Here is a 54,479-nt window from a genome sequence, read left to right on the forward strand (position 1 = left end):
TGTCCTTTGCTGTGTGGGCACCCCGGCCGACGGCCGACGTATGCTCCTGTGCGTACGCTGAACAACGGCCATGTCTGACCGGAGAGCGCCCTGGGCTTTTGCCCTGTGCAACTCATTCGGTGCACCCCCGCGATCGGTTTGGAACGGGTTTCCTGAGGTTCACGGGACCGGCATTTCGTAGCGTGGGGGCATGGCTCCTGCACAGCTCTCCACCACCGACCGACTCCGGGCGGTCGACGCCTGGTGGCGTGCCGCCAACTACCTGACGGTCGGGCAGATCTACCTGCTGGACAACCCGCTGTCGGGGCGGCCGATCGAGCCCGACGACATCAAGCCCCGGCTGCTCGGACACTGGGGCACCTCGCCCGCCCTCAACCTCGTGTACGCGCACTGCAACGCGCTGATCGCCGAGACCGGACGGGAGTTCCTCTACGTCTGCGGCCCGGGCCACGGCGGCCCGGCGATGAACGCGAACGCCTGGCTCGACGGCACGTGGGGCGAGCTGTACGCGGACGACGACCTGCAGCGCTTCTTCCGGCAGTTCTCGTTCCCCGGCGGGATCCCGTCGCACGCGGCACCCGAGACGCCCGGATCGATCAACGAGGGCGGCGAGCTCGGCTACTCCCTCGCCCACGCGTACGGAGCGGCCCTGGACAACCCCGACCTGGTGGTCGCATGCGTCGTCGGTGACGGTGAGGCGGAGACCGGCCCGCTCGCGGGGTCGTGGCAGGCGCACACCTTCCTCGACCCGGTGTCGGACGGTGCCGTGCTCCCGATCCTCAACCTCAACGGATGGAAGATCGCGAACCCCACCGTCCTCGCCCGCATCCCCGGTGCGGACCTGACCGCCTACTTCCGTGGCCTCGGCTACGAGCCGATCGTGGTGGACTCGAAGCGGGTCGACGACGACCCGTACGCCGTGCACGCCCTGTTCGACGGCGCTCTGCGTCGAGCGCTCGCATCGATCGACGACATCCAGGCCGCGGCCCGGGCCCAGGCCGAACGTGCGGCTGCCGGGCAACCCGCCGGCGCCGCCGACCTGCGCCCCCGCTGGCCGATGATCATCCTCCGCAGCCCGAAGGGGTGGACCGGGCCGAAGGAGGTCGACGGCCAGCAGGTCGAGGGGACGTTCCGCGCCCACCAGGTGCCGCTGTCCGAGGTCCGCGAGAACTCCGCACACCGCGCCCAGCTCGAGGAGTGGATGCGGTCCTACCGACCCGAGGAGCTCTTCGACGCGGACGGGAACCCCGTCGGGATCATGACGACGATCCGTCCCACCGGCGACGACCGGATGAGCGCCACTCCCCACGCCAACGGCGGGCGCATCCGGACGGCCCTCGACCGGCCCGCGCTCGACGCGTACGGGGTCCCCGCCGGCTCGACGGCCTCGGCCACCGGCACGCTCGGCCCGTGGCTGGCAGCGCTGATCACGAAGAACCCGTCGTCGTTCCGGCTCTTCGGCCCGGACGAGACGATCTCGAACAAGCTCGACGCCGTCTTCGACGTCACCTCGCGCGTGTGGCGGGCACAACGCGCGGTCGGCGACGAGCACCTCGCTGCCCGTGGACGCGTGACCGAGGTGCTGTCCGAGCACCTGCTGGAGGGCATGCTCGAGGGTTACGTCCTCTCCGGCCGGCACGGGCTCCTGAACACCTACGAGGCGTTCGCCCACATCATCGACTCGATGGTCGGGCAGTACGCCAAGTGGCTCGAGTCCTCGACCGACATCGAATGGCGTGCGCCCGTGTCGAACCTGTCGATCCTGCTGTCGTCGCACGTCTGGCGGCAGGACCACAACGGGTTCTCCCACCAGGACCCCGGGTTCCTCGACGTCGTCGCGTCCAAGCAGCAGGACCTGGTCCGGATCAAGCTGCCCGCCGACGCCAACACGCTGCTCGCCGTCGCGGCACACGCCTTCGAGACCACCGACCGCATCGAGGTGATCGTCGCCGGGAAGCACCCCGAGCCCGTCTTCCTGTCCCTCGAGGACGCCGTCGCCCACGCGGACGCAGGTCTCGGGGTCTGGGACTGGGCCGGTACCGAGCAGTCCGTCGGTCGCGTCGACGTCGTCCTCGCCTGCGCCGGGGACGTCCCCACGGTCGAGGCGGTCGCCGCCGCGGACATCATCCGGCAGCACGCTCCCGGGGTCGGCGTCCGGGTCGTCAACGTCGTCGACCTGCTCGCCCTCGGCGATCCCCGGAAGCACGAGCACCCGATCCCCGACGAGCGGTACGACGAGCTCTTCCTGCCCGGGACCCCGACGGTGTTCGCGTTCCACGGGTACCCGTCGCTCGTGCACCAGCTGACCTACCGCCGCAACGGCCACGACGACCTGCACGTGCACGGGTTCCTGGAGCAGGGCACGACGACGTCGCCGTTCGACATGCTCATGCGGAACGAGATGGACCGCTTCGCGCTGGCGCACGACGCCCTGACGCGGGTCGACGCGGGTGCACACGCCGAGTTGCTCGACCGGCTGTCCGTCGCACGGGACGCGGCCCGCGAGTACGCCTACTCACGGGGCGAGGACCACCCGTCCGTCGACGGGTGGGAGTTCTCGGGGTGGCCGCAGGACCCGTCTGCCTGATCCCTCCTGCACAGGCCGGGAGGCCCGGATCACCGTCCACAGGACCGGTCACGCCCGCCGCGTGGCCGGTCCTGTGGCGTCAGGGTGGTCCACATGGATGTCGCGTTGACGAGTGCGGTCGTGTCGGTGGTCGGGGCTCTCGTGGCCGTCGGCGCGTTGGTCGTGTCGGTCGTCGACGGGCGGGCCGGGCGGCGAAATACCGAGTTCTTGGGGCACCGGGATCTCTGGTGGCAGCGTTGGTCGTGGGTCGCCGACCGCGCGACCTCGGACGACGTGCGGCAGCGAGAGGCCGCTGCTGTCATGTCGGTCGCCCTGACGACCCGCGACTGGACGACCGCTGACGACCGCTGGGTCCGCCAGGCACTCGATGACCTGAAGACAGCGACGAACGAAGGGACGAACGATGATCTCGAAGCTCAGTGACCGGGACTTCAAGTACTGGCTGGACGGACGTGAGCTCACCACGCCAGCGCTGCTCGCCGATCCGCACTACGGCCCCATGATGCGGGCGAAGGGCGCCGAGGAGGAGCTCCGCCAGGCACGGATCGAGTGGCGCGAACGGCAGGAGCGCGCCCGCGCGCGGAAGCTCAAGTACGAGGCGTCCTTCGGTGAGAGCTGAACCGACGCCCTGCGAGCCTGCCACGCTGAGACCGTGACCGACCTCGTCATCCCGGCCCCGAGCCTCCCGACCGTCCCCACGACCACGGGCGCACGCTTCCCCGTCCGACGCGTCTTCTGCGTCGGTCGGAACTACGCGGCGCACGCACGCGAGATGGGTCACGACCCGGACCGCGAGCCGCCGTTCTTCTTCACCAAGCCGGCAGACGCCGTCGTCGTCGACGACGCGGACACCCCGTACCCGCCGCAGACGGCGCAGCTCGAGCACGAGGTCGAACTGGTCGTTGCGATCGGCACCGGCGGCGCGGACATCGGCGTCGACGACGCGCTCAGCCACGTCTGGGGCTACGCGGTGGGCATCGACCTCACCCGACGCGATCTCCAGGCCGAGGCCAAGCGTCTCGGTCGGCCCTGGGACACGGCGAAGGGGTTCGACGCCTCGGCACCGATCGGCGCGATCGTCCCGGCGCAGGGCATCGACCCGACGGCTGGTGTGATCGAGCTCGTCGTCGACGGCGAACGACGCCAGGTCGGTGACCTGGCCGAGCAGATCTGGTCGGTGGCAGAGACGATCGCGGCGCTGTCGCGATCGGTGACGCTCGCCCCAGGGGACCTGCTCATGACGGGGACGCCCGAGGGGGTCGGGGCCCTGCAACGCGGACAACTCGTCGTCGGCACGATCGCCGGCATCGGCACGGTCCGCACCCGCATCGTCTGACCGGCGTTTCCGCAGTGTGACGCGCCGCTGGGAGGGCTCGCAGACACGCCGGGTATCCCTGGTTCGACGCCAGGTGGGGATCGCGGCGTCACACACACGGGGCAGGACCATCGCGACGGGCGTCTGCAGCTGCTCCGGGATGACGGAGGTACGGCCGTGATGGAACACGATCTGCTGGCGACGTCGTGGACGTGGGCGGGCGACGAGCCCATCAGCGAACGGGTCCACGCGGTCGGTGCCGCTGGGTTCGCCGGGCTCTCGTTGTCGCTCGACGACCTGCACGAGGTGCGTGCGACGACGGGCTTCGCCGAACTCCGCCGCATGCTCGACGGTGCGGGGATCGTCTGGGTCCAGTTGGGGCCGCTCGACCGCTGGTGGACCTGCACGAGCCGGGCCGACGACGACGCCGCCGACCGCGGGGTGGTCCTCGAGGCCGCCGCGGCGCTCCGTGCCTGGCAGGTGATCGCTCGTGCTGACACGACGTTGCCCGGCGCTTCACCGATCACTATGGCCGACGACTGGACCGTGCTGGCCGACCAGGCCGCGGCCGTCGGCGCGCAGCTCGTCCTCGAACCCGAGCCGTGGTCGAACCTGCCGACGATCGAACGGGCCTCGCGGTTCGTCGTGGCGGCGGGTCACCCGAACGGCGGGCTGCTGCTCGACGCGATGCACACCCTGCGGGGCGGGTCCACGTTGGCGTCGATCCGCCAGGCGGTCGCGCCCGCGACGCTCGCGGCGGTCGAACTGAGCGACGGGCTCCTGCACACCCCGGCCGGCATGACCCTGTCCGAAGAAGCCCGCGAGGCACGGTACCTGCCCGGCGCGGGCGCGTGGGACCTGCCGGGGCTCGTGCGCACCGTCCGGGAGCTCGGCTTCGACGAGCCGTGGGGCGTCGAGGTCCGGACCCCCGGCCACCGGGCGATGCCGATCGGCGACGCCCTGCGCACGGCCGCTGCGGCGACGCGCGCCGTGCTCGATGCGGCGGACGCGTACGGCGCACCGGCCGCGCCGGCGATGCCCTCGTCACCGGCTCCGACCTCGGCGGTCGACTTCGAGCCGCCCCACCCGAGGACCGATCCGCGGGGCAGGACACACTGGGGGTCGCACCGCCCGGCCGGACGCCGGGACGCCGACACAGGCACGCCCGCGTAGCCTCCTGGAGCATGAGCGACCAGACTGCACACGACGACGACCTCCTCCGCCGCTCGCAGGAGTCCATCGACGAGGCCAAGGCCGCTGCGGCCGAGGTGTCCGAGCCCGGCGAGGACGAGCTCGTCGACGAGGACCTCCCCGTCGCGGACGACGCCGAGCCGTCGGACGGACCGGCACCGGCCGCCTGACGCTCAGTCGATCTCGACGACGCGGACGGTGACGTCGGAGGGCGATGCTCCGAGGGAGTGGCGCGCTGCGGTCACGACGGCGTCACGCACGGCCCGGATGACCGTGATCGTCGGCACGGCCCGGTTGGTCGTGACGACCACGCGGATCCGCGCCCCGTCCGGGCGGTCCTGCACGAGCACGGCCCCACCGTCCCGCGGGATTTCGAGCACGGAGCGGACGTCGCGGACGAGCGTGGCGAGCCCGGGTCCGGGCGGCAGGACCGACCGGACGCCCGGCACCGCGAGGACGACGGAGGTGAGTTCGCGGGAGAGCACCCGGACGTCCGCGGTCACGGTGTGCCCCCGACCACGACGTCGGCGACGCGGACGACGACACTGCGGATCCGGAACGGTGCGTGCGCGCCGAGCACCGACGTGATGTGTGCCCGGAGCGCCTCGGCACGGTCCGACACCGATGCCTCGAGCGTGGCCACGATGGTGACGTCGACGTCCACGGCGCCGCCGGGCACCCCGACGTCCCCGCTGAACCGGGTCCGCCGGACGACGACACCGGGCACGTCGTCACCGAGGGTACGGACGAGTCCGCGCAGAGCCCCCTCGGTCACGACCAGGTGCGCGGCCGGATCGTCGTCGGGGACCGGGATGTCGCGTCCGGCGTGGGCGGTCGTCCGGATGGACGCGAGCACCGAGCTGATCCAGCGTTCGTCGCCGTCCGCCGATGCCTCGGTGTCGAGCAGGTCCCGTGATGCCACCCGCAGGGCCTGCAGCCGCTCCAGTGCGGCGACGGCTTCGGGATCACCCTCGATGTCCGCCCGGACAGGAGTCCGGTCGGCGTCGAGGTAGTCGGAGAGTTCGTCCAGCGTGAAGGCACCGTGACGGTCGTCGACGTCGTCGGTCATCGCCACCCCTCCATCTGTTCGAGCACGTGTCGCCGCGCACGTGCGAGCAGCCCGCGGACGGTCGGCGCGGGCAACCCGGTCGCCTCGGCGATCTCGGCGTAGGGCGCCCCACCCACCTCGCGCATCACCCAGACGGCGCGCTGTGCATCCGGGAGTGCCTGCACGATACGCGCGAGTTCCCGCACCTGCATCCGGGTGGCGACCACCTCGTCGACGGGTCGTTCGTCCGGGGCGTCGACCATCGCTTCGAGGTCGGCGTGCGGGTGCCGCCCGCGGAGCCGGTCGAGGGCCTTGTTGGCCGCGATCCGGAAGAGCCAGTTGCGCACCCGATCCGGGTCCTCGACCCGGTCGATGCGCTGCCAGGCCTGCAGTGCGGCTTCCTGGACGGCGTCGTCGGCCTCGCCGTCGCCGTACCCGAGGATCCGAGCCGCGTAGGCCCGCATGTGCGGTCCGTACCGACGGATCAGCACCCCGAACGCGGCCGTGTCGCCGTCGGCGCTGCGCTCGACGAGCGAGGCGTCGGACAACGCCGCGAGGGCTTCGTCGCTGGACAGGAGCAGCTCCTCTTCGCGGATCTCGGATTCTCGTGTGACGAATCGGGTGTTCGTCACGTCCTTAGTACGTGCCTACCAGGTACGCCTCCGCGCGCCTGGTGCGAGCGCGCCGTGGCCGGCCATCCCTGAAGGGTCGGTCACGGTGCTTCGACGGCGGCCCGTGCGCTCCCTGATCCGGTGCACGGGCCGTCTTCTCCCCCGCCCCGGCGGCTACTCGTCGGTCTCGTCGGCGAGGAAGTCCGCGTAGGTCGCTTCGGTGTCGGTCACCACGGCCCCCGGATCGACCGGGATCCGTGCGGCACGATCCCCGTTGATCGCGACGCGTTCTTCGGCCGTGTACGGCGGCAGGTACTTGCTCGAGCTCATCCCCAGGCCCTTTCGTCCCGGCGAACGTAACAGTCGGCGGCGGACCGGCGGCCGGACGGGTGGAAACGTCCCCCGCCCGAGCGCCGGACGGGGGACGGAATTTCGCCACGGGCGGACCCCATGCGCACGCATCAGCGCGTTCGCGAGCCGGCACATGGCGGCCGGTCCGGCGAGCAGGTCAGTGTTCGCGCACCACGTCCTCGGGGTCCTTGTCCGGACGCCAGCCCCGCCAGGACGGCTGCCGCAGGCGTCCGTCACCGGTCCACTCGGCGAACTCGACCTCGCCCACCCGCTTCGGCGTCACCCAGTGCGCGTCCCGTGCGTCGATCCGGGCCACGTCGACGAACGGCGAGGTCTTCCGGTCGAGCGGTCGCAGCGCTGCGGCGATCTCGTCGAGGTCGCGGTCACGGAACCCGGTGCCGACCTTGCCGACGTACTCGAGACCGTCCGGACCGGGCACGCCGAGCAACAACGAGCCGATCCCGCCCGCTCGACGACCACTGCCAGGCTTCCACCCACCGACCACGACTTCCTGCGTGGCGTGGTGCTTCAGCTTCAGCCAGGCCTCGGACCGCCTGCCCTCGGCGTACTTCGAGCTGCGCTTCTTCGCGACGACCCCTTCGAGGCCCTGCTCCTGCGACGACGCCATCACGCCGTCGAGGTCACCCTGCGAGGCTGGCGGCACGTCGATCGCCCCGCCGGGCTCGACGACCGTCTCGAGCGCTTGCCGCCGGGCGTCGTACGCGAGGCGGGTGAGTTCGTGCCCGTCGGCCTCGAGCACGTCGAAGACCAGGAACCGCACGGGGGTCGTCTGCTGCGCCGCCCGCACCTCGCGCGCCTTCGTCAGGCCCATCCGGTTCTGCAGGAGCTGGAAGCTCGGGCGCCCCCGGTCGTCGAACGCGACGATCTCGCCGTCGAAGACGCCGTCGACCCCGGCACGGTCGCCGAGTTCCTGCAGTTCCGGGTACTGCTCCGTCAGGTCGTTGTCGTTCCGGCTCCGCAGCGTGACCGAGCCGTCCCGGACGGTGGCGAGCGCACGGACGCCGTCCCACTTCATCTCGAACGCCCAGTCGGCCGGGTCCAGCCGGGGTGCGTCCTTCGCCAGGGTGGCCTGCATGGTCCGTCGGTCCCCCGGAGGGGTGTCCGCAGGGCTGGCTCCGCTGATGCGCCGCTGTCCGTCTCGGTGCGCGGCAGAGGGACGGGAGGCCCGCCCCGCGTCCGTCGCGCCGCCGGCGTCCGCCAGCTTGTCGGGTTGCTCCTTCGTGCGGTGGATGAGCCAGTTCTTCTCGTCGCCCGCTCCGCCCCGACCGCGGGTGTGCAGGAGCGCCAGTCGGCGAGCGCCGCCGGTCCGACCGTGCAGGGTGACGATGACCTCTTCGCCCTCGCGCCACTTCTCGAGCTCGTAGGTGCCGTCGTCCCAGAGCGTGACCGTGCCGCCGCCGTACTCGTCCTTCGGGATCGTGCCCTCGAACGCGCCGTACTCGAGCGGGTGGTCCTCGGTCTGCACGGCCAGGTGGTTCTTGCCCGGGTCGGTCGGTTCGCCCTTGGGCAATGCCCAGCTCACCAGCACACCGTCGTGCTCCAGCCGGAAGTCGTAGTGGTCGCGGGTGGCGTGGTGCTCCTGGATCACGAACGTCGGGGTGCCGTCCTTCCGGACCGTGGGGGCTCCTTCGGGCACCGGTTCCGGCGTCTTCGATGCGTCGCGCTTCGCGCGGTAGGCAGTGAGCCGGTCGCGAGCCGGCTGCTCGGCCTCGTTCGCACGCTCGGTCCGGTCGCTGTCCCAGTGACCGTGGTCGTCGCGCCCGACGGCCAGCGAGGCGGAGGCGACCGGGTGCAGGTGGTCCCCGTGCGCCTGCAGGCGTTCGAGGACCTCGTCCAACGTGAGCTGCGCGAGCCCGCGTTCCTCGAGTTCCTTCCAGGTGCGGGGTGCTGCGACCGTCGGCCGCTCGCGGCCGCGCAGCGAGTACGGCGCGATCGTCGTCTTGTTGCCGTTGTTCTGCGACCAGTCGACGAACACCTTGCCCGTCCGCTCGGCCCGGCTCATCGACGACAGCACCAGGTCGGGCAGGTCGTGCTCGAGCGCCTTCGCGAGTTCGTGCGCGACGTCGGAGACGTTCGCCGTGGTCGACCGGCCGTCGAGCGCGGCGTAGAGGTGGATCCCCTTCGAACCGGAGGTCACCGGGTACGGGTCGAGCCCCATGCCGTGCAGGATCTCGCGTGCCGCGACCGCCACCTCGACGCACTCGGGCAGGCCGACGCCCTCGCCGGGGTCCAGGTCGAGCACGAGCCGGTCCGGGTTCTGCTGCCCACCGCGCGGGCCGAACCGCCACTGCGGCACGTGCAGTTCCAGCGCGGCCTGCTGCGCCATCCACACGAGGGTCGGCAGGTCGTCGACGATCGGGTACTCGTTGTCGTGCTCGGAGTGGTGGATGGTGTGGTGGCGGACCCAGTCCGGGGCGGAGTCCGGCAGGTTCTTCTCGAAGAAGACCTTGCCGTCGACGCCGTTCGCCCACCGCTTCCGGGTCACTGGACGGTCCTTGACGTGCGGGATCATCCACGGCGCCACACGCTCGTAGTACTCGATCACCCGCCCCTTGGTCGTGCCGGTCTCGGGGTAGAGCACCTTGTCCGTGTTCGTCAGCGCCAGTCGCCGTTCGCCGACCAGGACGACGGTCTTGCGGGCCGCCGGACTCACAGCGCCACCCCGGTCGCTCCCGCCACCGTCAGGGTCGTGCCCGAGGTGTACGACGACTCCGGCCCCGCCAGGTACACGTAGGCGCTGCCGAGCTCGACGGGCTGCGCCGGCCGGCCGAAGGGGGTGTCCTGGCCGTACCGTGCGATCTCGTCGCCCGGGTAGCTGATCGGCTGCAGTGGCGTCCACACGGGCCCGGGCACCACGGTGTTCGCTCTGATGCCCTTCGCCGCGAGCTGCCGCGCGAGGCCGTTGGTGTAGGTGGTGATCGCGGCCTTCGTCGCCGCGTAGTCGATCATGCGGTCCTGCGGTTGGTACGCGGACACCGAACTCGTCGTCACGATCGCGCTGCCCGGCGCCATGTGCGGCACGGCTGCCCGGACCAGCCAGAACAGCGAGTACAGGTTGACCTTCATCGTGCGGTCGAAGTCCTCGGTCGACTGCTCGGTGACGTCCTCGTGCACCAGCTGGTGTCCGGCGACCAGGACGAGGGCGTCCAGCCCGCCGAGGTCGCGCACCGCCGTCCGGACGAGTTCGTCGCAGAAGCCCTCGTCCGTCAGGTCACCGGGCAGCATCACGGCGTTGCGACCGAGGTCGGCGATGACGTCACGGACCTCGGTCAGGTCGTCGATCTCCTCGGGCAGGGAGTTCAGTGCGACGTCGGCCCCTTCCTTCGCCATCGCGATCGCCGCGGCTCGGCCGATGCCGGAGTCGGCACCCGTGACGAGCACGCGGTACCCCCGCATGCGCCCCGTGCCGAGGTAGGAGACCTCACCGTGGTCGGGCGGCGGGTCCATCGCACTGGCCAGCCCGGACCCCTGCTGCGTCTGCGCGGGGAACGGCGGCCTGGCGAACTGCGAGCGCGGGTCCTGCTTGTCGAGCTGGCTCATGCGCCCATCGTGCTCGCGTCGACCGGTCGACGGTCCAGCGAACCCGGATCTGTGGACGACTCACTCGACGCGGCTGCACTCTCGCCTCCGCCGGCGACGGTGCGGCCGGGCGCGCCAGCGAGTCGCCACGCTTCGTCCGCCCGCCGGATGCGGCGATCGGCAAGCCAGAGGCACACAGCGGCCCACACGGACAGCGGCCCCAGCGCGAGTCCCGCGGCCACCCCGACGAGCTGCGCGACCACCGAGGTGGTCGTCGTGCCGACCACGCTCGTCAGGATCCAGGCCGCCGTGAACGCAATCACGACCGACGCGGTCGCGTACGGCCAGCTGCCGCGACGGACCGGACGGCCGGCCGCCGCGAGCCCAGTCGCCAGGCGGTGGTCATCGGTGATCCGCACGACACCGGCCGCCACGGTGACGCCGACGAGCGTGGTGATCCATGCGATCGTCGCGACGCTGAGGAACGGAGCCGCGACCGGTACGAGAGCGACGACACCGACGACGGCAGCGCCGCCGAGGAGGACGACCGCACCGATGGTCATCAACCGGTCGTGCAGCGGGACGCCACGCGTGAGTGCGGACCGTACCCCACCGATGACCACCGCCAGGAGCATCAGCCCGGACACCGCTCCGCCGAGCAGCACGGACCAGGAGGTCGGGAGGTCGTCGGCGAGCTGCGCCGTCCAGGCCCACAGGGCACGGATGGTGCCGGTCTGCCAGAGGGCCACGAGCGCGAGGACCACCAAGGTTCCGAGCGTCATCACGACGCGGAAGCGCGGTGGGAGGGCTCGGAGGTCCGCCGCGGCGGCGCACAACCGATGCCGCGCGGGGCCGACCAGCGCGGCGAGGAGTGCGAGGACTGCCGCGGAGGTACTGATCTCGCCGGCGGCGTCCGCCACACCCCGCGACGTGCCGCCGGCGACCACGACCGCACTCAGCAACGCACCGCCGCCACCGACCCAGGCGGCGAGATGCCCGGACAGACGGAGACGTCGTCGGTCGGTGGCGGCGCGGACGAGCCACACAGCGGCGTCGACGAGCGATCGGAGCTCGTCCGTGCACCCGGCCAGCCGTGTCCTCCAGAGCGCCGCGCGCAAGGTCGGCGCCCCCTTCAGGGCACGGTCGTGAGCGTCGAGCCGCCGGACGGCGTGCGCCCTGGACCGCACGACGAGTTCCGCACGCGTCCGACCGGGGTCCCGGAGCCATGGCTCGAGCGCGACGAGCGCCTCCGTCCCGGGTGGTGTCGGGTCGTCGCGAGCCGGCAGCAGCGCGGCGATCTGCTGTCGTTGCGCCTGCGACACCGCACCGCCCGAGCGCAGGAAGGGCATCAGCCACCGTGCTGTCCGGTCGTCGATCCGCTGCTGCAGGTCGGCCGGTCGCAGCGCTCCGCGCACGAACACGAGCAGCGTCCCGACCGCCACCACGACCCCGGCTCCGGTCAGCGACTGCACCGTCCGCATGATCCCCTCGAACATGTGTCATGGGTACCAGCGACCGCGGACATCCCGTCGCATCCAGCGACACTGCGGGCGCTCCCGTGCGGACACGGGCATCATGTGCGCATGAGGTCGATCTGGAAGGGCTCCATCGCGTTCGGGCTCGTCAACGTGCCCATCAAGGTCTACGCGGCCACTGAGACGCACGACGTGTCCCTGCACCAGGTCCACGACGAGGACAAGGGCCGCATCCGCTACAAGCGCGTCTGCGAGTTCGGGCACGAGGTCGAGTACGCCGACATTCAGCGCGCCTACGACGACGGCGACAAGACCGTGGTGCTCACTGCGGACGACTTCAAGCAGCTCCCCGAGGAGCAGTCGCACGAGGTCGAGGTGCTCGAGTTCGTGCCCGTCGACCAGGTCGACCCGATGATGTTCGAGAAGACGTACTACCTGGAGCCCGACTCGCGCTCGCCGAAGGCCTACGTGCTGCTGCGCGAGACCCTGGCGAAGACCGACCGGCTCGCGATCGTGCAGTTCACGCTGCGCCAGAAGACCCGGCTCGGCGTGCTGCGTGTTCACGACGACGTGATCCTGCTGCAGGGGCTGCTGTGGGGCGACGAGGTCCGAGCCGCCGACTTCACGGCGCTGGACTCGTCGGTGAAGGTCAGCGCGAACGAACTGAAGATGTCCTCGTCGCTCGTCGAGAGCATGTCGACGGACTTCGATCCCGACCGCTACACCGACTCCTACCAAGAGGAACTGCAGCAGCTCATCGACGCCAAGCTCGACGCCGGTGACGACATCGACACCGAGAAGACGTTCGGCGCGAAGGAGGACGAGGACGACGAGGGCGAGGGCGGTGACGTCCTCGACCTGATGGCCGCCCTGCGTGCGTCCGTGGACAAGAAGCGGACAGGAGGCTCGGGGTCGCGTTCGGCGTCGAGCTCACGTTCGTCGTCGGGTTCCGACTCGAGCGCGTCCGGCTCGACGAAGAAGGCACCGGCCGCGAAGGCGCCGGCTGCGAAGGCCGCGGCGAAGAAGTCAACGGCGGAGAAGGCCCCTGCGAAGAAGAAGGCGCCCGCCAAGAAGCCCCCGGCGAAGAAGGCACCCGCCGAGAAGAAGCAGGCGAGCTAGCCCGAGCCGCCCGATGCGGACGGCCTCGCAGCCCAGTATGCTGAGATTTCAGGGCGAGAGGGGTGGCGAATGCCGGAACGGATGCAGGTGCTGGTCACGGTCAAGGCGGCACCCGAGCCCTCGAACACCTACATCGACACGGTCTGCGTTGCCGGCGTGCGCGTCGATGGCGACCGGCGCGACTGGGTCCGCCTGTACCCGGTGCCCTTCCGGCATCTCTCGACAGATCAGCAGTTCAAGAAGTACGACGTGATCGAGGTCGACACGATCCCCGCGAAGTCAGACAGTCGCCACGAGAGTCGTCGACCGATCTGGGACTCACTTCGCGTCACGACCAACCTCAAACAGAAAGCCGCACGCGAACGCGTCCTCTCGACCTTGATCGGCCCGAGCATGTGCGATCTGATTGCGGGAGTGCACCGCCATCAGGACTCTCAGTCCCTCGGCCTTGTGCATGTGGCTCGCTTCGATCGCCTTGTCATCAGCCGGCACAAGGGCTGGTCGCAATCGCAACAGCGGGCGGTCGAAGCCGCAGTTTCACAGCCGACGCTCTTCGACGATCCGGGCTCTGCACGAGCGCCGCTGCAGCCGCCGCGGTTCGTGGTGAAGATCCGGTACCGGTGCGACACCGCGAGTTGCCCCGGTCACGAACCGTCTCTGCTCGATTTCGAGCTGTCGGCGCTGCAGTACCATCAGCGGCACCTTTCGGACGATGCGCTGAAAGCCCAGATCGAGCGCAAGTTCGGCGATGAGCAGTTCAGCTCCGACCGGCGCACATCGCTGTTCGTCGGCAACATCGCCGACCCTCCGAAACGAAGGAGCTTCTCGGCGCTCGGAATCCACCACGTACCGAGGGACTCGGACTGGGGTTCGACGCTCTTCTGAGTCAGACCACGAGGGCAAGCGCCCCGACGCCGAGCGCCTCCAGGACAAGTTCCCGATGACAGTGTGATCCGTCGGCCTCAAAGCACATCAGCGCGACGCGATGGCCGGTGGCGAGCTCCCGGATCTGTGAGAGTGCATCCTGCGCTGCTTCCGATCGCAGGAGTTGCCGGTACGCAGTCCGGCTTGCATCCGCCGCGGGGCCGGTCGTGCTTGCGAAACCATCGCGGTTCGTCTTGGGGTTTCCGAGTGCGCGGAGGTGGCTGTAGCCGAGGCCCGCCGCGCCCAGCCCTGCCCGCAACGCCGTCTTCGAGAGGCCGCGCTTTCGTGAGATCGGGTTCAGTCTGACGTCCACGACGTGGTCTACACCGCGGAGGCGCAGCTTTGCAATGAGTCCGTCGAGGTCAGATCCCTCGTAGCCGATCCCGATGATTCGCTGCGGCGTCATCGGACCAGTCAAGCACGGACGGAGACACGACACGAGCCGGTAACACGCGTCCGCGACACTGGACCCATGACTCCACAAGAGCCAGGGAGCCTGCAGTCGTCACCCGAGACCGCCGGCCCGCCCGTCACCGTGTCCATCACCCGCCTGGTCGAACCCGACCGCATCCCCGAGGTCACCCACTGGGTGCAGTCCGGCGTGAACCTCGCCAACCGGTACCCGGGGTTCCTCGGCTCCGGGTGGGTGCGGTCCCGGGCGCAGTCCCGCGAGTGGCACATGCTCTACCGCTTCGCCGACCACGATTCCCTGGCCACGTGGGAGAACTCCGACGACCGGCTGCGCTGGCTCGACCTCGGTCGCGACCTGGTCGTGGAGTCCCGCGTCGAGAAGCGCACCGGTATCGAGGGCTGGTTCGACGTCCCGCAGGACGCCCCTGCATCGAGCGCTCCCCCGCGGTGGAAGCAGGCGGTGAGCATCTGGCTCGGCTTCTTCCCGGTGAACCTGGCGTTCACGATCGTCGTCGGGCTGCTCGTGCCGTCGTTCGCGGGACTCGCAGCGCTGCCGCGGGTGCTCATCACGACGCTCGTGCTCACACCGATCATGACGTTCTGGGTGCTGCCCTTCGTGACGAAGCTGATCCGTCCGTGGCTGCTCGCTCCGCCGAGGTCCGAGCGGGCTTAACCGACGACCCCGAGCGGCACGGGCCCACCGTGGCCGAGGGCGTCCCATCCGATCTGCAGCATGTGCGGCCGGGCCTCGGCGGCGGAGACCTCGGTCTCGTACGTCAGCGCGAGCATCACGATCGCACCGAACGCCCCGGAGACCCGCGCCCGCCGGTCCAGCGGGGTGGCCGTGGCGTCGGCCATGTCGATGCCGAACACGTCGAGGAGCGTCGCGGCGACCGGTTCGAGCCGGACGCCGACGTCGTCCCCGCGCCGCAGGGTGAACGCCGCGAGGGCGAGTTCCGCCCACCCCGGCCGGGCGAGTGCGAGGTCGACGATCCCCGCGAGCGCTGCGGCGTCGCGGGACTCCCCCGCGGGGGCGTCGGAGGCAGCTGCCCGGATCGCCTCGGTCTGCACGGCGCACTGCGCGAGCGCGGCCTCGACGAGCAGCTCCTTGCTCGTGAACCGGGCGAGGATGCCCGCCTTCGAGTAGCCGGCCTGGTCGGCGACGGCCTGCACGGCGGTGTCCTTGATGCCGCGGCGGGCGATGAGTCCGGCGGTGATGTCCAGGACGTCCCCGTTGATCTCCTCGGCAGAGGGCCGAGCACGGCGCGCGGGGCGGGTCATGCGCGGACCGCCGAGGCCCGTGCCGCCCGCCGCCGGGTCCCCGCGACCAGCAGGGTGATCCCGGTCATGAGCTCCCACGCGACGATCGTGTACACGGACGCACGCTCCCACACGCCGTCGGGGAGCACGTCGAACACCGTCGACGACGAGTCCACGACGAGCATCACGAGGGAGACGAGGCCGAGGATCCCGAGCACGACGCTCGCGATCCGGTAGGCCGCCGGTGCCCGCAGCGCCCGGGACCCGATGCCGGCGGTGATCGCCACGAGGTTGCCGGTCGTGATCGCTGCCGCCGCGCCGAGCACGTGGAACACGATGGTGCCGCCGTCGGTGCTCGTCTGGCTGCCGTGGAACGAGCCGACCAGGACCATCCCGACCAGGTGGACCACGGCGAGGACCGCGGTCGCCACCCGCGCACGGCGGGACGCGGCACGGAACACCACGACGGCGAGCACCGCTGCGATCCCGAACAGGACGCCCTGCCCGATGAACGTCGTGTTCATGAGCACGTGCAGCGGTGAGTCGATGGACCGCCCCTGGAACGCGCCGACGTCGGGGACCCCGAGGTCGGAGATGTAGTTCGTCGCGTAGCTGTAGCCGGGGAACGCCGACGCCGAGACGGCTTCGCCGACGAGCCATCCGACTCCCGCGACCGTCCAGAGTGCACCGGGGACGAGCGCACGGGGTGTGTCCGTTTTGGTCATGTACTGACCATAACGGTCACTACTGGGAGTTGCCCAGCACCGACAGCTGGTCGAGCCGCTCAAGGATCACGCCCTCGCGGAGCGCCCACGGGCAGATCTCCAGCGCCGGCAGGTCGAAGATGTCGAGGCAGGCCTCGGCCACGAGCGCACCCGGCACCACCTGGTGCGCCCGGCTCGCCGACACCCCGGGCAGCGTCGCGAGTTCGTCGACCGACATGGTCAGGAGCGCGGGCAGCTTCGACCGGAGCACGTCACCGTCGAGCACCCGCGGCACGAGCGGACCGGCACCAGAGGGCGCCGCCCCGCAGATCCGCGCGATCGACCGGAAGGTCTTCGAGGTCGCCACGGCACGGTCCGGCCGACCGGCGCGGAGCAACTTGCCGGCGTCGCGGGCGATCTCCACGCGGATCTCGTGCCGGATGCGGCGGACGTCGTCCTCCGTCGGGGTGCCCGCGGCGAAGTACGAGCGGGCGAGCCGTGCAGCACCGATCGGCATCGACCACGCGACGTCCGGCGCCTCGTCGGCGCCCCCGGCGATCTCGAGTGATCCACCGCCGATGTCGAACACCGCGAGACGTCCGGCCGACCACCCGAACCACCGCCGGACCGCCAGGAACGTCAGTCGCGCCTCGTCCCCACCGGACAGGACGGCCAGTTCGACCCCGGTCGAGGCCTCGACGTGGGCGAGCACCTCGTCGGAGTTCACCGCGTCGCGCACGGCCGAGGTCGCGAAGGCGAGCATGTCCTCGCAGCCGCGTTCCTCGGCGACGCGCACGGCATCCGCGACGAACCGCGTCAGCGCGTCCACGCCCTCGGGCGTCACCGCGCCGGCGTCGTCGAGGTGCTCGGCCAGCCGCAGCGGCTGCTTGAACGAGGACGCCGGCAGCGGCGCGGCGCCGCCGTGGGCGTCCACCACGAGCAGGTGGCCGGTGTTGGACCCGATGTCGAGGACTCCCACGCGCATGCCACAACGCTAGCGGCCGGGCAAGCGGTCAACGACCGGGAGGCCCGTCCTCCGCCCGCAGGAACGCCTCGAGTTCCGCCGTGGTCGGGTACGAGGCCTGTGCGCCCGCCTTGGTCGCGGCGTACGCCCCGACCCCCACCGCGAACCGTGCGGCGTCGACGAGGGAGTCCCCCGCCGCCAGCCGCAGGGCCACCGAACCCATGAAGGCGTCGCCGCAGCCCGTCGTGTCCACCGGCTCGACCCGGACGGCGTCGATCGACACCGGGTCCGCCTCACCGTCGTGCACGAGGCAGCCCGAGCCGCCGCGGGTGACGATCGAGCGCTCGACGCCGTGCTCCCCGAGCGACTCGGCCTCGTGCTCGTTGACGAGCAGGACGTCGGTCAGCTCGAGCAACTCGGCGGGGACGTCCCCGAACGGCGACAGGTTCGTCAGCACCGTGACCCCGGCGGCGTGCGCAGCCCGGGCTGCGGCGAGGACGACGTCGATCGAGACCTCGAGGCAGAGGCCGAGCACGCCGGCGTCGTCGAAGGCGTCGGCGGGCACGTCGTCCGGCGTCAGCGTGCCGTTGGCGCCGGCGGAGATCACGATGGTGTTCTCCCCCGAGGCGTCGACCGTGATGACGGCGGTGCCGGTGGCCACGCCCTCCCGGACGGCGACGTGCGTCGTGTCCGCACCCGCAGCCGCGACGGAGTCGCGGAGCAGCGCACCGTTCCCGTCGTCGCCGACCGCACCGATCATGCGGACCGTGCCCCCGAGCCTCCCGGCAGCCACCGCCTGGTTGGCGGACTTGCCACCCGGCAGGATCGCCAGGTCGGACCCGTGCAGGGTCTCACCGGGCTTCGGGAACCGCTCGGTCCGGACCACCAGGTCCGCGTTGAGCGATCCGACGATCACGATGGTCTGGGTCAACGGACGGTCTCCTTCTGCGGCGCGACGGACGTGGTCTCGGCGCTCTCCGGGCGGGGGATGAGGAACGAGATCGCGAGCGCGGCGGTCGTGATCACGGCACCGAGCAGCATGCCACCGGAGTACCCGGCGGTGCCCGCGGACCCGCCGACCCCGAGCGCGATCTGCAGCGCCGGCAGGACGGCGAAGCTGACCCCGGCACCGAGGTTGAACGCACCGGCGTTCAGACCGGGCAGGAAGCCGGGGTTCGACTCCGGCGAGAGCACGATGCCCAGGCCGTTCAAGATGATGTTCGCGATGCCGGCGTACGTGATGCCGATCAGGACGGTCGCGGTGACCAGGACCGGCAGCGAGTGCACGCCCACGAGCGCCATCAGGACCGTCGAGACGATGCTGCCGATCAGGCCGAAGCGGAGCACGGCGCGGTAGCCGATGGTCGGCGCGAGGCGTCCGGCGAACGGACCGACGATCCAGCCGACCAGCGCGTACGGGGTGAGGAACACGAGCGAGGCGAGGTCGGGTTCCATGCCGAAGCCGGCGTCGCCGTTCTGCGCGAGCGACGTGACGAGACCGTTGACGACCGCGAAGACGCCCGTCATGGTCAGGAACGTCGTCGCGAGGAGCGCCCACGTGGCACGGCGCTTCAGGAACCGGGTCTCGACGAGCGGCTCCTTCACGCGGGACTCGACCGCCCAGAAGACCGCGAAGGCGGCGAGCGCGACGACGACACCGCCGATCACCAGTGCCGGGTTGGCGGCACCGAGCTTGCCGGCCTCGTTGAACGCGGTGAGCAGTGCCCCGACGCTCACAACCAGGGGGACGACACCGATCCAGTCCATCCGGGTACCGGCGGACGGCTTCGACTCCACACCCCACACGGCGACGAGCGCCAGCGCGATGACGGTGACGACGGCGATGACCCAGAAGATCCCGCGGAACCCGAAGTTCGTGGCGATCCAGCCACCGGCCAGGGCATCGACCCCGGCGATGCCGCCGTTCACGGCGGTGAGCAGACCGAGCGCGGCGCCGTAGCGCTTCGGGTCGGCGATCTCGTTGCGCAGGACGAGCAGGCAGATCGGGACGACCGGACCGGTCACACCCTGGATGATCCGGCCGGCGAACAGCATCGGCACGTTCACGGCGAGTGCGGCGACGATGCTGCCGACGAGCATCACGGCGAGCATGCCGATCAGGACGCGCTTGCGGCCGACGATGTCGGACAGGCGCGGCAGGAACAGCGAGAACAGCGCCGCGAGCGTGAAGTACAGGGTCTGCGAGAGACCGATCGTGGCGTCGTCGGTCTTGAGCTCGCGCGCCATCGTGACCAGCGCGGGGCTGAGCATGCTCGCGTTGAGCTGGAACGCGATGCACGCTGCGAGGAGCGCCGCGGTGAGGGCGCCGATCGACTTCTTCGTCGATGTGGTGGTCATGGTGCTCAGATCTCCGAGGTCGTGGTGGTGGTCGTGGCGGCGCGCGGGGTCCAGCCGGTGTCAGGGGTCTCGCCGATGCGCTCGAGGGCGTCGACGACCAGGTCCCAGAACCGTTCGTGGTCGAGCTCCATGGCCGCGCTCGTCCGGCAGTCCTCCGGCGCGGGCGCACGGAAGTCGGCGACGGTCATGCCCAGCGTCAGGGTGCCCTGGGTCTCGATGTGGATCGGGACCTTCACGGCGCGGACGATGGTCGGGTCGATGACGTACGCGACGGCGCAGGGGTCGTGCACCGGCGGGGAGTCGAAGCCCTGCGCGTCCTTGTAGGTCTGGCCGAAGAAGTCGAGCAGCTCGCCGACGAACGCGGCGGGGGCGGTGCCGACGGCGGCGATGCGTGCGGCGACCTCCGGGGTGGCGAGAGCCTGGTGCGTCAGGTCGAGTCCGACCATGACGACGTCCCAGCCGGCGTCGAAGACGATCGACGCGGCCTCGGGGTCGATGACGATGTTGAACTCGGCGACGGGGCTCCAGTTGCCGACGTGCACGCCGCCGCCCATGAGCACGACCTGCTTGACGCGCTCGACGATGCGGGGTTCCTTGCGGGCCGCGAGGGCGATGTTCGTCAGACCGCCGGTCGGTACCAGCGTGACGGTGCCGGGCTCGTGCGCCATGACCGTCTCGATGATCAGGTCGACGGCGTGCCGCTGGTCGAGCTCGAACGAGGGCTCCGGCAGCATCGGCCCGTCGAGGCCGCTCTCGCCGTGGATGTCCGGGGCGACCTCGATCTGGCGCAGGAGCGGACGATCGGCGCCCGCGGCGAACGGCACCCCGGTGATGCCGGCGATGCGCGCGACGGCGAGGGCGTTGCGGGTGACCTTCGGCAGCGTCTGGTTGCCGACGACGGTGGTGACGGCCAGGAGCTCGATGTCCGGGTTGCCGTGGGCCAGCAGGATGGCGACGGCGTCGTCGTGGCCGGGGTCGCAGTCGAGGATGATCTTCGCGGGCTGGGTCGCACTGGGCACGCTGGGCGCTCCACTTCTTCGGGGAATCGAGGGGTCTGTGCTCGACGCGGTGGGGATCCGCGGTCCGACAGAGCGTCGTCACGCAGCGCGTCAAGCGTTTGACATCGAAACACGTCAAGCGTTTGACGTCAAGTCGTCGAGGCGCCCTCGGTAGCATCGACCCGTGCCTTCATCCGTCGCTCCGGGCCGCCGTGTGACCGCTGCCATGGTGGCCGAGCGCGCCGGAACGAGCATCGCCACGGTCTCCCTGGTCGTCAACGGCAAGGACCGCGGCCGGGTGTCCGTCCCCATCGCCACGCGGGTGCGCGATGCCGTCGACGAGCTCGGCTACGTCGTCGACCACGCCGCGAGCTCCCTGGCGCGGGGCAGCGGCGACCTGGTCGTCCTCATCGCCCCCGACCTGTCGAACCCCTTCTTCGCCGAGGTCATCCGCGGCGTGCGCGACACCATCGGCGACCGGTTCCAGCTCGTGCTGTCGGTCACCGAGCGCGGCGCGCAGCCCCTGGCAGCCGACGTCCGCCGCTTCGAACGCCTCCGGCCGGCGGGCATCCTCGTCGACGCCCCGGCCGCGGGCGAGTCGATGTCGGCGAGCGTGCCCGTGGTGCTCCTCGACGCCCCCGGTGGTTCCGAAGCGGTCAACTACGACCTCTCCCCCGGCGTCCACGACCTCGTCGCGCACCTGCACGAACGGGGGCACCGCCGCGTCGGGTACCTCGACGGGACCTCCCGCGCGACGACGTTCGGGGTCCGACGCGACCTCTTCGAGCAGGAGTGCGCCGCCGCGGGCATCACCGTGTCCGAGGTCACCGCCCGCGCTGACCTCACCGTGGACGCCGCTGCCTCGGCCACCGAGCACGTCATCGAGGCCTGGCAGGACGACGACGTCACCGCGGTCGTCGCCGCGGCGGACACGCTCGCCTACGGCGTCCTGCGCGTCGCCGGTTCGCTCGGCATCGCGGTCCCCGGGGAGCTCGCGGTCGCCGGCTTCGACGACCTGCCGTCGTCCTCGGTGACGGCCCCCGCCCTGACGAGCGTCGCCCTGCCCGGCGCCGACCTCGGGCGCGCGGCCGCAGAACGGCTGCTCGCGACGCTCGACGGCACCGCGGCCGAGCCGGTAGCGCTCCCCACCCGCCTGGTCCGGCGCGCGAGCACCGGCGCGTAGCGCCCGGTCGCGCGACCTCACGCGCTCAGCGACACCTCACGCGTGCTGGAACGCGCGAGGTGTCGCTCACCGCAAAACGCCGGCCGCGGCAGTGGACGCGACCGGACGACGGACGGGAGGCGCGGTACCAGCTGGCACCGCGCCTCCCGTCAGCACGCCGTCGTCTCCACAACGCGCCCCGCGATCCGCAGGACGCCGCCGGATTCGGCGGCGTCTCGCTCAGTCGGAGGCGTCCCGGCGGGACGCCGGCGTCTCACTACTCGACGACCCGGACTCCGCCGAAACGGACTCCGCCCGGCTCGCGCGCTGCGCGCGCTCGAGCTCGTCGGCCTCGTCGCCACCGACGGCCTCACCACGGGCGACCATGCCGGCCGTGTCGGAGAGCGTGATCTGCGGCAGGAACAGGGCGAGCAGGAACGCCACCGCGATGAAGGGCAGCAGGTACCAGAACACGGGCGCCAGCGAGTCGGCGTACGCGTTCACGATGCCGTCCTGCACTGCCTCGGGCAGCTTCGCCACGGTCGCGGGGTCGATGCTGCCCGCCGACGACGCCGCATCGGTCGCCGAGCCGCCGGCACCGGTGAACACGTCGGTGAGCGACGTCGTGAGCCGGGCCGTGAACAGCGCACCGAACACGGCGGTCCCGAGGGAGGCGCCGACCTCGCGGAAGTAGTTGTTCGTCGAGGTCGCGGTGCCCACCTGCTCGGCCGGCACGGCGTTCTGCGCGACCAGGACGACCACCTGCATGATCAGTCCGAGCCCGGCGCCGAAGACGAACAGGTACGCGCAGATCAGCCAGATCGGGGTGGCCGCGGCGAGCTGGGTCATCGCGAGCATCGCGATGGCGACCAGGACCGTGCCGATGATCGGGAACATCCGGTAGCGGCCGGTCTTGGTGATCAGGTTTCCGGACGCGATCGAGGTGCCGATCAGGCCGACCATCATCGGCAGCATCAGCAGACCCGACACCGCGGCCGAGGTGCCTGATGCCATCTGCAGGAACGTCGGGACGAAGCCGATCGCCGCGAACATGCCGATGCCGAGCACCAGGCCGATGCCGGTCGCGAGCAGGAAGGTGCGGTTCTTGAAGAACGACAGCGGCAGGACCGGGTCCTGCGCACGTGACTCGACGAGCACGAGGAGCGCGGCGGAGACGACGAGCCCGGCGAACCACGCCCAGGTCTCGGGGGCGTCCCAGCCGTGGTCCTTGCTGCCGCCGAACTCCGAGAAGAACACCAGGCACGTGGTCGCGGCGGACATGAAGAGCACGCCGAGCACGTCGATGCGCTTCGTCGCCTTCTTGTTCGGCAGGGTCAGCGCGAACCACGCCACGAAGAACGCCGCGATGCCGACCGGGATGTTGATGTAGAACGCCCAGTTCCAGGTGAGGTGGTCGACGAAGAAGCCACCGAGCAGCGGGCCGCCGATCGCGGACAGGCCGAAGATCGCACCGAGCGGGCCGAGGTACTTGCCGCGCTGCGAGGCGGGCACGATGTCGGCGATGATCGCCTGCGACAGGATCATCAGACCGCCGCCGCCGAGCCCCTGCATGGCGCGGAACACGACGAGCTGCGTGAAGTCGCCGGCGAAGGCGCACCCGGCGGACGCGATGGTGAACAGGGCGATCGCGATGAGGAACAGGTTGCGGCGGCCCAGGACGTCACCGAACTTGCCGTAGACGGGCATCACGATGGTCGAGGCGAGCAGGTACCCGGTCGTCAGCCACGCCTGGTGCGCGACGCCGCCGAGCTCGCCGACGATGGTGGGCATCGCCGTCGAGACGATGGTCTGGTCGAGGCTGGAGAGCAGCATCCCCGCGATGAGCGCGGAGAAGATGATCCAGATCCGGCGCTGTGTCAGCAGCAGCGGTCCGTCGGTGCCGGGGCGGGCACGCTTGGTGGTGCCCGGCGCGGTTGCGCTCATGGTGTGGAGTCCTGTCCGGTGGTGATGGCCGCCCTCATCAGGCGGAGGTTCTGGGTGAGCAGCTCGTCGAACGGCGGGCCGGTGGTCTCGTCGAAGGCGTCGTCGAAGTAGGTCTCCGCCGTCACCTTGAGCAGCCCGGCGGCGGCCTCGGTGACGAGGCGCGCACGGCGGTCGGCGGGGTCGTCCCATCCGAACCGCAGCCGCACGGCGTCCGTGATCCGAGCGAGCTGCACATCGGTGGCCGACAGGAACCGCGCGACGAGCGCCGGTTCCCGCTCGAAGACCCGGCGCACCAGGACCTCGTCCGCGCGATCGATGCCGACGCGGTGGAACTGGTCGATCGCCAGCGCGACGATCGAGTCGAGCGGGTCGAGCTCGCCGGGGACGATCCCGCCCTCGGCGTACCGGTCGATCGCCTCGACGTCGGCGTGCAGCTCGATGCCGAGCACGGCGTCGTCCTTCGACGCGAAGTGGTTGAAGAACGTGCGCCGTGACACCCCGACGGTCTCGCAGAGCTGCTCGATCGTGAAACCGCTCAACCCGTGCTCGACGGTCGCCCGACGCGCTTCGACGATCATGCGTCGGCGCAGTGCGCGGGTGCGTTCGGTGGTGCTCACCGAGCAAGAATTGCACTATCTCCCTGAGAGTGCAATACGGGCGGGAAGCCTCAGAGCGCCTTCTCGAAGCAGAACGACCACGGCATCGTCGCCGCGTACGGCGCGTAGACCGGGATCGGGCTCCACCCGGTCTTCTCGTACAGGGCGACCGCGTCGGGCTGCTTGTCACCGGTCTGCAGGATCAGCCGGGGTGCGCCGAGCTCGCGGCCGATGCGCTCGCACTCGTCGAGCAGTGCGGTGGCGGCGCCCTTGCCGCGAGCCGACGTCAGCACGATCAGTCGCTTCAGCTCGACCTCGTCGCCGAGACGGCGGATCGCGATGTGCCCGACGGCGTCCCCGGACTCGTCGAGCGCGAGGACCGAGGCGACGACGGTCGACGGGTCGACGGACAGCGCGCGGCTCCGCTCGGCCGTGATCGCCGGGTCCTCGTCGCCGTTCGACGCACCGTAGCGTTCGTGCATCTCGTCGTCCATGCGGGCGCGGAGCACCACGGATCGGGGGTCGTCCCAGGACACGCGTTCGATCGTGATCACGGTCGACGATCCTGTCACGGATGCCGGCAGCGGTGCACGCTCACGCGCGCCCACCCAGCGCGGCGATCGCGCCGTCCCCGGACCGCAGCGCGGCGAGCACGGCAGCGGCGTCGTCGTGGACCTCGGCAGCGCCGGCGCCGCGGAGTTCGTCGCCGCCGATGCCGCCGGTCATCACCGCGACGCAGGTCACGCCGACGCGTCCGGCCGATTCGACGTCCCACATCGCGTCGCCGACCATCACGGCAGCGTCCGCACGCACACCGGCCCGGTCGAGCGCCACCTGGATGATCCCGGGGTCCGGCTTCGCCTGTTCGACGTCCTCGGAGCTCGTCACCGCGGTGAGCCACTCCTCGGCGTCGAGCAGTTCGCGCAGCCGCGTCAGTTCGTGCTCCGGAGCACTCGTCGCCAGGACGACGGCGTGCCCGGCCTCAGCGACCGCACGGAGCAGGTCACGGGCGCCCGGCAGCAGCCGAAGCTGCGGCATGTGCTCGGCGAAGTAGGCGGTGTGGAACTGCTTGACGGTGTCGCGCGTCTCGTCGGACGCGTCCGGCAGCAGCGTCTCGAGCAGCTTCGCGGAGTCCATGCCGATCGCGCGGTGGATCCGCCAGGCGTCCACGGACTCACCCGCTGCGCGGGCAGCGCGCCACCAGGCATCGATGTGGGCGTAGTTCGAGTCGACGAGCGTGCCGTCGATGTCGAAGAGGACTGCGGTCGAGGGAGCGTCGGACATCCCTCCATGCTGCCCGGGAGGCGCGGATCGCCTCCCAGGAGCACGGTCGCGTCCGTCAGACGGTGACGTGCTCACCCGCCTGGAGGATCGTGGTCGGCACGCCGCCGAGACCGTCGGTCCCGAGCATGCGGACGTTCATCTGCTGTCCCGCGTCGCTCAGCAGGAGCTCGTGGATCTGGATCGCGCGCTGCGGCGCGACCTCGCGGACGTAGTCGACGGCGGCGGCGGTGTGCGCCCACGGGCCGCTCGTGGGGATGAGCAGCGTGCCGACCGGGACCCCCGGCACGAGATAGGCGTCGCCCGGGTGGAAGACGGTGCCGTTCACGAGGTACCCGACGTTCGCGATCGTCGGGATGTCGCGGTGGATGACGGCGTGCTGCTCGCCGAAGACCTGCACGGAGAACGGCCCGACCTCGAACGCGTCACCGGCACGGACCGCAGCGACGCGGCCGTCGTGGTCACCCAGCTGCTCGACGATCGCCGCCGGCCCGCGGACCACGAGCGACGGGTTCGCGTCGAGCCCGGCACGGACGGCGTCGACGTCGAAGTGGTCGGCGTGCTCGTGGGTGATGAGGACCGCGGCGGCAGCGCCGGCAAGATCAGCAGCCTCGGGCGTGAAGGTACCCGGGTCGATGACGAGGGTGGTGCCGTCCTGCTCGAGGACGACGGTGGCGTGGTTGTACTTCGTCAGCTCCATGCGACAACACTACAACTGTGTTGTAGTTCTGGTGGCCGATCCGGGTGAGGGAGCACTCAGTCGGCGCGCCGGGCCAACCGTTCGAAGATGCCGGGCAGGCGTTCGAGGGCCGCACGTTCCTCGTCGTCGAGTTCCTCGCGGATCGCCGTCGCCAACCAGTCGGCCCGCGCCGTCATGTCGTGGCGGAGGACCTCGCTGCCGGTGTCGGAGATGCGGATGACCGAGACGCGGCGGTCGGTGTCCGATGCCGTCCGCTCGACGTACCCGAGGTCGGCGAGCTCCCCGACCGTGCGCGACTGCCCCTGGTGCTTCACCGCACGGCGACGGGCCAGCTCCGCGATCGGCATCGGGCCCTCGCGCTCGAGGAACCCGAGGGTCGTCGCGTGGGCGGTCGGCAACGAGTCCGCCTCCCGTCTCGCAGCGCGCACGACGCGGCCGATCGCGTGCCGGAGCTCCACGGCGAGTTCGTCGGTCCGGTCCATGCCCGGAACGCTACCGCGTGGCCGCACAGCGGACCTCCGGTTGGATCGGAGGATGGTCCGCGTCTCCGTCGTCATCCCCGTGCGCGACGACGCTGCGCACCTGCGACGCTGCCTCGACGCCCTCGCAGGCCAGACGCTGCTCGCGGACGAGGTCGTCGTGGTCGACAACGGCAGCCGGGACGACAGTGCCGAGGTCGCCCAGGCAGCGGGGGCGGTCGTGCTGACCGAACGGATCCGTGGCATCGCCCGGGCATCGGCGCGCGGCTACGACCGGGCCTCCGGCGACGTCCTCGTCCGACTCGACGCCGACTCCGTGCCGCCGCCGGAGTGGATCGCCGACGCGGTGCGGCTGTTGGCCGACCCGACGGTCGTCGCGGTGACCGGACCCGGGTGTCCACACGACGGCGGACCGCTGATCGGCCGGCTGTGGGACGCCGTCTACATGCGGCCGTACTTCGCGCTCATGTGGGCCGCGCTCGGCCGCCCACCGCTGTTCGGTTCCGCGATGGCGATGCGGCGGTGGACCTGGGACGCGGTCCGCAGCCGAGCGCACCGCGAGGACCCCGAGGTGCACGACGACGTCGACCTGAGCATGCAGCTCGACCCGGCCTGGCGGGTGGTGGCCGACCCCGTGCTCACGGTGCAGGTGTCCGCGCGACCGTTGTCGGGCCTCCCGTCCGCACTGTTGCGGACGCGACGCGCCTTCCACACGTTCCGCGTGAACGGCCGGCGGGCGAACCCGGTGCGTCGGTGGGCGCGGCGCGTGCGCGTGGGGCTGCGGGTACGCCGCGGATGGCGAACCCGCTGACGGGGTCACGGAACGGTGACGCTTGCGGACGCCGTCAGCACGTCCGCCTACGTTCGGGTGTGCGGGCACGTCCGCACGACGAACGAGGGGGAACGATGCGGCGATCAGCGCGCACGACGACATCCGGGATCACGGCGACGCTGACGGCGGCACTGGCGATCGGACTCGCCCTGTCAGGCTGCGCCCAGAGCGCACCAGCGGGGCCGGGCACGCCGTCCGCGACGACGGCGGAGAGCACCGGCACAGCGAGCACCGGCACACCGAGCGCCAGCACGAGCAGCACTCCGGAGCCGACATCGACGATCACGCAGGTCCCCGGGGTCGACTACGACGGCGGCACGGTGCCGGCGAGCTGCACCGATCTCATCACCCCCGGCAAGTGGGACGACGCGTTCGCCTCCACTCCGCTGAACGACCCCTCGGTCGTCGGCGACCCGATCGCGATCCCGAAGAGTGCCTTCACCCCCGTCCTGCAGGCCGACGGCAAGCGTCTGTACTGCGTGTGGCGGGAACCGCAGGCCGACATCTCCTACCTGTCGATCGCGGTCGACGTCGTGGACTCGGCAACCGCGAGCGCAGCGCTGCAGAAGCTGCCGGACGACGGTTACGACTGCGGCAACGAGGCGGAGGGCTACCAGTGCCAGAAGGTGTCGAAGAACGAGCAGTACCCCGTCACCGACGGGGACACCTACTTCACGCGTGGTGACATCGGCATCCACATCCAGCAGTCGAACATCGAGACCTCGGGGCTCCTCGACGACGTCATGGACCACGTCTTCACGTCGTAGACCGAGCGGGCCAGCGGGCCCGCGGGTCAGCGCGTCGGTCGCGACCGCACGTGCGCTCGCTCCCCCTGGGGCCCGTACAGGCACAGCACCTCGGTCACCGAGTCGGTGACGTTGCCCATCCAGTGCGGGGTGTGGGTGTCGAACTCGGCGACCTCACCCGGCCCGAGGTCGAGGTCGTGTTCGCCGAGCACCAGGCGCAGGCGGCCGGACAGGACGTAGAGCCACTCGTACCCCTCGTGCGTCTTGAGCGACGGTTCGCCGCCCGGTGTGTTCGGTGGGAACAGCTGCTTGAACGACCGCACGCCGCCGGTGCGCTTCGTCAACGGCACGACGACCCGGCCGCCGTGCACCTCGGGCTTCATGTGCACCCGGGGGTCGCCGGTCTGCGGTGCTCCGACCAGGTCGTCGAGCGGCACCTGGTACGCCCGCGCCAGTGGGAGCAGCAGCTCGAGCGTCGGCTTGCGCTGCCCCGACTCGAGCCGCGAGAGCGTACTCACCGACACCCCGGTCTCCTCCGACAGGGCGGCGAGCGTGACGTCCCGGTGGGCACGGAGCGCGCGCAACCGCGGCCCCACCCCGTCGACGACCTGCGCGGTCGTGCGGGGGGCGACTGGTTCCTGCGGGCCGTGGGACATGCTGCCCAGGTTGCCACATCAGCAAGGTTCCTTGCTGTCCGCGACCCATCGACCACATGCTCCTTGCATGCGTGATCACTACGACGTCATCGTCATCGGCGGAGCAGCCGCCGGCCTCTCCGCCGCCCTCGTCCTCGGGCGCTCCCGCCGCTCCGTCCTCGTCGTCGACGCGGGCGAGCCCCGCAACGCGCCGTCGGCCGGCGCCCACAACTACCTCGGGCGCGAGGGCATCGCCCCCGCCGAGCTGTCCGCGATCGGTCGCGACGAGGTCGCCGCCTACGGAGTCGAGGTGACGGCCGGGAGGATCGTGGCCGCGTCCGCGACGACGGGCGACGGTACCGACCCGGTCGGCTTCTCGGTCACGCTGGACTCCGGTACGGTCGTCACCGCCCGCAGGCTCGTCGTCGCCTCCGGCGCCGTGGACGTCCTGCCGCAGGTACCGGGCCTGGCCGAACAGTGGGGACGCGGGGTCGTGCACTGCCCGTTCTGCCACGGGTGGGAGATCCGCGACCAGCGCATCGGCGTGCTCGTGACGACACCGAACGGCGTGCACCACGCGCTGATGTTCCGGGCGTTGAGCGAGCACGTGACCGCGTTCGTCACCGATCCGGCACTCGTCGACGACACCGCCCTGGCCGGTTTGCAGGCCCGCGGGATCGAGGTCGTGGATGACACGGTCACGCAGGTCCGCTCGTCGGAGGGCACGCTGACCGGGGTCACGCTCGGCTCCGGCGAGGTCGTCGAACTCGACGCCCTGGCCGCGGCGAGCACCGCTGAGGCGCGCGTGGACTTCCTGACCGGGCTCGGCCTGGTCGCCACCGACCAGTTCATGGGTGACCTCCGGTACGCGAGCGCGCTGACGGTCGACCCGGCCGGGCAGACCTCGGTGCGCGGTGTGTACGCGGCCGGCAACGTGGCGGCCCCGATGGCGACGGTCATCGCGTCCGCTGCCGCCGGGGTCCAGGCCGGGGCTGCGGCCCACGGCGACCTGGTGCAGGCCGACCTCGCGGCTGCGCTGGCCGCCGCGGCGGGCTCCGGGCGAGTCTCGGCCTGAGCGACAGTCCTCGCGCTCGGAACCGCGAGGAGTGTCGTCCACACAGAGACTCGGGGCAGCCGGCCCGAGACTCGGGGCAGCCGTCAGTCGACGCGGTAGCCCGCCTGCGCCGCCAGCAGCGGGGCGAGCGTGTACAGCTGGTCGGCGCCGATCGTCGCACCGCGGAACCCCTCGAGGCGCTCGACCCGGTCGAGGTCCGCACCCCGCAGGTCCACGTGGTCGATCCGGGTGTTGGAGCCCTCGGCGTCGCGGATGCTGCTGCCCTCGAACGACACCCGCAGCAGCTTGGCGTCCGCGATGTCGAGCTCGTCGATGACGCAGTCGCGGAACACCACGTCGGTGAGCGTCGATCCGCGCAGGTTCACGAACCCGAACTTCATCCCGACGAACTCGACGCCGTTCAACCCGGAGTCGTACAGCTCGCCGGAACCGATGCGACCGCCGGACACCCGGACCTCGCGCCACGAACTGCTCGACGCCCGCAGCACGGGGGCGTCGAGCGTGTCGATGATCGAGTCGTGCACCCGCAAGCCACGGAAGTCGGCGCCGTCGCCCCGGAGCGTGTCGATGACGCACTCCTCGATCTCGAGGTCGGGCAGGCGCTCACCGGCCAGGTCGAGCACGCCGATGCGCTTCCCCTCGATGCGGTCGCCGGTCAGGACGTCGCCGGGGCCGGGGACCCAGTCCTGCAGGTCGACGGGCTCGGTCAGGGTGATGCGCGGGGCTTCGGTGCCGGAGGAACGTGCCATGGACTCAGTCTGGCGCGTGCCGGTGACGCTCCAGCACGCTGTCGAGCCGGTAGTCCTTCGCCGGGCCCCGGGCTTCCCAGCGCACGGTCCACCGCTGCTCGTCGCCGTCCAGTGCCCCGGTGTAGTCGTCCGGTGCACAGGCGTGGGCGACGCTCGCGCCCCACACCCAGTCGTGGAACACCCGGCCGTCGGCGAAGTGCACGGTCCACGCGTGGTCATCGTCGCGCCGGACGGTCAGCGTCCGGCACACCGGGGTGGTCCGGCCGCCGAAGGTCATCACGCCCGCTTCGTCCCAGCGCACCTCGTCCGTGCCGACCGCGGTCAGCGTCGTGGTGCCGGTGACGACGCCCTGCACGCCGGCACGCCGGTCGTCCAGGGACCGGCGGAGCACCCACTCCCCCAGCAGGTCCGTCGGCAGCAGCACCGCCCCAGGCTAACCGCGCAGGGCCTCGGCTCGCGCCGCCCGGTGCTCCTCGTCGGAGATCACACCGCGAGCGTGCAGGTCGTCGAGTTCCGCCAACCGCTGCTCGCGGAGCGTCCGGGGCGCACCGTTCGAGCGACGGCTCCGGACGACCGCGATCCACACGGTGACGACGACGGCTACCACGATGAGCCCCATCGCCACGCTCCACACGATGTCGTACAGCGGCGGGACGAGCGGGTTGTGCAGCTCCTCGGAGGCGATCATCCGCGCAGGGCCTCGGCTCGCGCCGCCCGGTGCTCCTCGTCGGAGATCACACCGCGGGCGTGCAGGTCGTCGAGTTCGGCGAGCCGCTGTTCGAGCGGCTTCTCGGGCGCGAGCGTCCGGCTCTGCATCGCCTGGTACACGATGTCCTCCTGCATGGTGAGCGGGTTCTGACCGCGGTCGGCCATCCGCTTGCCCCGGTAGAGCGTCAGGACGACGATCGTCAGGGTGGTGAGGATCGTCAGGGCTGCGACGACCCCGAACGCGATGCCGAACCAACCGCCGAACAGGTCGGGCATCCCCGAGCCGCCCGGTCCCTCGAGTTCACCGAACGCCGACCAACTGAGCACCATCGCGCTCCCCCTTCTCACAACGACGAGCGAAGCGTAGCGCGACCCGAGCGCCCGTTCCTTCCCAGAACACCCGCGATGGGAAGCGGAATCGGGCGTACCTGGTCGAAACTTCCGACCAGGTACGCCCGAAAGCACCCGCAACGCCCCGGCAGCACCCGCCCAGCCCAGCTACCCCCGCAGCGGATCCGACGCGGCCACGTGCGCACCGTCCGCGAACCCGGCCACGAGCGCACGCAACGCGTCTTCGGAGGTGTGCCGGGCCTCCCATCCGAGCACCGACCGGGCACGGTCGGTCCGCATGATCGGCACGCCGGCCGCGATGTCGATCCAGCCGGCGTCCGTCGGCTGCAACCGCAGCCGCCACGTCAGCGTCACGATCCCGCGCAGCAGTCCGAGCGGGATCCGCACGGCACCGAGCATGCCGAAGGCCCTGGCCAACCGCGGCGGGTTGAGCACCGGCGACGCGGCGATGTTGAACGCTCCACCGGCCCGCTGGTCGACCGTCCGCCAGTAGGCGTCCGCGACGTCGTCGGCGTGCACCGCCTGGAACACGAACGGGTACGGCAGGGGCAGCACGAGCCACCGGATCCACCGCACGATCGACATCGGCACGAGGCGTCCGAGGAACAGCCCGCGGATCTCGGCGGCGGCGTCCCGCTGGAAGATCAGCCCCGGGCGCAGCCGTGTGACGATCACGGACGGATGGTCTGCCTCGAACGCGTCCATCGCCGCTTCGTTCGCGGCCTTGTGGATCGAGTACGTCGCGGTGGGGATGCCGTCGGTCGGCCAGCTCTCGTCGACCGGGGTCCGCTTGCCCGCGGCGTCGACGCCCCGGTAGGTCCCGACCGACGACGCGACGACGACCTGCGGCACCCCTGCTCGCGCCACGGCCGACAACACGTTCGCGGTGCCGGTGACGTTCGTCCGGTACTGCAGCGGGATGTCGTGCGTCGGCTGCAGCGCCCAGGCCAGGTGGATCACGGCGTCGGCACCGGTGAAGACCGCGGTGAGCTGGCCGACCGCGTCGGACGCGCCGATGTCCACGGCGTGCCAGACGGCGGAACCGTACGGCTCCGCGTGCACGTCCGGCAGCCGCCGCGCGACCCCGACGATCTCGACGCTGCCGCCGCGCCCGTCGCCGTCGGAGGCACCGGGCGAAGCCCCGTCCGCCCGCGCGGCGACCCGCGCCTGCGCGAGCCGACGGAGCACCGCCGTCCCGACGTTGCCGGTCCCGCCGACGACGACGATCCGCATCAGGCGGCAGCCAGTGCGGGGTCGAGCACGACCTTGACGCAGCCGTCCTGCTTCTTCTGGAACACCTCGTACATGTGCGGGGCGTCCTCGAGCGACACCCGGTGCGTGGTCAGGTCGAGCGTGCCGAGCGGGTCCGACGGGTCCTGCACGAGCGGCATGATGTCGTCGATCCAGTGCTTCACGTTGCACTGTCCCTCGCGGATGGTGATCTGCTTGTCGAAGAGCGTCATCATCGGCATCGGGTCGGCCATGCCGCCGTAGACGCCGCTCAGGGACACGGTGCCGCCGCGACGGACCAGGTCGATCGCGGCGTGCACGGCTGCGAGCCGGTCGATGCCGGCGACCTCGATCGCCTTCTGCGCCAGGGCGTCGGGCAGCAGCCCGGCCGCACGCTGCGCGAAGCCGGCGACGGGGTTGCCGTGCGCCTCCATGCCGACGGCGTCGACGACCCCGTCCGGGCCGCGGCCGTCGGTCAGGTCGACGAGCTCCGGCACGGTGTCCTTGGTCAGGTCGAACACCTCGGCGCCGTGCTTCGCGCCGAGGTCGCGGCGGACCTGTTCGGGGTCGACGGCGAGCACCCGGTAGCCCAGGTGCTTGCCGATGCGGGCGGCGAACTGGCCGACGGGGCCGAGTCCGAGCACGGCGAGTGTGCCGCCCTCGGGCACGTTCGCGTACTGCACGGCCTGCCACGCGGTGGGCAGGATGTCGCTGAGGAACAGCCACCGGTCGTCGGGCGTGCCGTCGTCCGGGATCACGATGGGCCCGTAGTCCGCGTGCGGGACCCGGAGGTACTCGGCCTGGCCGCCGGGGACCTGGCCGTACATCTTCGTGTAGCCGAAGAGCGCCGCTCCCGAGCCGTACTCGGTGACCTGGGTGGTCTCGCACTGCGACTGCAGGCCGTTCTTGCACATCCAGCAGTGGCCGCACGAGATGTTGAAGGGGACGACGACGCGGTCGCCGACCTTGAGGTTCGTGACGGCGCTGCCGACCTCCTCCACGATGCCCATGGGCTCGTGGCCGAGGACGTCGCCCTTGTCGATGTACGGGCCGAGGACCCGGTACAGGTGCAGGTCGGAGCCGCAGATCGCCGTGGACGTGATCCGCACGATCGCGTCGGTCGGTTCCTGGATGGTCGGGTCGGGGACGGTCTCGACGGACACCTTCTCGGTGCCCTGCCAGGTCAGTGCGCGCACGTCGCGTTCCTCTCGTGGTCGCTTCGGGCCGGCCGGGAGGCGCGGCTCGCTTCCCCCTCTTCGGTACGCGCCCGCCCCGTGGTGCGTTCACAGCCCCGCCTGGGTTCGGGGCTCCGCCGCCCGGTCAGACGACGGGATCGGCGAGCACCGTGGCGAGCACGCGCTCGTGCTCCGCGCGGTCGCCCGGGCCGGCGCTGCCCGCGAGCATGATGAGCGCCTTCCACAGCGCCCAGCCACGCGCCCGCGCCCACGCGTCGGCGTCGAGCCCCACGGCTTCGTAGAACACCGGGCGCGCCGCCGGCTCGAGGAACGTCCACGCGAGCACGAGGTCGCAGGCCGGGTCGCCGACCCCGCACGTGCCAAAGTCGATCAGGGCGGCGAGGCGTCCCGCGTCGTCCACGAGCAGGTTGCCCGGCGCGACGTCACCGTGGAACCAGGCCCCCGGACGGTCCCAGGTCGAGGCGACCGCGTCGTCCCAGATGCGTTCGCACGCCGCACGGTCGACCTGCGCGCCCAGGGTGTCGAGTGCCGCGACGACCTCGGTGCCGTACACCGAGGGGTGCTCGCCACGGTGGAACGAGTGCACGCCGGCGGTCGGGCCCCCGGTGGCGGGGAGGCTCCGGAGCTGCCGGAGCACCGCGCCGACGTCGGCGGCGAAGCGCTCGTGGTCGAGGTCGACCGCACGTGCAGCCACCGTGCCGTCGAGCCACCGCCGGACCGACCACGGGAACGGGTACCCCTCGCCCGGTTCCCCCCGGCCGACCGGCTCGGGGACCGCGACGTCCAACCGGCGCGCCAGGTACGGCAGGACGTCCTGCTCCTTCTCGAGCCCGGGCACGTAGCCGGCGGCGCTCGGCAGCCGGACGGACAGCGCGTCGCCGAGTCGGTACGTGCGGTTGTCCCAGCCCTGGTGGTCGACCTCGCGCACGGGCAGGCCGTTCCACTCGGGGAACTGCGTCGCGACGAGTCGTTCCACGAGTGCGGCGTCGATCCGGGGCACTTCGGTGTGCATGGCCCCAGGTTAGGCTCCGGGCATGGCCACCGTGTCCGAGCTGCTGACCGCGAACCTCCACGACGTCTTCGGGAACCGAGACGCCACTTCCCGCCGAGCCGCGATCGAGCGGACGTACTCCCCCGCCGTCGCCTTCACCGATCCCGAGGGCACCGCCGTCGGCTGGGATGCCCTCGACCAGAAGGCCGCCGAGCTGCTCGACCGGGTGCCCGGCGCGTTCCAGTTCGTCGAGGAGGGCCGCCGCTACGTGTCCGGGACGCACGGGGCCCTGGCGTGGGGCTTCGGCCCGGTCGGTGCCCCGGCGGTGCGCGGCATCGACGTGATCGAGGTCCGCGACGGTGTCGTGGTCACCCTGACGACCTTCTTCGCCGAGCCGGGCGACACCGACTGAACCACGGGGGTCGGGCCGGCCGCCTGCCCTGGTGACCGGCGGGGCGGGCCGGCACCGGGCCTCTTGGCCGGGTCGTCAGGCGGGTTCTGCCAGGGCGAGCAGCGCGTCACGGGTGACCGCCAGCTCGCGTGCGTCCAGGTACGGCGGCATGGCGGTCGCTGCTGCGAGCCCCTCGGCCGCGTGCCGGACGACCAACGTGCGGTCCTCGGGCAGGCCGTCGCGCGCGAACACCGCGCGCCAGTCCTCGGCGTCCGCGGCGACGACCGCCTCGACCCCCGGCACTGCCATCAGACCGGTCCAGTGCGCCGTCGGCGAGAAGACCTCCATGGCGCGCTCGCTGCCGCCGCACAGGGTCCGCACGTAGGCGCGGAGGACCTTGCCGGGGCGGTTCTCGGCCAGGTCGACGTGTCGCAGCACCTCGTCCTTGAACGTCGCGAGACCGTGCGCGGCGACGGCGAGGAGCAGCTCGTCCTTCGACGGGAAGTGGTGGAGCAGGCCGCTCTTGGAGACGCCGGCGTCCGCCGCGATCTCGGCGACGCTCACCCGGGTGCCGCGCTCGGCGAGCAGCCGCTCGGCGGCCTCGAGGACCGCCTGTCGGGTGCGCTCACGATCGCGGGTGCCGTCAGTGCCCACGACGACCTTCAGTGCTCATGACGACCTTCAGTGCTCATGCGGTCCATCCTGCCGGTTCGGGATCACCCGGAGTGCGACCGCGGCGGCGACGGCGAGCGCCACGGCCGCGCAGATCGAGGCGAGCTGCATGCCGCCGGTGAAGGCGTGCCGCGCGTGTTCGAGGATCGGGTCGCCGTCCTGCAGGACCTGGGACGCCGACGCCAGGGACTCACGGATCCGGTCGCCGACACCGCCGCTGACCGCGCCGCTCGTCACGTCGAGGTTCGACCGGTAGAACGCGGTCTGCAACGAACCGAGCACCGCGATGCCGAGTGCGACGCCCAGTTCGTACCCGGTCTCGGAGATGGCCGAGGCTGCACCAGCACGCTCCCGAGGCGCCGCGGCGACCACTGCGTCGGTGGCCAGGGTCATCGAGACCCCGACGCCCAGGCCGACCACGGCGAGCGCGATCGCGATGCCCCAGTACGTCGGCAGCCCCTCGGCGAACGCGAGACCGGCCATGCCCACGGCGGCGACCGCCAGGCCGAGACCGATCGACCGGCCGGGTCCGACCCGCCGGGACAGCAGCCCGATGATCGCGATCACCGCGATCGAGGCCAGGGTCGCCGGCAGCTCGGCCGCGCCGGCGAGCAGCGGCGTGAACCCGCGGACCAGCTGCAGGTACTGCGAGAAGAAGAACAGCAGTCCGCTCAGCGCGAAGACCGACAGCGAGTTCGCGACGACGGCACCTGAGAACGCCGGGATCCGGAACAGCTGCAGGTCGATGAGCGGCGTCGTGAGTCGCTTCTGCCGGCGGACGAACCACCAGCCGGCGCCGATGCCGAGGAGCGCCGTCAGGGGCACCGTCCAGTCGAACCCGTGCCCGGCGACGTGCTTCACGGCGTACACGAGCGGCACGATCGCCAGTACCGAGAGGACGGCGGAGAGCAGGTCGATCGGGGTGCGCGAGCCGCCCTTCGACTCGGGCAGCAGGATCGCGCCGGCGATGACGATCACGACGATGACGGGGATGTTGATGAGGAAGACCGAGCCCCACCAGAAGTGCTCGAGCAGCGCACCGCCGACGAGCGGTCCGGCGGCGGCACCACCCGTCGCACCCGCCGACCACACGGCGATCGCGGTGGTGCGCTGCCGGGCGTCGCGGAAGATCGTGCGCACCAGCGACAGGGTCGACGGCATCAGGGTCGCTCCGGCGATGCCGAGCAGTGCCCGCGCGGCGATGAGGAGCTCGGGCGTCTGCGCGAACGCTGCGGCGGCCGAGGCCAGGCCGAACGCGACCGCGCCGATGAGCAGCAGGCGCTTCCGGCCGATCCGGTCGGCGACGTTGCCCATCGTGACGAGCAGCCCCGCGAGCGCGAACGAGTAGACGTCGCCGATCCAGAGCACCTGCGTCGCGGTCGGGTCGAGGTCCGCGGTCAGCGACGGGACGGCCAGGGCCAGCACGGTGCCGTCGATCGCCAGCAGCACCACGGCCAGGGTGAGGACGCCGAGGGACGCCCACTCCCGGACGGAAGCGCGGTGGATCGGGGCGGTGCTGGTGCTCGGCGTGGTTTCGGTCACCCGGTGACTCTAACCGACCATATGGTCGGTAGAGCCGACTGCACAGTTGGTTGCCAGCGTCGTCCGTGTTCAGGCTCGCAGACGGTCGCGATCCGCCGGCGGCAGGTGCTCGGTCGCCGTGTGGCGCGCCGCAGGCGTCAAGAACCGTCCGCTCTTCTCGAGGAACGCCACGAGCGCCGCCTCCGACGCGCGCTTGCCCGTCTCGCGCAGGACCCACCCCAGCGCCGACTGCACGGTGTCGCTCCGCTCCCGCACCAGGCGTCCGGCGATCCCGAGTGGCACCTCGGCGTCGCCCTGCTTGGCGAACGCCAGGGTCGCCACGACCGCGATCCGGCGCACCATCGCCACGTCGGACTTCACGAGCGCGAACAGCGGCCCCGTCGAGCCGCCCACGAGCGGCGCACCGACGAGCTCCTCGGCTGCCAGGTCGACCAGCGCCGGGTCGTCGAACCGCTCGGCCTTCGCTGCCGACAGGTACTCGTCGGTCAGCTCCGGATCGGGGTGCTCGCGCATCGCCTGCACCAGCAGTAGCACGGCGATGAGCTTCGCGCCGTCGTCGTCGCTCCAGAGCAGCGCCGAGCGCTCGCCGTCGTCGAGGCCTTCGAAGCGCCGTGCGACTCGGCGCGCTGCCGCCACGTCCCCGCTGGTGCGCGCGAAGGCGACGAGCACGGCCTCCGCGTCAGCCCCGGTCCCGCCGCGCGATGTCATCCGGTCAAGGGTATCCGCGCCGCCCCGCCCGCACTTCGTGAGCAGCAATGGTCGGGTGCCCGAAGGCTACCCGATTATTCCTGCTCACGAAGGTCGCTCCATCCGGATCACCACCGCGACATCATCGACGACGGCCTCGGCGACGAAGGCGATCGCATCCCGCTGCGCTCCGGCGGCCAGCTCGATTCGACTGACCTGCGAGATCGCTCCTGGCACCTGATCGTTCTGGACGACCCACCACCTCCCCTCTCGATGCGCGTGCGATGTGAACGTCGTGGTCATGGGTCCTCGTTTCGTGGCGGGGAGCAGGTCCTGCGCAGCCCGGTTGCACCCCGTGGTGATACGCAGTACATTGGCCGTACACCCCCGGATGTCTCGACTACCGGGCGCGAAGCCCCGCCTCTGGCGGGGCTTCTGTACTTCTGGCACGCCAACTCTTCGGTCGCGTGATGACACCGTGAACGTCCGCGATCCTGTCGGGCAGCTGCGAGTCGCGCATGACGGCCGCCCGAACGTGACGTACATGGTCGGGCTCCAGTGCGAGGAGACTCCGCGCAGGGGAAGGGCTCGGGCACATGAGCCCGATCTCGACGCCACCCCTTTCGCGGACGATTCGCAGTGCGTCGACGAAGTCGGAGTCGTTCGACAGGACGAAGGCCGCGTCTACCAACCCGTCCATCGCATCGCAGACCAAGTGCGCAGCCAGACTCACGTCCGACCCCTTCTCCTCGATCTTCCGGACCCGCACAGTGCGCGGGGAACCGTCGTCGTCCAGTTCGAGCGGACTCTTCGCCATCCATCGCCGATCGGAACGGAACGTGCCGAAGTGCGTGGTGACCGCGGGGAGTGTCGCGAGGGCGCGCAGGTAAGCGCTCTGCCTGGAGGGCGCCGCCGGATCTTCCCCTTCGACGAAACGCACGCGCGCAGTGAAGTACCGCACGAGGACGACCTCGAAATCCGGGAGGAGCGTCTCGCTCAGCCTGCGGACGTCCAGCCACCGGCAATCCGGCCGGTGTTCCAGGGCGCGGCGGTAGAGATTGAAGCCGTCGATGTACACAGCAGCCCGCGGTTTGCGGCCGACCTCTTCCACACCCATCGGGACAGTCTGTCATGTGATGTTCCACTTGATGGAGTGAGCGTTCGCCGGGTGCGGGGCGCCCGCACTTCGTGAGCAGGAATGGTCGGGTGCCCGAAGGCGACCCGACCATTTCTGCTCACGAAGCGGAACGCCGCCAGCGCTCCCGGATCAGCGGAAGTGCATGTTCTTCAACGGATCGACGAGCGTGCCGTTGCGCCGCGTCTCGACGTGCACGTGCGGGCCGGTCGACTGCCCGGTGTTGCCGGACTTCGCGATCTCGGTACCGAGCTTCACGATCTGGCCCTTCTTCACCTCGATCTTGCTGAGGTGGGCGGTGAGCACCGCGGTCATGCCGTAGGTCACGACGATGTAGTTGCCGTACGAGGCGTCGTTCGCCACGGTCTTGGTCACCTCGCCGGTGCCGGAGCCGTACACCGGGGTGCCGACGGGCACGGGGGCGTCGGTGCCCTGGTGGTAGCGCGGGACGTGTCCGGCGCCACGGTCGTCGCCGTACTTGCCGGTGATCTTCGTCCCGTTGACGGGCCATGCCAGTCCGGTGACGGGTCGGCTCGACCAGACGCGGGTGTCCTTGGCCCCGTAGAGCACGACGTTGCCGTCGACCTGCACGAGCAGGTTGCCGGAGCCGGCCGTGCCGGTGCGCGAGGTCCAGAGCGCGACCTTCTTGCGCGATGCGTCACGGGTCCAGATGACGAAGTTGCCCTTGGACTGCAGTTCGGCCCAGGCGCCGGGGTGCCCGCCGGTGCGCGACTGCCAGACGACGCGACCGCTGACCTTCTGCACCAGGTTGCCGTCGGTGCGCATGTTGAGGATGCGTGTGTTCGTGGTGTCGGAGCGCAGCACGGTGCCGCCGAGGAGCGTGTTCCCCGAGGCGACCCGGTCCTGGTAGGTGGTCCAGTTCACGACGACGGACTTGCCAGCGAGCAGCGCCATGGTGCCGTCGGCGCGGATCTTCAGCGCCGTCGAGTTCACGGTGCCGGCCGAGGCCCAGCGGGCCAGACGCTTGCCGTTCTTGGTGATGTCGAGGGCACGGTTCTTGCCGACGACCGCGATCGCACCGGGGGAACCGGCGGTGTTCGAGGCCCACAGCACGCGGTTCCCGATGCCGTACTCGACCAGGTTGCCGTCGCCCTGCATGATGAGCTTGAACTGGCCGTTCGGCGACGTCACCTGGTCGCCGGGGTTGATCTTGGTGCCGGCGGGTGCCGATCCGACCCACACCGCCGATGCTGCGGCGGGTTCAGCGGTCGCGACGAGGCCACCGGCGGCCAGGGCCAGCACCGTGAGCGCGCCGGCGAAGCGTGGGAGTCGGCGCGCACGTGCGACGGTCGACGGAGTGGTGGTCATGGATCCCCTGACTCGGAACCGACCACGCCCCTGCGCGGTCGTTCGGCGCTCGCCCTGTACGAGTCACCGAACGATGTTCGCTTTTCTGCGCGGGGCGCACAACCCCTTGACAGGGGGGTGCGGCTACGGCTGCTGGAAGAACTCCTTCGGTGTCGCCAGCAGTGCTTCGAGCTTGTGGAACGACTGCGTCCAGCCGGCGATGTTCATGTCGCGCATGAACTCGGGGAAGGGTCCCTGCGTCAGGGTGACGATCGTGCCGTCGCCGTCCTCGGCGAACTCGAGCGTCAGGGACAGCGCGGTGCCGTCCTCGACCCCGGGGATGCCGTGCGCGGTCGAGGTCCCGACGATGATCCGGTTCTCCTCGATCTGCTCGAGGGTCGAGGTGACGGGCGACGACCACTCGGCGTTGTCGTTGCTGACCATCGTGAGGTTCCAGGCGCCACCGACCCGCGCGTCGACCTCGACGGTGGCGACGGGGACGTGGAAGCCGAGGGGGCCGAACCAGAGCGCGAGCAGCGCCGGGTCGACGAACGCTCTGTAGACGTCGGCGACGGGGTGGGCGAAGCGGTGGGTGGCGTGGGCGGTGAACTGTTCGGTCATGACTGCTCCTGCGGATCGACGGTGAGGGCGGAACTGGTGGAACTGGCGGGTGGGGCGGTGGACGGGCTGCCCACCGGGGCAGGCGTGCGCTGGGCGGCGAGCAGGGCCTCCAGGCGGTCGAACCGGCGGTCCCAGTCGGGACGCAACCGGCCCAGCCAGGCGCCGAGCTCGTCGACGGCCTCGGGCCGGAGACGGCACGTGCGCCACGTGCCGTGCCGCTCGCGCGTGATGAGGCCGGCGCGTTCGAGCACGCCGAGGTGCCGCGAGATCGCCGGGGCGCTGACGTCGAACGGCTCCGACAACTCGGAGACGGTCGCCTCACCCTTGCCGAGCCGTTCGACGATGCGCCGTCGGATCGGGTCGGCGAGCGCTGACAGGACGACGTCGGTGTGGTCGGGTTCCATCGTCGCCTCCTCTGTGAGCCGGTCGGTTAATTAACCGTTGCGTTCAGTATGCGCTCGCACCCGCGGGAGCGCAAGGCCTCACCGGAACCGGGACGGCGGGGCCCCGAACGCCTTCGAGAAGGCGGCGGTGAACGCCGCGGGGGTCGCGTAGCCGAGTCGGCCCGCCACCTCCGTCACGGTGCCGCGTCGCAGGGCCGGGAGGCTCGCCAACAGTCGCGCACGCACGCGCCAGCTCGCGGGACCCACCCCCGTGGCCGCACGGAAGTGGCGGTCGAGGGTGCGTTCCGAGACGGCTGCCGCACGTGCCCAGTCGGTGTTCGTCACGTGGACGTCGGGCTCGGCCAGGTACGCCCGACACAGGTCGCGCAGGACACCCCGTGGCGGCAGCGAGACGCTCAGCGGGATCGGTGCGACGCGCTGCAGCTCGTGCAGGGCGAGCCGGACGAGGGTGCCGTCCCGGCCGCCGTCGTCGTAGGGCACGTCGAGCGCGTTGGCGGCGCGCAGCACCTCGCGCAGCAGGGGCCCGACCTCGACGACGGTGCACCGTGTCGGCCACCAGGGCACGGCGTCCGGCTCGACGTACAGGCTCCAGGTGCTGACGTCGAGCATCCGGACCTCGTGGGGCACCCCGGGCGGGATGAGCACGGCCCGGTCGGTCGGCACGGTCCACGAGCCGTCGTCGGTCTCGACGAGCATCACGCCGCTCGCGCCGTACAGCAGCTGCGCCCGTCGGTGCTCGTGCCGGGCGAGCAGGTGGTCCGGCGGGTAGTCGGTGCCGATCGGCAGGACGTCGAACGCCTGGTGGTCGAACTCGGAGACCGGGACGTTGCGCACACGTCGAGGCTAGGTCTCGAAGGAACATGCCGCACACCCGATCGTCCGCCGTGGTGATCCCGGCTGGGATGGAGGCATGTCGTTCGTCGTGCTCGTGGTCATCGGGGTCCTGGTCGGGATCACCACCGTCCTGTTCGGGTTCGGCGGTGGGTTCGTCACCGTGCCGATCATCACCGTCGCCGACGCAGCCCTCGGTGGCGACGCCGTCCGGGTGGCCACGGCGACCTCGGCCCTCGTGATGCTGGTGAACGCCGCCCTGGCCACCGTCTCGGCCCGGCGCGGCGCACTTGCACCACTCCGGGGCCGTTCGCCGCTGTTCGTCCTGCTCGGGGTCGGCGGCGCGGTCGGGGTGCTCGCCGCACGAGGGGCCCCGGGCGCGCTCCTGCGCTGGGGCTTCGTCGCCTACCTCGGGGTCACGGTCGCCGACCTGCTCCTGCGCCCGGGCTTCCTGCGCAGCTCGGCGACGGATCGCGCAGTCGCGACCCGCGGCGGTGGACGCGACCAGGGACCGACCCGCACCGGCGTGCCGACTGCCACGGGCCTCCCGATCGGTGCGGTCGCGGCGTTCCTCGGCGTCGGCGGCAGCGTGGTGACGGTCCCGATGCTGCGCCGGTCCGGTGCCACCATGACCGCGGCGACAACGCTGGCGAACCCCCTCACGCTGGCGATCACGCTGCCCGCAGCCGCGGTGACCATGCTGCTGCCGGCGGTCGTCCCGCACACCGCCGGACTCGTCGGCGCCGTCGACGTCCGGGCAGCCGCAGCCCTGCTGGTCGGCGCGATGCCGGTCATCGTGCTGCTCCGACGTCGCCCTCCGCACCTGCCCGAGGTCGTGCACGCCTGGGGGTACGTCGCACTGCTCGTCGCCGCAGGGATCGTCGTGGCCCTGGGCTGAGCGGCGAGCCCTGGGGAGAGGATGGGTGCATGCCGACGCCGAACCCCGCCTTCGTCCCGCCCGCCACGCAGACCTCGCGCCCGGACCTGCAGGGCACGTTCGGCATGGCGGCCGCGACGCACTGGATCGCGACCGCCACCGCGCAGTCGGTGCTCGAACGCGGCGGCAACGCCTTCGACGCAGCCGTCGCGGGCGCGTTCGTCCTGCACGTGGTCGAGCCGCACCTGAACGGCCCGGGCGGCGACCTGACGGCGGTGTTCGCGACGGCGTCGGACCCGACCCCGGTCGTGCTCGTCGGCCAGGGTCCGGCACCGGCCGGTGCGACACCCGAGCACTACCGCGCCGAGGGCCTCGACCTCGTCCCCGGCTCCGGCGCACTCGCCGCCACCGTCCCGGGTGCCGTCGACGCGTGGCTACTGCTGCTCCGCGACCACGGCACGTGGGAGCTCGCCGACGTCCTCGCGCCGGCGATCGGCTACGCCCGTGACGGCCACCCGGTCGCAGCCGGGGTGGTCCGGACGATCACCGCCGTGCAGGGACTGTTCCGTGACCACTGGCCCACGTCCGCCACGCTGTGGCTGCCGGGAGGCACGGTGCCGGTCCCCGGGGACCTGGTGCGCAACGAAGCGCTGGCCGCAGTGCTCGACCGGCTCGTCGACGCCGGTGACGGCTCCGACAGTCGGACCGCGCGCATCGACGCCGCACGGAGCGAGTGGGCCGAGGGCTTCGTCGCCGAGGCGATCGACCGCTTCGTGCGGGAGCCGCACCGACACGCGTCGGGCACCGACCACGCCGGGGTCGTCCGCGCGTCGGACCTGGCGGCGTTCCGGGCGTCGTACGAGCCCGCGGCGACGGCGGAGTTCCGCGGCTGCACGATCGCGAAGACCGGGCCGTGGGGTCAGGGGCCGGCGCTCCTGCAGACCCTGCGGCTGCTCGAACCGCTCGACGACGCACTGCTCGACCCGTCGACGTCGGTCGGCGCACACACCATCGTCGAGGCGCAGAAGCTCGCCATGGCAGACCGCGAGGCGTTCTACGGCGACGGCGACGTCCCGCTCCACGAGCTGCTGTCCGACGCGTACACCGACGAGCGGCGTGCGCTGATCGGTGAGCGGGCCTCGGCCGAGCTGCGTCCGGGCACCATCGCGGGCGTCGAGCGGGCGATGCCGCCGGCCCGGACGTCGTACTCCGCCGGCGACGGCGCTGGTCTCGGCGAACCCACGGTGCAGGTCGCTCAGGTCGCTCAGGTCGCGCCGGTCGCGCCGGTCGCGCCGGTCGCGCCGGTCGAGGACCGCGGCGAGCCGTTCGTGGCCCCGGACGGCGAGACCCGGGGCGACACCTGCCACATCGACGTTGTGGACCGCTGGGGCAACATCGTCAGCGCGACACCGTCCGGCGGCTGGCTGCAGTCGTCGCCGACGATCCCGGAGCTCGGGTTCTGCCTGGGCACCCGGCTGCAGATGACCTGGCTCGAACCGGGCACGGCGTCGACGCTCCGCCCCGGCGAGCGCCCCCGCACGACCCTGACACCGACCCTGGTGCTGCGTGACGGCGTCCCCGTCGCCGCGGTCGGCTCACCCGGCGGCGACCAGCAGGACCAGTGGCAGCTGCTGTTCCTGCTCCGGTGGATCGTCGGCGGGTACACCCCGCAGCAGGCGATCGACGCCCCGGCGCTGCACACGACGTCGTTCCCGGGGTCGTTCTGGCCGCGCACGTGGGAGCCGGCGGGGCTCGTGGTCGAGGACCGGCTCGGCGACGACGTCATCGCGGAACTCGAGGCACGTGGTCACGTCGTCACCCGCGCCGGCGACTGGAGCCTCGGTCGTCTGACCTGCGTCACCCGCAACCCGGCGACGGGCGTACTCGGCGCCGCGGCGAACCCCCGCGGTGCCCAGGGGTACGCCGCCGGCCGCTGACCCGCGCTGGTTCCTTCCCAGAACACCCGCGCTGGAAAGCGGAATCGGGCGTACCTGGTCAGAACTTCCGACCAGGTACGCCCGATTCGACCAGCTACGCCGCGAGGCGCCCCGCGTCAGATCGTCAGAGCGTCGGGACGACGACCGCACGGCCCGAGAGCTCGCCGGCTTCGAGCTTCCGGTACGCCTCGAGCGCGTCGGCCAGCGCGTAGCGCTCGACGTCGGGGACGATCTGCCCGGCGCGGTACATCGCGACGACCTCGTGCAGGTCCTCGATCGTGCCCCAGTAGGTGTTCGTGATCGTCGACTCGTACGGCGTCGCGAAGAAGTTCCACTCGGTGGTACCGCCGGCGATCCCGACGACGGTGAACCGGCCACCGACCGCCATCGAGGCCTGCGCGACCTTGATCGTGGGGGTGGCACCGACGAAGTCGAACGCAGCGTCGACGCCACGACCGCCGGTGATCTCGCGGATCGCGGCGGCCTGGTCCGGCCCGCCGGGCACGGTGATCGCGCCCCGGGCGGCGGCGCGGTCCATGGCGTCCTGCTTCATGTCCGTGGCGATGACCGTGGCGCCGGTGAGCGCTGTGAGGATCTGCACGGCGATCTGCCCGAGGCCACCGAGCCCGACGACGAGTGCGAAGCGGCCGCCACCCGCCAGGTTCGGCAGGGAGTTCTTGATCGCGTGGTACGGCGTGAGCGCGGCGTCGCTGAGCGGTGCGGCGGCGATCGGGTCGGCGTCGCCGAGCGGCACGAGGTTGCGGGCGGGGACGCTCACGTACTCCGCCATGCCGCCGTCCCGCCCGAGACCGATGCCCATGTACGGGTTCGTCGCGGCGTTCTCGCAGTAGGTGTCCTGCCCCTTCGAGCAGTACGAGCAGTGCCCGCAGCCTACCGGCCCGTAGACCAGGTAGGCGTCACCCTCGGTGAACCCGGTCACGCCGTCACCGACGGACTCGACCCAGCCGGAGTTCTCGTGCCCGAGGACGAACGGGGGCTGCTGCGACCCCGGAGCACCGGCGGCGAACTCGCGGTACACCGCGACGTCCGAGTGGCACGCGCCGGCACCTGCGACCTTGAGGAGCACCTCCCCCGGACCCGGGGTGGGCTTCGGGACCTCCGTCAGGGACGGGAAGGTCTGGTACTGCTCGAACACGACGGCGCGCATGATGGGTCTCCTTTGAACACCATCACGCTACACCTGTTGTCGTGCGCAACACTTGTCGCCCAGCCGCCCGACTTCACCAAGTGCGCGAGCACGCGCGCGCGGAACACTGGCGAACCCTGCGTCTTCGCCGTGAGCCGGTTGCGAGAACGCGCGTTCTCCGCTTGACTCGGCTGCGACGGTCCCGCTCGGGTCCGATCCCCACACGAAAGGAGCGGCCATGCCCACGCGCACCGCACGCACCGCCTGGAACGGCGGCCTCAACGACGGTTCCGGCCAGGTCGAACTCTCCAGCTCGAAGGTCGGCACCTACGACGTCTCGTTCCCGAAGCGCGCCGCTGACGAGGCCGGTGGCAGCACCAGCCCCGAGGAGCTCATCGCCGCCGCACACTCGGCCTGCTACGCCATGCAGTTCTCCGCCGTCCTCGGTGAGGCCGGCGGCACGGTCGAGGCCCTCGACGTCAAGGCCGACGTCTCGCTCGGCCCGGACTCGGCCGGCGGCTTCAAGCTCACCGGCATCGCCCTGACCGTGCACGGTGAGGTCACCGGCATCGACGAGGCGACCTTCCTCAAGGCCGCCGAGGACGCCAAGGCGACCTGCCCGGTCAGCAAGGCGCTCACCGGCGTCGAGATCACGCTCGACGCGACGTTCGAGCAGTAGTCGGGTCGCGTCCGAGACGCGACCGACCACCTGACGGGAGGCCCGGTGCCAGCTGGCACCGGGCCTCCCGTCCGCTCTGGTCGCGTCCAGATCGCGACTGGCACCATGGTCGGATGGCCGAGCAGCACTTCCCCGGCGAACCCAAGCCGGGGCGCCCACACCGGCCGCCCCGCCCCCGACGCCGCAGCCTGGCGCAGCACGACCTGCGCGACGCCCGTGCCCGACTGCGCGGCACGATCTACGAGCACGTCGAACCCGACGCCAAGGGTCGCGACCAGTACACCGCGGCGCAGATCGTCGACTTCTGCCTCGACCTGGCCGAGGTGATGCTCGCCTCCGGCGCCGACACCCGCAGCGTCGAGACCGCCGTCGTCGCGGTGTCGACGAAGTGGAACCTGGCACCGCTCGACCTCGACTTCTCCGGCAGCTCGGTGACGATCCAGTACGCGCCGGCCGACATCCCGCCGCTCGTGAAGGTCCGGACAGTGAGTTCCGACGGCTCCGACCTCGACCGACTCGCGCGCGCGAACCAGATCGTGGACGACCTGATCCACGACCAACGGGACATGACCTCGGGCGTGAGCGCCCTCGTGGCGGTGCTGCGGATGCCGCCGCGCTGGCCCACGTGGCTCGCCGACGTCGGGCTCTCGATCCTGGGGACCTCGATCGCGATGCAGGCCGGTGGTGGGTGGCGAGCGGGCATCGGCGCCTTCGTGCTGATGTTCGGGATCATCCTGTCCGGGCGCTGGCTGACCGGTCGTGGCTACCCGCAGTTCTTCGTGTCCGGCGCGCAGGGAGCGGTCGCGTCGGTGATCGGCACCCTGGCCATCGGAGTGGGCGTCCTGCACCCGGCGGGTGCCGCCACGATGGTGGCGGCCCTGGTGGTGCTGCTCCTGCCGCACGTCTCGCTCGTGACGTGGGCCCAGGACGCGATCTCCGGCTTCCGTGCGATGGCGGTCGCCCGGGCGTTCTACATCGGCTTGGTCATCGCCGCCATCGTCGTGGGGGTGCCCGCGGGGATCGCGATGACGAAGTGGCTGCACCTCGAGGTCGACCCGTCGGGCATCGTCACCCAGGCGTTGCCGTTGTGGGCGTCGCTCTCGCTCACCGTGGTGTCGGCCGGGGCGAACTGCTTCGTGCAGCAGGCCAGTGCGCGGGTGATCCCCGTCGCCGTGGTGTTCTCGGTGGCGGCGGGGGCCTCGCTGTGGGGGCTGCGGCAGCTCGGCCTGCCGCTGCTCGGCGCGACGTTCCTGGCCGCGGTCCTGCTCGGCGTGCTCTCCACCTACGCAGCGGCGCGGATGCGGACCGCGGTCGCGGCGATCGCGGTGCCGGCGTTCTGCGGAGCGCTGCTGCCCGGTGTCGCCGTGTCGAACGCACTGCTGAACTTCATGTCGGGCTCGTCGAGTGCGGCCCTCGACTTCGTGGCCGCGGTCTCCGTGGCGCTCGGGATCGGCGCCGGGCTCGTGCTCGGCGGCCTGTTCGCGACACCTGGTGCGCGCCGTGCGCTCCGGCGGACCCGTCGGGTCGTCGTGCACTCGGTCCACAACGACACCACCGCGCTCCGGGTCATCCGCGACACCGGGTACGACCCCGGCGACGGCTCGGTGCCGCGCGGGTCACGGTCGGCGCCGGACGGACGCTGACGGTGCGGCGCTCCGGACGGGCGCTGCCGGTCCGGCGCTCCGGACGGGCGCTGCCGGTCCGGCGCTCCGGACGGGCGCTGCCGATCCGGGCTCAGATGTCCCAGCTGCCGTCGTCGCCGTCGCTCCACGTCGCGTGCCGGCGGGCTGCCTGCGGCTCGTAGCGCTCCATCCAGCCGCGCTCGAGTCGGGCCACCGCACGGTCGAACGCCGGCACCAGGTCGAGGTCCGTGCGGAGCAGGGCCTGGAGCTGCAGGCCTTCGTACAGCGCGATGAGCTGTTCGGCTCCGCGGCGGGGTTCCATGGTGTGCGGGGCGCGGCCGACGGCGATGTCGTGCTCGAGGCCGCGCTTCACCTGGGCGTAGAAGAGCTGGTAGCGCGACCGCAGGTAGGTCGCCATCGGGTGCTCGGCGTTGCCCGCGACGGACAGCAGGGCGACGAGCAGGCGCATGAGCGCGGGGTCCTCGGCGTTCGACGCGACGATCGCGCGCAGGAGCTCGACGGTCGAACCGTCGCCGACCTCGCGGGTGACCTCGTCCATCCGACCGCCGTTCCAGCGGTCGACGGCTGCGAGCACCAGGCCGTCCCAGGACGGGAAGTGCTGTTCGAGCTCCTCGACGGAGATGCCCATCCGCTCGGCCACGTGCACGGCGCGTGCTTCGTGGAACGGGACGTCACGGAGCAGGTCGACGGTGGCCCCCACGATCGTGATCCGCAGGTGCAGGGTCGCCGCCGCGGCCGCTGCGGCCTGCGTGTCGGCGCTGGTGTTCTCGAGCATCGTGCCCTCCGTCGTTCCACGGACGTCCTGTCCGAGGTCTCCCCGAGTCCGGGGCACGTCCATCCAAACGCAGAACGGGGGACAACAGAATCCCCGGTACGGGTGTCAGCACATGGGGGGACACGGACACTGGCACCACGCCCAGCGCGTTCGCACGGATCCGTGTGACGATGCCGGGCATGACCCCGAACGACCCCACCGCACAGGGACTCGCGACGATGGCCTCGGCCGGCTTCGAGTTCGGCGGCGACCCGGAGCAGGTCGCGCACGACGTCCGCGCGATGTGGGAACAGCTCGGGCGGCCCGCGGGCGCGTTCGGGGCGGCGGCCCAGGCGATCGCCGTGCTGCCCCAGCGCCCCGAGGTGCCGATCGCCGACCAGGCCCGCCGCCGCGCGTTCGAGCACGCGATCGGCATCAACCCGGTCGAGGTCGAGCTCGCGGCAGCACTGTCGGCGCGGGAGCTCCTCGAACGGATGGCGCGCGCGGTCACCTGCTGACGTCGCCACGGCCCGCAGACGGGACCACCCGGACGACGGGAGGCGCGGTACCCACCGGCACCGCGCCTCCCGTCAGCCCGTCGGCCCGTCGGACGTCGGCCCGTCGGCGACGCGCTACGGCGTCGGCATCCCACCGTCGACGTGGAGCGTCTCGCCCACGACGTACGACGACTCACCGCTCGCCAGGAACACGTACGCCGGCGCGAGCTCGGCCGGCTGGCCCCAGCGGCCCAGGTAGGTCTGCTCGCCCGCGGACGGCAGCGCCTCCGGCGGCTGCCCGCCGGCAGGCTGCAGCGGCGTCCAGATCGGTCCCGGTGCGACGGCGTTGACGCGGATGCCCTTCGGCGCGAGCTGCGCAGCCAGGCCCTTCGCCAGGTTGTTCACGGTGGCCTTCGTGGCCGCGTAGTGCACCAGGTGCGGCGACGGCGCGTAGGCCTGGATCGACGTCGTGTTGATGATCGTCGAGCCCGGCTGCAGGTGCGGCACGGCGGCCTTCGTGATCCGGAAGGTCGCGTAGGCGTTCGTCTTGAACGTCTCGTCGAACTCCTCGTCCGAGATGTCCTCGATCGAGGAGACGTTCTGCTGCTTGCCCGCGTTGTTCACCAGGATGTCGATCCCGCCGAGCTGCGCGACGGTGTCGGCGACGATCTGCTCGCAGACCGCGAGCGAGGTGATGTCGCCGGGCAGCGCGACGGCCTTGCGGCCGGCTGCCTCGATGAGCGCGATGATGCGGTCGGCGTCCTCCTGCTCCTCGGGCAGGTACGAGATCGCGACGTCGGCGCCCTCGCGTGCGTAGGCGATGGCGACCGCTGCGCCGATGCCGGAGTCGCCACCGGTGACGAGGGCCTTGCGGCCCGTCAGCCGTCCGGAGCCGCGGTAGGTGTCCTCGCCGTGGTCGGCGGGGACGTTCTCCGCCATCTCGGCGTCGGTGCCGGCGCCCTCGAGGTACTGCTCGTCGGGCTTCTTGTCGGCGTACATCTTCGTCGGGTCCTGCATGGAGTACTGGTCGAGCGCTGCTTGGTCGAGCCCTGCCTGGTCGTTCTGCTGGTCCGTCATGCCGCCGACGGTACGCAGGGGCCCACCACGGGCCGTCCAGGAGGCTGTCCCCCGGCGCGCGGTGCGGCCAGCGTCCGCCGGCCGCACCGGTCCAGGGCCGCAACTGCGTCTTCCTCGTTTGTCACGGTCCGGTGACGGCCAGGACCCGATTCGGTAACACCTGTCGTTCTGGACGGATCAGGGTCGTACCGTCGAACGGTGACCCCTCGGACCCTGCTGGCGCTCGGCGCTGCCGTGCTCGCCTTCTCGGCCGGTGCGCTGGCGCTCGACGGCACCACCGGGCTCGGTGCGGACACCGCCGTGGCGGCGGAGACGTCGCACGACGCCGCTCCGGTGCACGTGTCCAACGCGAAGCTCCGGCGGGTCGACTCCATCGAGCTCGACGCCGAGTCCCTGGTGCTCCGCAACGGCGGGAAGACCGTAGTCGAGTCGTCGATGCGCGACTCCCGGTTGACCGTGAGCCTGCTCGACCGCCTGCTCGGCACCCCGTCGCGCACGCAGACCGCCGAGGGCGACGGCGGCGCGTGCTTCCCGGCCGGCACCACCTACACGTGGGGCGGCGCCATCCGGGTCGCGGCCCTGACCACCGATGCGCAGGCGGGCAACGCCGTCGAGGTCCGTGTGCTGCGCGACCAGGTCCGCAGCCGGCTCGGTGCACGGATCGAGCTGACCGGCCCCGGCGGCGTCCAGGTCGGCGACGACATCGCCGACGAGATCGCGGACGCCCCGCGCTCCGAACGAGTGTCCTTCGGCTCCGACGACTTCCGCGCGTGGCAGTTGCTGCTGCGTGCAGGCTGGGGCTCCAGCGACGACCAGGACTCCTCCGGCACGAACGGCGTCTCGGCCCTGACGGACGACACCACGGTCACGGTGCTCGGCTCGCCGATGCCCGTGCACGCCCAGCGGAGCTGCTGACTCACACGCGGATCGTCGCGATCACCGGGAAGTGATCGCTCGCGAACCACGTCTCCGGCCCGTCGTGGTCGATCACGACCCGGTCGACGCCGGCGACTCCGCGGGTCAGCACCCAGTCGATGCGCTCCCCGGTGTCCACCGGCGGCTGCCAGTCGTTGAACGTCGCCGTCCGGTCCCCCGGGTCGCCCGCGAGCAGCCAGGTGTCGTCGAACCCGGCGTCGGCGAAGACCCGTGACGCGGTTCCGGCGCCGGCCGGCTCGTTGCAGTCCCCGGCGACGATGACCGGACCGGTCTCCCGCGCCAGCCGCTCGACGATGAGCGACGCGCTCTTCCCGCGCACCTCGTCGCCGTGCGCGCCGAGTTCGTGGTCCAGGTGCGTGGTGAGCACCGTGACGGCCGGCCCGTCGGTGTCGAGGAACACGGCGTGGTTTGCGATGCGGGGGAACAGGCTGCCCCACGTGTTCGAGACCGGTTCGTCCGGGGTGTCCGACAGCCAGAACGACCCCGCGTCGGTCGGTCGGAACCGGTCGCGTCGGTAGAACACCGCCGGGTGCTCCCCCGCGGTGCCGCCCTCGCGCCCCTGTCCGACGTCCGCGTGGTCCGGCAGCCCGGCGCGCAGGTCGTCGAGCTGGTGCGCGAAGGCCTCCTGCACGCACACGAGGTCGGGGTCGTGCCGGCGGATGACGTCGAGGAGCACGGGGAGCCGGGCCGGCCAGTCGTGCTCCGGATCCGGGTTCTTGATGTTGTAGGTCATCAGGACGATCGGACGCGTTGCGCTGCTCACCCCTCGAACCTAGCGACCCGGTCCGGCCACGGCCTCAGTTGATGCAGGTGCCCTCGGTGCCGTAGTTGTGCACGTCGGTGGACTTCGGCGCGGGTTCCTTGGACGCCTGCTTGCTCGGCTTCGACCCGGAACCGGTGCTCGCGGGCTTCGACGCGGTCGCGCTCGGCTCGCTGGCGGCCTTCGCGGTCTTGCCGTCGGTGCCGAGCACGAGCGTGACGCCGGTGACCGCGCTGGTCCGGACGGCGACGGCACCGGGCACGGCCGCCGCGATCGCCTTCGCCTGCGACTCCTGGCCGGCCGGGTACTGCACCTGGGTGACCTTCGTGGTGGCCGAGGAACCAGCCGGTGCGACCTGGAACCCGCGGCTGGTCAGGACCTGCCCGGCTGCGGTCGCGGCACCCTCGACGCCGCTGCCGTTCATCACGGTGACCGAGGTGTTCGCCGGCTGGGCGCGACCGGCCTTGGCGTAGGCCTCCGGTTCGCCGACCAGGCCCTGCACGAAGGCGGGCAGGCCGACGGTGTCGACCTCGACGATGGACAGCGCCGAACCGTTCACGTAGATGGTCGGCGTGCCGAGGGTCGGGATCGTGGCCGACTGGATGTTCGCGGGGCGCAGGTTCCGCATCTGCGAGGCGAGGTCGATCAGGTTGGTGTCGGTCTGGATCGATCCCCCGACGGCCTTCAGGATGTTGCCCATCTTGACCGGGTTCAGCAGCGTGCCGGCGGACGTGACCTTCCGGGCCTCCTGCGACAGGAAGTACTGCTGGCGGACGTTGCGGTCGAGGTCGCCGTTCGGCAGGCCCTTGCGCTGTCGGACGAAGGACAGCGCCTCCTTGGCGTTGAGCGTCGACTTCCCCGCGGGCAGGTCGACGCCGGAGTCCTTGTCCTGGGCAGCCTGGTTGAGGCAGACCTCGACCGGGCCGAGCTCCTTGACCACCTGGTAGAAGCCGAGCAGTGAGACGCGGACGTAGTGGTCGATCTGCAGACCGCTCAGGTTCTCGATGGTCTTGATGAGCATCTTCGCACCTCCGGTGTCGCCGCCACCGT

The 54,479-nt window shown here is 71.4% G+C and carries 62 protein-coding genes (1 of these 62 running past the window's edge); 20 read left to right on the forward strand and 42 right to left on the reverse strand.

All coding sequences use genetic code 11. The features are described 5' to 3' along the window. The first annotated feature begins 190 nt into the window (after positions 1–190). From M4960_RS11625 to M4960_RS11650, 6 genes are all read left to right on the forward strand, one after another. Positions 191–2,587 carry a phosphoketolase gene (locus M4960_RS11625; RefSeq protein ID WP_248704320.1) on the forward strand — a complete coding sequence of 799 codons (2,397 nt, stop codon included), beginning with the start codon at positions 191–193 and terminating at the stop codon, positions 2,585–2,587. A gap of 120 nt (positions 2,588–2,707) precedes the next feature. Then, positions 2,708–3,010 carry a hypothetical protein gene (locus M4960_RS11630; protein ID WP_131844797.1) on the forward strand — a complete coding sequence of 101 codons (303 nt, stop codon included), beginning with the start codon at positions 2,708–2,710 and terminating at the stop codon, positions 3,008–3,010. After that, positions 2,991–3,206 (forward strand): hypothetical protein, encoded by a 216-nt coding sequence (locus tag M4960_RS11635; protein WP_123294902.1) that lies wholly within the window; start codon positions 2,991–2,993, stop codon positions 3,204–3,206. The genes M4960_RS11630 and M4960_RS11635 overlap by 20 nt, the downstream gene beginning before the upstream one ends. 33 nt (positions 3,207–3,239) lie before the next feature. Beyond that, on the forward strand, positions 3,240–3,923 hold the full coding sequence (locus M4960_RS11640; protein ID WP_123294901.1) for a fumarylacetoacetate hydrolase family protein: 684 nt from the start codon (positions 3,240–3,242) through the stop codon (positions 3,921–3,923). A 159-nt stretch (positions 3,924–4,082) separates the two neighbouring features. Beyond that, complete coding sequence (locus M4960_RS11645) at positions 4,083–5,075, forward strand: sugar phosphate isomerase/epimerase (protein ID WP_173170282.1); 993 nt, start codon at positions 4,083–4,085, stop codon at positions 5,073–5,075. Between the two features lie 11 nt (positions 5,076–5,086). After that, positions 5,087–5,263 (forward strand): hypothetical protein, encoded by a 177-nt coding sequence (locus M4960_RS11650; RefSeq protein WP_165901280.1) that lies wholly within the window; start codon positions 5,087–5,089, stop codon positions 5,261–5,263. 3 nt (positions 5,264–5,266) lie between these two features. Here the strand turns inward: M4960_RS11650 and M4960_RS11655 are convergent, their stop codons facing one another. The 7 genes from M4960_RS11655 to M4960_RS11685 all read right to left on the reverse strand — a co-directional run bounded on the left by M4960_RS11655 (position 5,267) and on the right by M4960_RS11685 (position 12,139). Further along, complete coding sequence (locus tag M4960_RS11655) at positions 5,267–5,596, reverse strand: hypothetical protein (RefSeq protein ID WP_248704321.1); 330 nt, start codon at positions 5,594–5,596, stop codon at positions 5,267–5,269. Continuing rightward, the gene (locus M4960_RS11660) at positions 5,593–6,162 is read right to left on the reverse strand and encodes a hypothetical protein (RefSeq protein WP_123937329.1); all 570 of its coding nucleotides are present in this window, start codon (positions 6,160–6,162) and stop codon (positions 5,593–5,595) included. Before M4960_RS11660 ends, M4960_RS11655 begins: the two co-directional genes overlap by 4 nt. After that, positions 6,159–6,773: an RNA polymerase sigma factor gene (locus tag M4960_RS11665; protein ID WP_243649780.1), complete on the reverse strand. Its 615-nt coding sequence runs from the start codon at positions 6,771–6,773 to the stop codon at positions 6,159–6,161. Before M4960_RS11665 ends, M4960_RS11660 begins: the two co-directional genes overlap by 4 nt. Before the next feature lie 153 nt (positions 6,774–6,926). After that, positions 6,927–7,082: a hypothetical protein gene (locus tag M4960_RS11670; RefSeq protein ID WP_159570798.1), complete on the reverse strand. Its 156-nt coding sequence runs from the start codon at positions 7,080–7,082 to the stop codon at positions 6,927–6,929. Between the two features lie 178 nt (positions 7,083–7,260). Continuing rightward, on the reverse strand, positions 7,261–9,777 hold the full coding sequence (locus tag M4960_RS11675; RefSeq protein WP_248704322.1) for an ATP-dependent DNA ligase: 2,517 nt from the start codon (positions 9,775–9,777) through the stop codon (positions 7,261–7,263). Next, the gene (locus M4960_RS11680) at positions 9,774–10,664 is read right to left on the reverse strand and encodes an SDR family oxidoreductase (protein WP_123294896.1); all 891 of its coding nucleotides are present in this window, start codon (positions 10,662–10,664) and stop codon (positions 9,774–9,776) included. Before M4960_RS11680 ends, M4960_RS11675 begins: the two co-directional genes overlap by 4 nt. Beyond that, positions 10,661–12,139 (reverse strand): hypothetical protein, encoded by a 1,479-nt coding sequence (locus M4960_RS11685; protein WP_131881848.1) that lies wholly within the window; start codon positions 12,137–12,139, stop codon positions 10,661–10,663. The genes M4960_RS11680 and M4960_RS11685 overlap by 4 nt, the downstream gene beginning before the upstream one ends. Positions 12,140–12,226: 87 nt before the next feature. Between M4960_RS11685 and M4960_RS11690 the strand changes: the two genes are divergently transcribed. Together M4960_RS11690 and M4960_RS11695 are read left to right on the forward strand one after the other, a co-directional pair. Beyond that, positions 12,227–13,237, forward strand: a complete 1,011-nt coding sequence (locus M4960_RS11690) for a Ku protein (protein ID WP_248704323.1) — start codon at positions 12,227–12,229, stop codon at positions 13,235–13,237. 69 nt (positions 13,238–13,306) lie between these two features. Next, positions 13,307–14,122, forward strand: coding sequence for a hypothetical protein (locus M4960_RS11695; RefSeq protein WP_133937556.1), 816 nt, complete (start codon positions 13,307–13,309; stop codon positions 14,120–14,122). A 1-nt stretch (position 14,123) separates the two neighbouring features. On the opposite strand, the gene M4960_RS11700 is transcribed toward M4960_RS11695, so the two are convergent. Then, positions 14,124–14,567, reverse strand: coding sequence for a DUF488 family protein (locus M4960_RS11700; RefSeq protein WP_173170270.1), 444 nt, complete (start codon positions 14,565–14,567; stop codon positions 14,124–14,126). A 66-nt stretch (positions 14,568–14,633) separates the two neighbouring features. Here M4960_RS11700 and M4960_RS11705 point away from each other — a divergent pair, with 66 nt between their 5' ends. Beyond that, complete coding sequence (locus tag M4960_RS11705; protein WP_123294891.1) at positions 14,634–15,245, forward strand: antibiotic biosynthesis monooxygenase; 612 nt, start codon at positions 14,634–14,636, stop codon at positions 15,243–15,245. Here M4960_RS11705 and M4960_RS11710 read toward each other — a convergent pair. From M4960_RS11710 to M4960_RS11735, 6 genes are read right to left on the reverse strand one after another with little or no spacing between them, the layout of a single operon-like run. Then, positions 15,242–15,853: a TetR/AcrR family transcriptional regulator gene (locus tag M4960_RS11710; protein WP_248704324.1), complete on the reverse strand. Its 612-nt coding sequence runs from the start codon at positions 15,851–15,853 to the stop codon at positions 15,242–15,244. The genes M4960_RS11705 and M4960_RS11710 overlap by 4 nt on opposite strands. Continuing rightward, positions 15,850–16,557, reverse strand: a complete 708-nt coding sequence (locus tag M4960_RS11715; protein WP_248704325.1) for a DUF998 domain-containing protein — start codon at positions 16,555–16,557, stop codon at positions 15,850–15,852. The genes M4960_RS11710 and M4960_RS11715 overlap by 4 nt, the downstream gene beginning before the upstream one ends. A gap of 19 nt (positions 16,558–16,576) precedes the next feature. After that, a complete protein-coding gene (locus M4960_RS11720; protein WP_123294888.1) occupies positions 16,577–17,521 on the reverse strand; it encodes a Ppx/GppA phosphatase family protein in 945 nt (314 codons plus the stop codon). Positions 17,522–17,549: 28 nt separating this feature from the next. Beyond that, positions 17,550–18,431, reverse strand: coding sequence for a ribokinase (locus M4960_RS11725; RefSeq protein ID WP_248704326.1), 882 nt, complete (start codon positions 18,429–18,431; stop codon positions 17,550–17,552). Beyond that, the gene (locus M4960_RS11730) at positions 18,428–19,858 is read right to left on the reverse strand and encodes an MFS transporter (protein ID WP_123294886.1); all 1,431 of its coding nucleotides are present in this window, start codon (positions 19,856–19,858) and stop codon (positions 18,428–18,430) included. The genes M4960_RS11725 and M4960_RS11730 overlap by 4 nt, the downstream gene beginning before the upstream one ends. Before the next feature lie 5 nt (positions 19,859–19,863). Next, on the reverse strand, positions 19,864–20,877 hold the full coding sequence (locus tag M4960_RS11735; RefSeq protein WP_123937319.1) for a nucleoside hydrolase: 1,014 nt from the start codon (positions 20,875–20,877) through the stop codon (positions 19,864–19,866). Between the two features lie 163 nt (positions 20,878–21,040). Between M4960_RS11735 and M4960_RS11740 the strand changes: the two genes are divergently transcribed. Beyond that, a complete protein-coding gene (locus M4960_RS11740; RefSeq protein WP_248704327.1) occupies positions 21,041–22,039 on the forward strand; it encodes a LacI family DNA-binding transcriptional regulator in 999 nt (332 codons plus the stop codon). A 219-nt stretch (positions 22,040–22,258) separates the two neighbouring features. On the opposite strand, the gene M4960_RS11745 is transcribed toward M4960_RS11740, so the two are convergent. From M4960_RS11745 to M4960_RS11770, 6 genes are read right to left on the reverse strand one after another with little or no spacing between them, the layout of a single operon-like run. Beyond that, entirely contained in the window at positions 22,259–23,962 is a 1,704-nt protein-coding gene (locus M4960_RS11745; protein WP_131881860.1) for an MDR family MFS transporter, read from the reverse strand. Beyond that, positions 23,959–24,579, reverse strand: a complete 621-nt coding sequence (locus M4960_RS11750) for a TetR/AcrR family transcriptional regulator (protein WP_248704328.1) — start codon at positions 24,577–24,579, stop codon at positions 23,959–23,961. Before M4960_RS11750 ends, M4960_RS11745 begins: the two co-directional genes overlap by 4 nt. A gap of 50 nt (positions 24,580–24,629) precedes the next feature. Further along, on the reverse strand, positions 24,630–25,112 hold the full coding sequence (locus tag M4960_RS11755) for a GNAT family N-acetyltransferase (protein ID WP_248704329.1): 483 nt from the start codon (positions 25,110–25,112) through the stop codon (positions 24,630–24,632). A 40-nt stretch (positions 25,113–25,152) separates the two neighbouring features. Next, a complete protein-coding gene (locus tag M4960_RS11760; RefSeq protein WP_131881863.1) occupies positions 25,153–25,842 on the reverse strand; it encodes an HAD family hydrolase in 690 nt (229 codons plus the stop codon). A gap of 55 nt (positions 25,843–25,897) precedes the next feature. Continuing rightward, complete coding sequence (locus M4960_RS11765; RefSeq protein WP_173170259.1) at positions 25,898–26,539, reverse strand: MBL fold metallo-hydrolase; 642 nt, start codon at positions 26,537–26,539, stop codon at positions 25,898–25,900. Positions 26,540–26,595: 56 nt separating this feature from the next. Continuing rightward, positions 26,596–27,021: a MarR family winged helix-turn-helix transcriptional regulator gene (locus tag M4960_RS11770; protein ID WP_123937315.1), complete on the reverse strand. Its 426-nt coding sequence runs from the start codon at positions 27,019–27,021 to the stop codon at positions 26,596–26,598. Positions 27,022–27,073: 52 nt separating this feature from the next. On the opposite strand from M4960_RS11770, the gene M4960_RS11775 reads away from it, so the two are divergent. Both M4960_RS11775 and M4960_RS11780 read left to right on the forward strand, forming a co-directional pair. Continuing rightward, positions 27,074–27,829 (forward strand): glycosyltransferase, encoded by a 756-nt coding sequence (locus M4960_RS11775; protein WP_248704330.1) that lies wholly within the window; start codon positions 27,074–27,076, stop codon positions 27,827–27,829. Between the two features lie 95 nt (positions 27,830–27,924). Then, positions 27,925–28,617, forward strand: a complete 693-nt coding sequence (locus tag M4960_RS11780; protein WP_123294878.1) for a hypothetical protein — start codon at positions 27,925–27,927, stop codon at positions 28,615–28,617. A gap of 26 nt (positions 28,618–28,643) precedes the next feature. Here M4960_RS11780 and M4960_RS11785 read toward each other — a convergent pair whose 3' ends face one another. After that, positions 28,644–29,252 (reverse strand): helix-turn-helix domain-containing protein, encoded by a 609-nt coding sequence (locus M4960_RS11785; RefSeq protein ID WP_123339097.1) that lies wholly within the window; start codon positions 29,250–29,252, stop codon positions 28,644–28,646. 67 nt (positions 29,253–29,319) lie between these two features. On the opposite strand from M4960_RS11785, the gene M4960_RS11790 reads away from it, so the two are divergent. Next, positions 29,320–30,306, forward strand: coding sequence for an NAD(P)/FAD-dependent oxidoreductase (locus tag M4960_RS11790; RefSeq protein ID WP_248704331.1), 987 nt, complete (start codon positions 29,320–29,322; stop codon positions 30,304–30,306). A gap of 83 nt (positions 30,307–30,389) precedes the next feature. Here the strand turns inward: M4960_RS11790 and M4960_RS11795 are convergent, their stop codons facing one another. From M4960_RS11795 to M4960_RS11825, 7 genes are all read right to left on the reverse strand, one after another. Then, entirely contained in the window at positions 30,390–31,055 is a 666-nt protein-coding gene (locus M4960_RS11795) for a pentapeptide repeat-containing protein (protein WP_123937311.1), read from the reverse strand. A gap of 4 nt (positions 31,056–31,059) precedes the next feature. Next, positions 31,060–31,479 (reverse strand): DUF6314 family protein, encoded by a 420-nt coding sequence (locus M4960_RS11800; RefSeq protein WP_248704332.1) that lies wholly within the window; start codon positions 31,477–31,479, stop codon positions 31,060–31,062. A gap of 9 nt (positions 31,480–31,488) precedes the next feature. Beyond that, on the reverse strand, positions 31,489–31,743 hold the full coding sequence (gene ccmI / locus M4960_RS11805) for a c-type cytochrome biogenesis protein CcmI (RefSeq protein WP_248704333.1): 255 nt from the start codon (positions 31,741–31,743) through the stop codon (positions 31,489–31,491). Beyond that, a complete protein-coding gene (locus M4960_RS11810) occupies positions 31,740–32,093 on the reverse strand; it encodes an SHOCT domain-containing protein (protein ID WP_248704334.1) in 354 nt (117 codons plus the stop codon). Before M4960_RS11810 ends, ccmI begins: the two co-directional genes overlap by 4 nt. Positions 32,094–32,261: 168 nt before the next feature. Then, positions 32,262–33,347 carry an NAD-dependent epimerase/dehydratase family protein gene (locus M4960_RS11815; protein WP_248704335.1) on the reverse strand — a complete coding sequence of 362 codons (1,086 nt, stop codon included), beginning with the start codon at positions 33,345–33,347 and terminating at the stop codon, positions 32,262–32,264. Beyond that, on the reverse strand, positions 33,347–34,540 hold the full coding sequence (locus tag M4960_RS11820; RefSeq protein ID WP_111085852.1) for a zinc-dependent alcohol dehydrogenase: 1,194 nt from the start codon (positions 34,538–34,540) through the stop codon (positions 33,347–33,349). The genes M4960_RS11815 and M4960_RS11820 overlap by 1 nt, the downstream gene beginning before the upstream one ends. A gap of 124 nt (positions 34,541–34,664) precedes the next feature. Further along, positions 34,665–35,552, reverse strand: coding sequence for an aminoglycoside phosphotransferase family protein (locus M4960_RS11825; RefSeq protein WP_248704336.1), 888 nt, complete (start codon positions 35,550–35,552; stop codon positions 34,665–34,667). Between the two features lie 22 nt (positions 35,553–35,574). Between M4960_RS11825 and M4960_RS11830 the strand changes: the two genes are divergently transcribed. Further along, positions 35,575–35,943: a nuclear transport factor 2 family protein gene (locus M4960_RS11830; protein ID WP_248704337.1), complete on the forward strand. Its 369-nt coding sequence runs from the start codon at positions 35,575–35,577 to the stop codon at positions 35,941–35,943. A 75-nt stretch (positions 35,944–36,018) separates the two neighbouring features. Here M4960_RS11830 and M4960_RS11835 read toward each other — a convergent pair whose 3' ends face one another. From M4960_RS11835 to M4960_RS11875, 9 genes are all read right to left on the reverse strand, one after another. Beyond that, positions 36,019–36,576 carry a TetR/AcrR family transcriptional regulator gene (locus M4960_RS11835; RefSeq protein WP_207913300.1) on the reverse strand — a complete coding sequence of 186 codons (558 nt, stop codon included), beginning with the start codon at positions 36,574–36,576 and terminating at the stop codon, positions 36,019–36,021. 27 nt (positions 36,577–36,603) lie between these two features. After that, positions 36,604–38,136, reverse strand: coding sequence for an MFS transporter (locus M4960_RS11840; RefSeq protein WP_243648991.1), 1,533 nt, complete (start codon positions 38,134–38,136; stop codon positions 36,604–36,606). Positions 38,137–38,205: 69 nt separating this feature from the next. Further along, a complete protein-coding gene (locus M4960_RS11845; RefSeq protein ID WP_248704338.1) occupies positions 38,206–38,844 on the reverse strand; it encodes a DNA alkylation repair protein in 639 nt (212 codons plus the stop codon). Between the two features lie 84 nt (positions 38,845–38,928). Further along, positions 38,929–39,126, reverse strand: coding sequence for a hypothetical protein (locus M4960_RS11850; protein WP_248704339.1), 198 nt, complete (start codon positions 39,124–39,126; stop codon positions 38,929–38,931). Positions 39,127–39,223: 97 nt separating this feature from the next. Next, the gene (locus tag M4960_RS11855; protein WP_248704340.1) at positions 39,224–39,940 is read right to left on the reverse strand and encodes an NYN domain-containing protein; all 717 of its coding nucleotides are present in this window, start codon (positions 39,938–39,940) and stop codon (positions 39,224–39,226) included. Between the two features lie 150 nt (positions 39,941–40,090). Then, complete coding sequence (locus M4960_RS19775) at positions 40,091–41,287, reverse strand: peptidoglycan DD-metalloendopeptidase family protein (protein ID WP_123937302.1); 1,197 nt, start codon at positions 41,285–41,287, stop codon at positions 40,091–40,093. Between the two features lie 123 nt (positions 41,288–41,410). Beyond that, a complete protein-coding gene (locus M4960_RS11865; protein WP_111085859.1) occupies positions 41,411–41,887 on the reverse strand; it encodes an SRPBCC domain-containing protein in 477 nt (158 codons plus the stop codon). Further along, a complete protein-coding gene (locus tag M4960_RS11870) occupies positions 41,884–42,291 on the reverse strand; it encodes a helix-turn-helix transcriptional regulator (RefSeq protein ID WP_248704341.1) in 408 nt (135 codons plus the stop codon). Before M4960_RS11870 ends, M4960_RS11865 begins: the two co-directional genes overlap by 4 nt. Before the next feature lie 78 nt (positions 42,292–42,369). Further along, positions 42,370–43,125 carry a helix-turn-helix domain-containing protein gene (locus M4960_RS11875; protein ID WP_248704342.1) on the reverse strand — a complete coding sequence of 252 codons (756 nt, stop codon included), beginning with the start codon at positions 43,123–43,125 and terminating at the stop codon, positions 42,370–42,372. Positions 43,126–43,201: 76 nt separating this feature from the next. Between M4960_RS11875 and M4960_RS11880 the strand changes: the two genes are divergently transcribed. Next, positions 43,202–44,020, forward strand: a complete 819-nt coding sequence (locus M4960_RS11880) for a sulfite exporter TauE/SafE family protein (RefSeq protein ID WP_248704343.1) — start codon at positions 43,202–43,204, stop codon at positions 44,018–44,020. Positions 44,021–44,049: 29 nt separating this feature from the next. Further along, positions 44,050–45,936: a gamma-glutamyltransferase family protein gene (locus M4960_RS11885; RefSeq protein ID WP_374202963.1), complete on the forward strand. Its 1,887-nt coding sequence runs from the start codon at positions 44,050–44,052 to the stop codon at positions 45,934–45,936. A gap of 124 nt (positions 45,937–46,060) precedes the next feature. Here M4960_RS11885 and M4960_RS11890 read toward each other — a convergent pair whose 3' ends face one another. After that, positions 46,061–47,104 (reverse strand): NAD(P)-dependent alcohol dehydrogenase, encoded by a 1,044-nt coding sequence (locus M4960_RS11890; RefSeq protein WP_248704344.1) that lies wholly within the window; start codon positions 47,102–47,104, stop codon positions 46,061–46,063. Between the two features lie 217 nt (positions 47,105–47,321). On the opposite strand from M4960_RS11890, the gene M4960_RS11895 reads away from it, so the two are divergent. Together M4960_RS11895 and M4960_RS11900 are read left to right on the forward strand one after the other, a co-directional pair. Beyond that, entirely contained in the window at positions 47,322–47,762 is a 441-nt protein-coding gene (locus tag M4960_RS11895; protein ID WP_123339114.1) for an OsmC family protein, read from the forward strand. A gap of 113 nt (positions 47,763–47,875) precedes the next feature. Beyond that, positions 47,876–49,405: a threonine/serine exporter ThrE family protein gene (locus M4960_RS11900; protein WP_123937295.1), complete on the forward strand. Its 1,530-nt coding sequence runs from the start codon at positions 47,876–47,878 to the stop codon at positions 49,403–49,405. A gap of 91 nt (positions 49,406–49,496) precedes the next feature. Here M4960_RS11900 and M4960_RS11905 read toward each other — a convergent pair whose 3' ends face one another. Further along, complete coding sequence (locus M4960_RS11905) at positions 49,497–50,180, reverse strand: TetR/AcrR family transcriptional regulator (RefSeq protein ID WP_248704345.1); 684 nt, start codon at positions 50,178–50,180, stop codon at positions 49,497–49,499. Positions 50,181–50,359: 179 nt separating this feature from the next. Here M4960_RS11905 and M4960_RS11910 point away from each other — a divergent pair, with 179 nt between their 5' ends. Then, positions 50,360–50,677, forward strand: a complete 318-nt coding sequence (locus M4960_RS11910; RefSeq protein ID WP_123937293.1) for a hypothetical protein — start codon at positions 50,360–50,362, stop codon at positions 50,675–50,677. A gap of 114 nt (positions 50,678–50,791) precedes the next feature. Here M4960_RS11910 and M4960_RS11915 read toward each other — a convergent pair whose 3' ends face one another. Next, entirely contained in the window at positions 50,792–51,733 is a 942-nt protein-coding gene (locus tag M4960_RS11915) for an SDR family oxidoreductase (protein WP_248704346.1), read from the reverse strand. A gap of 198 nt (positions 51,734–51,931) precedes the next feature. On the opposite strand from M4960_RS11915, the gene M4960_RS11920 reads away from it, so the two are divergent. Continuing rightward, a complete protein-coding gene (locus M4960_RS11920; RefSeq protein WP_123294854.1) occupies positions 51,932–52,648 on the forward strand; it encodes a hypothetical protein in 717 nt (238 codons plus the stop codon). A 1-nt stretch (position 52,649) separates the two neighbouring features. Here M4960_RS11920 and M4960_RS11925 read toward each other — a convergent pair whose 3' ends face one another. Then, positions 52,650–53,432 carry an endonuclease/exonuclease/phosphatase family protein gene (locus M4960_RS11925; protein WP_248704347.1) on the reverse strand — a complete coding sequence of 261 codons (783 nt, stop codon included), beginning with the start codon at positions 53,430–53,432 and terminating at the stop codon, positions 52,650–52,652. Between the two features lie 34 nt (positions 53,433–53,466). Further along, positions 53,467–54,479 carry the 3' portion of an LCP family protein gene (locus tag M4960_RS11930; RefSeq protein ID WP_248704348.1) on the reverse strand. 481 nt of this gene lie beyond the right edge of the window, so only the last 1,013 of its 1,494 coding nucleotides appear in the window; its start codon lies beyond the right edge, outside the window — the gene reads right to left on this strand; it ends in the stop codon at positions 53,467–53,469.

The sequence above is a fragment of the Curtobacterium sp. MWU13-2055 genome (assembly GCF_023242305.1).
Taxonomy (GTDB): Bacteria; Actinomycetota; Actinomycetes; order Actinomycetales; family Microbacteriaceae; genus Curtobacterium.

Coding starts and splice junctions, on each gene's coding strand:
- M4960_RS11890 (WP_248704344.1), bottom strand. CDS start 47,104: ATGCGCGCCGTCGTGTTCGAGCAGTACCAGACCTTCCCGTCCCTGACG.
- M4960_RS11900 (WP_123937295.1), top strand. CDS start 47,876: ATGGCCGAGCAGCACTTCCCCGGCGAACCCAAGCCGGGGCGCCCACAC.
- M4960_RS11645 (WP_173170282.1), top strand. CDS start 4,083: ATGGAACACGATCTGCTGGCGACGTCGTGGACGTGGGCGGGCGACGAG.
- M4960_RS11885 (WP_374202963.1), top strand. CDS start 44,050: ATGCCGACGCCGAACCCCGCCTTCGTCCCGCCCGCCACGCAGACCTCG.
- M4960_RS11775 (WP_248704330.1), top strand. CDS start 27,074: ATGGTCCGCGTCTCCGTCGTCATCCCCGTGCGCGACGACGCTGCGCAC.
- M4960_RS11660 (WP_123937329.1), bottom strand. CDS start 6,162: ATGACCGACGACGTCGACGACCGTCACGGTGCCTTCACGCTGGACGAA.
- M4960_RS11815 (WP_248704335.1), bottom strand. CDS start 33,347: ATGCGGATCGTCGTCGTCGGCGGGACCGGCAACGTCGGGACGGCGGTG.
- M4960_RS11810 (WP_248704334.1), bottom strand. CDS start 32,093: ATGGTGCTCAGTTGGTCGGCGTTCGGTGAACTCGAGGGACCGGGCGGC.
- M4960_RS11745 (WP_131881860.1), bottom strand. CDS start 23,962: ATGAGCGCAACCGCGCCGGGCACCACCAAGCGTGCCCGCCCCGGCACC.
- M4960_RS11880 (WP_248704343.1), top strand. CDS start 43,202: ATGTCGTTCGTCGTGCTCGTGGTCATCGGGGTCCTGGTCGGGATCACC.
- M4960_RS11715 (WP_248704325.1), bottom strand. CDS start 16,557: ATGACCAAAACGGACACACCCCGTGCGCTCGTCCCCGGTGCACTCTGG.
- M4960_RS11695 (WP_133937556.1), top strand. CDS start 13,307: ATGCCGGAACGGATGCAGGTGCTGGTCACGGTCAAGGCGGCACCCGAG.
- M4960_RS11795 (WP_123937311.1), bottom strand. CDS start 31,055: ATGGCACGTTCCTCCGGCACCGAAGCCCCGCGCATCACCCTGACCGAG.
- M4960_RS11650 (WP_165901280.1), top strand. CDS start 5,087: ATGAGCGACCAGACTGCACACGACGACGACCTCCTCCGCCGCTCGCAG.
- M4960_RS11910 (WP_123937293.1), top strand. CDS start 50,360: ATGACCCCGAACGACCCCACCGCACAGGGACTCGCGACGATGGCCTCG.
- M4960_RS11670 (WP_159570798.1), bottom strand. CDS start 7,082: ATGAGCTCGAGCAAGTACCTGCCGCCGTACACGGCCGAAGAACGCGTC.
- M4960_RS19775 (WP_123937302.1), bottom strand. CDS start 41,287: ATGACCACCACTCCGTCGACCGTCGCACGTGCGCGCCGACTCCCACGC.
- M4960_RS11680 (WP_123294896.1), bottom strand. CDS start 10,664: ATGAGCCAGCTCGACAAGCAGGACCCGCGCTCGCAGTTCGCCAGGCCG.
- M4960_RS11760 (WP_131881863.1), bottom strand. CDS start 25,842: ATGTCCGACGCTCCCTCGACCGCAGTCCTCTTCGACATCGACGGCACG.
- M4960_RS11705 (WP_123294891.1), top strand. CDS start 14,634: ATGACTCCACAAGAGCCAGGGAGCCTGCAGTCGTCACCCGAGACCGCC.
- ccmI (WP_248704333.1), bottom strand. CDS start 31,743: ATGATCGCCTCCGAGGAGCTGCACAACCCGCTCGTCCCGCCGCTGTAC.
- M4960_RS11730 (WP_123294886.1), bottom strand. CDS start 19,858: ATGACCACCACATCGACGAAGAAGTCGATCGGCGCCCTCACCGCGGCG.
- M4960_RS11855 (WP_248704340.1), bottom strand. CDS start 39,940: ATGGGTGTGGAAGAGGTCGGCCGCAAACCGCGGGCTGCTGTGTACATC.
- M4960_RS11765 (WP_173170259.1), bottom strand. CDS start 26,539: ATGGAGCTGACGAAGTACAACCACGCCACCGTCGTCCTCGAGCAGGAC.
- M4960_RS11845 (WP_248704338.1), bottom strand. CDS start 38,844: ATGACATCGCGCGGCGGGACCGGGGCTGACGCGGAGGCCGTGCTCGTC.
- M4960_RS11785 (WP_123339097.1), bottom strand. CDS start 29,252: ATGTCCCACGGCCCGCAGGAACCAGTCGCCCCCCGCACGACCGCGCAG.
- M4960_RS11895 (WP_123339114.1), top strand. CDS start 47,322: ATGCCCACGCGCACCGCACGCACCGCCTGGAACGGCGGCCTCAACGAC.
- M4960_RS11710 (WP_248704324.1), bottom strand. CDS start 15,853: ATGACCCGCCCCGCGCGCCGTGCTCGGCCCTCTGCCGAGGAGATCAAC.
- M4960_RS11635 (WP_123294902.1), top strand. CDS start 2,991: ATGATCTCGAAGCTCAGTGACCGGGACTTCAAGTACTGGCTGGACGGA.
- M4960_RS11825 (WP_248704336.1), bottom strand. CDS start 35,552: ATGCACACCGAAGTGCCCCGGATCGACGCCGCACTCGTGGAACGACTC.
- M4960_RS11625 (WP_248704320.1), top strand. CDS start 191: ATGGCTCCTGCACAGCTCTCCACCACCGACCGACTCCGGGCGGTCGAC.
- M4960_RS11780 (WP_123294878.1), top strand. CDS start 27,925: ATGCGGCGATCAGCGCGCACGACGACATCCGGGATCACGGCGACGCTG.
- M4960_RS11830 (WP_248704337.1), top strand. CDS start 35,575: ATGGCCACCGTGTCCGAGCTGCTGACCGCGAACCTCCACGACGTCTTC.
- M4960_RS11685 (WP_131881848.1), bottom strand. CDS start 12,139: ATGTTCGAGGGGATCATGCGGACGGTGCAGTCGCTGACCGGAGCCGGG.
- M4960_RS11720 (WP_123294888.1), bottom strand. CDS start 17,521: ATGCGCGTGGGAGTCCTCGACATCGGGTCCAACACCGGCCACCTGCTC.
- M4960_RS11850 (WP_248704339.1), bottom strand. CDS start 39,126: ATGACCACGACGTTCACATCGCACGCGCATCGAGAGGGGAGGTGGTGG.
- M4960_RS11905 (WP_248704345.1), bottom strand. CDS start 50,180: ATGCTCGAGAACACCAGCGCCGACACGCAGGCCGCAGCGGCCGCGGCG.
- M4960_RS11770 (WP_123937315.1), bottom strand. CDS start 27,021: ATGGACCGGACCGACGAACTCGCCGTGGAGCTCCGGCACGCGATCGGC.
- M4960_RS11790 (WP_248704331.1), top strand. CDS start 29,320: ATGCGTGATCACTACGACGTCATCGTCATCGGCGGAGCAGCCGCCGGC.
- M4960_RS11870 (WP_248704341.1), bottom strand. CDS start 42,291: ATGGAACCCGACCACACCGACGTCGTCCTGTCAGCGCTCGCCGACCCG.
- M4960_RS11690 (WP_248704323.1), top strand. CDS start 12,227: ATGAGGTCGATCTGGAAGGGCTCCATCGCGTTCGGGCTCGTCAACGTG.
- M4960_RS11865 (WP_111085859.1), bottom strand. CDS start 41,887: ATGACCGAACAGTTCACCGCCCACGCCACCCACCGCTTCGCCCACCCC.
- M4960_RS11915 (WP_248704346.1), bottom strand. CDS start 51,733: ATGACGGACCAGCAGAACGACCAGGCAGGGCTCGACCAAGCAGCGCTC.
- M4960_RS11700 (WP_173170270.1), bottom strand. CDS start 14,567: ATGACGCCGCAGCGAATCATCGGGATCGGCTACGAGGGATCTGACCTC.